The sequence below is a fragment of the Actinoplanes sp. NPDC051494 genome (assembly GCF_044454705.1).
Lineage (GTDB): Bacteria > Actinomycetota > Actinomycetes > Mycobacteriales > Micromonosporaceae > Actinoplanes.
The window spans coordinates 462,365-504,917 of sequence record NZ_JBITDZ010000002.1 but is presented as its reverse complement, the minus strand read 5'-3'; the positions used below and the strand labels follow the sequence as shown (position 1 = coordinate 504,917).

Annotated in this window: 35 protein-coding genes (1 of these 35 only partly in view); 23 read left to right on the top strand and 12 right to left on the bottom strand. The window is 71.7% G+C overall.

Annotation, left to right across the window (positions count from 1 at the left end; all coding sequences use genetic code 11):
* Positions 1-507 precede the first annotated feature (507 nt).
* Positions 508-1,413, top strand: coding sequence for an alpha/beta hydrolase family protein (locus tag ACIA6A_RS08960; protein ID WP_396097613.1), 906 nt, complete (start codon positions 508-510; stop codon positions 1,411-1,413).
* A gap of 14 nt (positions 1,414-1,427) precedes the next feature.
* Here the strand turns inward: ACIA6A_RS08960 and ACIA6A_RS08955 are convergent, their stop codons facing one another.
* Entirely contained in the window at positions 1,428-2,438 is a 1,011-nt protein-coding gene (locus ACIA6A_RS08955) for an aldo/keto reductase (RefSeq protein ID WP_396096932.1), read from the bottom strand.
* Between the two features lie 63 nt (positions 2,439-2,501).
* Between ACIA6A_RS08955 and ACIA6A_RS08950 the strand changes: the two genes are divergently transcribed.
* Complete coding sequence (locus tag ACIA6A_RS08950) at positions 2,502-4,124, top strand: amidohydrolase (RefSeq protein ID WP_396096930.1); 1,623 nt, start codon at positions 2,502-2,504, stop codon at positions 4,122-4,124.
* Here ACIA6A_RS08950 and ACIA6A_RS08945 read toward each other — a convergent pair.
* The 3 genes from ACIA6A_RS08945 to ACIA6A_RS08935 form a co-directional block, all read right to left on the bottom strand.
* Positions 4,103-4,960 carry a hypothetical protein gene (locus ACIA6A_RS08945; protein ID WP_396096929.1) on the bottom strand — a complete coding sequence of 286 codons (858 nt, stop codon included), beginning with the start codon at positions 4,958-4,960 and terminating at the stop codon, positions 4,103-4,105. The two genes, ACIA6A_RS08950 and ACIA6A_RS08945, sit on opposite strands and share 22 nt — an antisense overlap.
* Before the next feature lie 85 nt (positions 4,961-5,045).
* Entirely contained in the window at positions 5,046-5,474 is a 429-nt protein-coding gene (locus ACIA6A_RS08940; protein ID WP_396096928.1) for a hypothetical protein, read from the bottom strand.
* A gap of 39 nt (positions 5,475-5,513) precedes the next feature.
* Complete coding sequence (locus ACIA6A_RS08935; RefSeq protein ID WP_396096927.1) at positions 5,514-5,984, bottom strand: hypothetical protein; 471 nt, start codon at positions 5,982-5,984, stop codon at positions 5,514-5,516.
* A 120-nt stretch (positions 5,985-6,104) separates the two neighbouring features.
* On the opposite strand from ACIA6A_RS08935, the gene ACIA6A_RS08930 reads away from it, so the two are divergent.
* On the top strand, positions 6,105-8,471 hold the full coding sequence (locus tag ACIA6A_RS08930; RefSeq protein WP_396096926.1) for an ATP-binding cassette domain-containing protein: 2,367 nt from the start codon (positions 6,105-6,107) through the stop codon (positions 8,469-8,471).
* Between the two features lie 30 nt (positions 8,472-8,501).
* Here the strand turns inward: ACIA6A_RS08930 and ACIA6A_RS08925 are convergent, their stop codons facing one another.
* A complete protein-coding gene (locus ACIA6A_RS08925) occupies positions 8,502-9,356 on the bottom strand; it encodes an SDR family NAD(P)-dependent oxidoreductase (RefSeq protein ID WP_396096925.1) in 855 nt (284 codons plus the stop codon).
* 102 nt (positions 9,357-9,458) lie between these two features.
* On the opposite strand from ACIA6A_RS08925, the gene ACIA6A_RS08920 reads away from it, so the two are divergent.
* Positions 9,459-10,037, top strand: a complete 579-nt coding sequence (locus ACIA6A_RS08920; protein ID WP_396096924.1) for a TetR/AcrR family transcriptional regulator — start codon at positions 9,459-9,461, stop codon at positions 10,035-10,037.
* A gap of 30 nt (positions 10,038-10,067) precedes the next feature.
* On the opposite strand, the gene ACIA6A_RS08915 is transcribed toward ACIA6A_RS08920, so the two are convergent.
* Together ACIA6A_RS08915 and ACIA6A_RS08910 are read right to left on the bottom strand one after the other, a co-directional pair.
* On the bottom strand, positions 10,068-11,711 hold the full coding sequence (locus ACIA6A_RS08915) for a cation:proton antiporter (RefSeq protein WP_396096923.1): 1,644 nt from the start codon (positions 11,709-11,711) through the stop codon (positions 10,068-10,070).
* Between the two features lie 49 nt (positions 11,712-11,760).
* Positions 11,761-12,870 carry a thiamine pyrophosphate-dependent dehydrogenase E1 component subunit alpha gene (locus ACIA6A_RS08910; RefSeq protein WP_396096922.1) on the bottom strand — a complete coding sequence of 370 codons (1,110 nt, stop codon included), beginning with the start codon at positions 12,868-12,870 and terminating at the stop codon, positions 11,761-11,763.
* Between the two features lie 145 nt (positions 12,871-13,015).
* Between ACIA6A_RS08910 and ACIA6A_RS08905 the strand changes: the two genes are divergently transcribed.
* Both ACIA6A_RS08905 and ACIA6A_RS08900 read left to right on the top strand, forming a co-directional pair.
* Positions 13,016-13,474: an NUDIX hydrolase gene (locus tag ACIA6A_RS08905; protein ID WP_396096921.1), complete on the top strand. Its 459-nt coding sequence runs from the start codon at positions 13,016-13,018 to the stop codon at positions 13,472-13,474.
* Positions 13,467-13,826, top strand: coding sequence for an MmcQ/YjbR family DNA-binding protein (locus tag ACIA6A_RS08900; RefSeq protein WP_396096919.1), 360 nt, complete (start codon positions 13,467-13,469; stop codon positions 13,824-13,826). Before ACIA6A_RS08905 ends, ACIA6A_RS08900 begins: the two co-directional genes overlap by 8 nt.
* Positions 13,827-13,829: 3 nt before the next feature.
* Here the strand turns inward: ACIA6A_RS08900 and ACIA6A_RS08895 are convergent, their stop codons facing one another.
* Genes ACIA6A_RS08895 through ACIA6A_RS08880 form a run of 4 tightly spaced genes read right to left on the bottom strand, consistent with a single transcriptional unit; the run spans position 13,830 to position 22,184 of the window.
* Positions 13,830-15,416, bottom strand: coding sequence for a hypothetical protein (locus ACIA6A_RS08895; RefSeq protein WP_396096918.1), 1,587 nt, complete (start codon positions 15,414-15,416; stop codon positions 13,830-13,832).
* Complete coding sequence (locus ACIA6A_RS08890) at positions 15,406-16,824, bottom strand: glycosyltransferase (RefSeq protein ID WP_396096917.1); 1,419 nt, start codon at positions 16,822-16,824, stop codon at positions 15,406-15,408. The genes ACIA6A_RS08895 and ACIA6A_RS08890 overlap by 11 nt, the downstream gene beginning before the upstream one ends.
* On the bottom strand, positions 16,824-18,707 hold the full coding sequence (locus ACIA6A_RS08885) for a glycosyltransferase (RefSeq protein ID WP_396096916.1): 1,884 nt from the start codon (positions 18,705-18,707) through the stop codon (positions 16,824-16,826). The genes ACIA6A_RS08890 and ACIA6A_RS08885 overlap by 1 nt, the downstream gene beginning before the upstream one ends.
* 15 nt (positions 18,708-18,722) lie before the next feature.
* Positions 18,723-22,184: a PQQ-dependent sugar dehydrogenase gene (locus ACIA6A_RS08880; protein ID WP_396096914.1), complete on the bottom strand. Its 3,462-nt coding sequence runs from the start codon at positions 22,182-22,184 to the stop codon at positions 18,723-18,725.
* A 403-nt stretch (positions 22,185-22,587) separates the two neighbouring features.
* Between ACIA6A_RS08880 and ACIA6A_RS08875 the strand changes: the two genes are divergently transcribed.
* The 4 genes from ACIA6A_RS08875 to solA are packed head-to-tail and all read left to right on the top strand — an operon-like array spanning position 22,588 to position 29,149.
* Positions 22,588-23,940, top strand: coding sequence for a Rieske 2Fe-2S domain-containing protein (locus ACIA6A_RS08875; RefSeq protein WP_396096913.1), 1,353 nt, complete (start codon positions 22,588-22,590; stop codon positions 23,938-23,940).
* Positions 23,933-25,435: a glutamine synthetase family protein gene (locus ACIA6A_RS08870; RefSeq protein WP_396096912.1), complete on the top strand. Its 1,503-nt coding sequence runs from the start codon at positions 23,933-23,935 to the stop codon at positions 25,433-25,435. Before ACIA6A_RS08875 ends, ACIA6A_RS08870 begins: the two co-directional genes overlap by 8 nt.
* On the top strand, positions 25,413-26,858 hold the full coding sequence (locus tag ACIA6A_RS08865) for an aldehyde dehydrogenase family protein (protein WP_396096910.1): 1,446 nt from the start codon (positions 25,413-25,415) through the stop codon (positions 26,856-26,858). Before ACIA6A_RS08870 ends, ACIA6A_RS08865 begins: the two co-directional genes overlap by 23 nt.
* Positions 26,855-29,149: an N-methyl-L-tryptophan oxidase gene (solA, locus tag ACIA6A_RS08860; RefSeq protein WP_396096909.1), complete on the top strand. Its 2,295-nt coding sequence runs from the start codon at positions 26,855-26,857 to the stop codon at positions 29,147-29,149. The genes ACIA6A_RS08865 and solA overlap by 4 nt, the downstream gene beginning before the upstream one ends.
* Positions 29,150-29,189: 40 nt before the next feature.
* On the opposite strand, the gene ACIA6A_RS08855 is transcribed toward solA, so the two are convergent.
* Entirely contained in the window at positions 29,190-29,867 is a 678-nt protein-coding gene (locus ACIA6A_RS08855) for a GntR family transcriptional regulator (RefSeq protein ID WP_396096908.1), read from the bottom strand.
* A 144-nt stretch (positions 29,868-30,011) separates the two neighbouring features.
* Here ACIA6A_RS08855 and ACIA6A_RS08850 point away from each other — a divergent pair, with 144 nt between their 5' ends.
* The 13 genes from ACIA6A_RS08850 to ACIA6A_RS08790 form a co-directional block, all read left to right on the top strand.
* A complete protein-coding gene (locus ACIA6A_RS08850) occupies positions 30,012-31,952 on the top strand; it encodes a primary-amine oxidase (RefSeq protein WP_396096907.1) in 1,941 nt (646 codons plus the stop codon).
* 162 nt (positions 31,953-32,114) lie between these two features.
* Positions 32,115-33,752 carry an ABC transporter substrate-binding protein gene (locus ACIA6A_RS08845; RefSeq protein ID WP_396096906.1) on the top strand — a complete coding sequence of 546 codons (1,638 nt, stop codon included), beginning with the start codon at positions 32,115-32,117 and terminating at the stop codon, positions 33,750-33,752.
* Positions 33,745-34,626, top strand: coding sequence for an ABC transporter permease (locus ACIA6A_RS08840; RefSeq protein ID WP_396096905.1), 882 nt, complete (start codon positions 33,745-33,747; stop codon positions 34,624-34,626). The genes ACIA6A_RS08845 and ACIA6A_RS08840 overlap by 8 nt, the downstream gene beginning before the upstream one ends.
* On the top strand, positions 34,623-35,690 hold the full coding sequence (locus ACIA6A_RS08835) for an ABC transporter permease (RefSeq protein WP_396096904.1): 1,068 nt from the start codon (positions 34,623-34,625) through the stop codon (positions 35,688-35,690). The genes ACIA6A_RS08840 and ACIA6A_RS08835 overlap by 4 nt, the downstream gene beginning before the upstream one ends.
* A gap of 1 nt (position 35,691) precedes the next feature.
* Positions 35,692-36,372, top strand: a complete 681-nt coding sequence (locus tag ACIA6A_RS08830; protein WP_396096903.1) for an alpha/beta hydrolase — start codon at positions 35,692-35,694, stop codon at positions 36,370-36,372.
* Entirely contained in the window at positions 36,362-37,366 is a 1,005-nt protein-coding gene (locus ACIA6A_RS08825) for an ABC transporter ATP-binding protein (RefSeq protein ID WP_396096901.1), read from the top strand. The genes ACIA6A_RS08830 and ACIA6A_RS08825 overlap by 11 nt, the downstream gene beginning before the upstream one ends.
* Positions 37,363-38,376, top strand: coding sequence for an ABC transporter ATP-binding protein (locus ACIA6A_RS08820; protein WP_396096900.1), 1,014 nt, complete (start codon positions 37,363-37,365; stop codon positions 38,374-38,376). The genes ACIA6A_RS08825 and ACIA6A_RS08820 overlap by 4 nt, the downstream gene beginning before the upstream one ends.
* A complete protein-coding gene (locus ACIA6A_RS08815) occupies positions 38,373-39,137 on the top strand; it encodes an amidohydrolase family protein (protein ID WP_396096899.1) in 765 nt (254 codons plus the stop codon). The genes ACIA6A_RS08820 and ACIA6A_RS08815 overlap by 4 nt, the downstream gene beginning before the upstream one ends.
* A complete protein-coding gene (locus ACIA6A_RS08810) occupies positions 39,134-39,574 on the top strand; it encodes a hypothetical protein (protein ID WP_396096897.1) in 441 nt (146 codons plus the stop codon). Before ACIA6A_RS08815 ends, ACIA6A_RS08810 begins: the two co-directional genes overlap by 4 nt.
* Positions 39,568-40,380 (top strand): creatininase family protein, encoded by an 813-nt coding sequence (locus ACIA6A_RS08805; RefSeq protein WP_396096896.1) that lies wholly within the window; start codon positions 39,568-39,570, stop codon positions 40,378-40,380. Before ACIA6A_RS08810 ends, ACIA6A_RS08805 begins: the two co-directional genes overlap by 7 nt.
* A gap of 35 nt (positions 40,381-40,415) precedes the next feature.
* Positions 40,416-41,057 (top strand): cyclase family protein, encoded by a 642-nt coding sequence (locus ACIA6A_RS08800; protein ID WP_396096895.1) that lies wholly within the window; start codon positions 40,416-40,418, stop codon positions 41,055-41,057.
* Entirely contained in the window at positions 41,054-42,529 is a 1,476-nt protein-coding gene (locus tag ACIA6A_RS08795) for a gamma-glutamyltransferase (protein ID WP_396096894.1), read from the top strand. The genes ACIA6A_RS08800 and ACIA6A_RS08795 overlap by 4 nt, the downstream gene beginning before the upstream one ends.
* Positions 42,517-42,553 carry the start of an amidohydrolase gene (locus ACIA6A_RS08790; RefSeq protein ID WP_396096893.1) on the top strand. 1,472 nt of this gene lie beyond the right edge of the window, so the window shows 37 of its 1,509 coding nt (coding positions 1-37); it begins with the start codon at positions 42,517-42,519; its stop codon lies off the right edge, out of view. Before ACIA6A_RS08795 ends, ACIA6A_RS08790 begins: the two co-directional genes overlap by 13 nt.

Here is a 42,553-nt window from a genome sequence, read left to right as displayed (position 1 = left end):
GCCAGGCCGGACCAGGCCGGACCAGGCCGGACCACGCCAGCCACACGCCGCCGTCCCGCCCCCTGGCAAGCCTGCACCGCGCCAAGCAGGTCGACCTTGCCGGTCGCCCTGAGTATCCCGTGGTCTGACTCCGACCCTCCCCTCCCCGCATGCCATTCGCGCGTCCCGGCGCTCCCTCCAGGCTTCGCGCCAGCTGGGTCTTCCGCACCCGCCGGCCGGGACGAGCCGGGCTGAACCGGGGCAGCCGGGCCGGATCAGCGGCCGGGCTGGATCGGCGGCCGGGCTGGATCGGCGGCCGGATGGGACGGCCGGATGGGACGGGGCGGCCGGGCTGAACGGGACGGCCGGGCTGAACGGGACGGCCGGGCTGAACGGGGCGGCCGGGCTGGATGGGACGGCTGGGCTGAGTGAGGGCTGGGGCTGTTAGCTGTGCCACTCACCATGGAAAACGGAACAGCGCTCCGTATAGTTCTTAGCGGAGCGAGGTTCCGTTTACTTGGCTAGGAGATTGTTGTGTCGTACTCGGATGGTGCTGTTGTTTCGGTGAGGCCTGTTGTGCTGGCGGCTCCCGAGCGGGGTGAGGATCTGCAGGTTCGGGTTTCCGCGCCTGTGGCCGGGAGCAAGCTGCCGGTCATCGTGTTCTCGCACGGGTTCGGGCAGTCGATGGACAGCTATGCCCCGCTGGTCGATCACTGGGCGGCGAGCGGGTTCGTGGTGCTGCAGCCCACCCACCTCGACTCGCGGACGCTGGACGTCACGCCGGCCGACCCACGGTATGCGGAGATCTGGCGGATCCGGGTCGCGGACCTGGTGCGGGTCGTCGACGAGCTGGACGTGCTCGTGGCGGCCGTGCCGGGGCTCGCCGGGCGGGCCGACCGGGACCGGATCGCGGTCGCGGGGCATTCCTGGGGTGGGCAGACCGCGAGCACGCTGCTGGGTGCCCGGGTGCTCGACGCCGACGGGGTTCCCGGTGCGGACATGTCCGACGCGCGGATCAAGGCGGGCCTGCTGCTGGCGACCACCGGCACGGGTGGGGCCGATCTGAGCCCGTTCGCCGCTGAGCATTTTCCGTTCATGAGCCCGGACTTCAGCGCGATGACCACGCCGGCGCTGGTCGTCGCCGGTGACAAGGACCAGTCTGCGCTGACGGTACGGGGTCCGGAGTGGTTCACCGACCCGTACTTCCTGAGCCCGGCCCCGAAGGCCCTGCTCACGCTGGCCGGGGCGGAGCACTCCCTCGGTGGGCTCTCCGGGTACACGGTCACCGAGACCACCGACGAGAGCCCCGAGCGGGTGGCGCTGATCCGCCGGATCACCACGGCCTACCTGCGCAAGGTCCTCGACGGTGACGACGCCGGCTGGACCGCCGCGGGTGCCGGCACCGATCCGCTGGGCACCCTCGAGTCCAAGTAGTCCAGTGGTCGCGCCTACCGGCCGGCGGCGGACAGGCGGTCGAGGTGGTCCGGGGTCAGCTTGAGGTCCAGGGCCGGGACCGCCGCCTCGAACTGCTCGACGGTGCGGGGGCCGATCAGCGGGATCACCCGCGGGGTCTCCTGGTGCAGGAGCCAGGCCAGGACCAGCTGGTTGGGGGTGACCCCGAGCTCCGCCGCGACCTCGGTCAGGGCCGCGAGCCGGGCGTCGGCGTCCGGGCCCTCGTAGGCGGTCATCGCGTCGTGGCCGGCCCGTTTGGCCGGGTCGTCGTAGATGCCCTTGAGGATCGGTGAGTAGGCCACCAGGGTCTGGTCGTCGTGCTCGGCGAGGTAGTCGAGTTGCTCCCCGCCGGTGATCGACTCGTGCTGGACGCTGCCGTTCGGGCGCAGGTAGCTGTGCTGCTGCTGCACCGCGACCGGCAGCGGCCAGCCGTTCGCGGCACAGAGGTTGCGGATCCGTTCGAGGCGCCAGGTGCGCACGTTGGACCAGCCGAGGTGCCGGACCTTGCCCGCCGTGACGAAGCCGGCCAGGGTCTCCAGGGTCTCCTCCAGCGGCGTCGCCCGGTCGTCGACGTGGATGTAGTAGAGATCGACGTGGTCGGTGCCGAGGCGGCGCAGGCTGCCGTCGAGGGCGTCGCGCAGGGTCGCGGCGCCCGCACCGGCGAACGTACGGCGGGCCAGGTCCCAGTTCGCGGTGCCGTCGGCGGCCCAGAGGTCCGGGGAGGCCACCGGCAGCGCACTGCCCTTGGTGGCCAGGAAGACCTCGTCGCGGTGGTGGCCGGCGCGCAGCCAGCGGCCGAGCAGCTCCTCGCTCCCGCCGCCGCGGCTGCCGGGGGTGGACCACCATTCGTAGCAGTCCGCGGTGTCGATGAAGGTGCCGCCGACCTCGAGGTAGCGGTTCAGGATGTGGACGGAGTCGGGTTCGCTCGTGGCGTTGCCCATCTGCATGGCGCCGAGGGCAAGGCCGCTGATCTGCTCCCCGGTACGTCCCAGTTCTGTTGTCTGCACCCGTGCGACGCTAGGACCTGGAGCGCGCTCCAGGTCAAGCGGTGCGATCCTCGGAGGATGGCGATGGACGTTCTCTTCACCGGCGGGCCGATGTTCGGCACGGGGCGCCGCGACCGTGCGCTGATGGTCAGCGGGGACCGGATCCTGGCGGTGGGCGGCGACGAGGTGCGCTCGCTGGCCGGGCCCGGCACCGAGGTCGTCGACCTGCGCGGGCGGCTGCTGCTGCCGGGCTTCCAGGACGCGCACGTGCACCCGGTGCTGGGCGGACTCGAGCTGGGGTTGTGCGACCTGAGCGGCACCACCGACGTCGGGGAATACCTGAGACGGATCCAGCGGTACGCGGACAGCCACCCGGACGTGGAGTGGATCACCGGGGGCGGGTGGGCGATGGAGAGCTTCGCTCACGGCGTACCCGGCAAGGGTCTGCTCGACGGGGTTGCCGGTGGTCGTCCGGTGTTTCTCATGAACCGGGACCATCACGCGGCGTGGGTGAACGGGCGGGCGCTGGAACGGGCCGGGATCACCGCGCACACGCCGGACCCGGTGGACGGGCGGATCGACCGGGAGGCCGATGGGGAGCCGGCCGGTGGGCTGCAGGAGGGGGCGATGGCGCTGGTCGCGGCGCTGGTCCCGGAGGCCACCGCGGCCGACCGGCTGGCCGGGTTGCTGAGGGCCCAGCGGCTGCTGCACTCGCTCGGGGTGACGGCGTGGCAGGACGCGATGCTGTGCGGCGCCAACGGCTACCCCGACGTGTCCGACGCCTATCTGACCGCGGCCGGGGACGGCTCCCTGTTGTCGCGGGTGGAGGGTGCGCTGTGGTGGGACCGCGACCGCGACGCGGCGCAGATCGCGACGCTGGTCGAGCAGCGCGACCGGCTGACGACCGGTCCGTTGCGCTGCCACACGGTCAAGTTCATGCTCGACGGCGTCGCGGAGAACTTCACCGCCGCGATGACGTCGCCCTACCGCGACGCGTGCGGGCATCCGACCGGCAACAGCGGCCTGTCGTTCGTGGATCCGGAGGCGCTGAAGGCGTACGTCACCGCGGTGGACGCGATCGGGTTCCGGTCACATTTCCACGCCCTGGGCGACCGGGCGGTCCGGGAGGCGCTCGACGCGGTGGCGGCGGCGCGGGCCACGAACGGGCGCCGGGACACCCGGCCGCACCTCGCGCACCTGCAGGTCGTGCACCCCGACGACGTGCCCCGGTTCGCGCGGCTCGGCGCCACGGCCAACGTCCAGGCGTACTGGGCGACGCACGAACCGCAGATGGACGAGCTGACGATCCCGTTCCTGGACCCGGCGCTCGCCGGGCGGCAGTACCCGTTCGGTGACCTGCACCGGGCCGGCGTACGACTGGCCGCGGGCAGCGACTGGCCGGTCAGCACGCCGGATCCGCTGCTCGGCGTGCACGCCGCGGTGAACCGGGGACACCCGGACTCGGATGCGCCGCCGTTCCTGCCGGGGCAACGGATCGACCCGGTGACCGCGCTCCGGTCGTACACCCGGGGGTCGGCTTTTGTGAATCACCGCGATGACAGCGGCACCCTGCGGCCCGGGCACCGCGCGGACCTCGTGGTTCTCGACCGGGACCCGCTGGCGGGCCCGGCCGGGGCGATCGGCGAGGCCCGCGTGGCGATCACGTACGTGGGTGGGAAGCGGGTCTACTCGGCGCGGGAGGCGTGACTGCCCTGCCGGCGGCGCGCGTCCTGCACGACCTCCTGGGGCTTCTTGTCCTCCGCCGCTTTCGGCTCCTCGGCGGGCTTCTTCGCCTCCGGGGCGGCGGGCTCCTTGGCCGGGATGATCTGCGGCAGCTGGCCGGTCGGCTGGCGCAGCGCCGGGGTGAACGCGACCTGGGCGGGCTCGGTCTCGTCCTTGACCTGCGGCTGGTCCACCCAGAGCGCGCGCAGCTGGTTCTGCATGAACGTGGTCAGCCGGCCGCGGTAGTCCCGGTCGAACGATTCGAGGGCCTCGATCTGCTGTTGCAGCGCCTCGCGCCGGGCACCGAGACTGCCCACGACGTCGTCGTAGCGCTGCTGCGCGGCCATCCGCAGCTGGTCGGCGCTGGCCTGGGCGTCGGCCGTGATCCGGCCGGCCTCGCCGCGCGCGTCGAGCACCACCTTGGCGGCGTTGCGCTGGGAGTCCTCGGCGCGTTCCTGGCCCTCGCGGGCGGTCTGCTCGGCCTGCGCGCGCGCCTCGAGCAGCACCTGCTCGGCCTCGCGGCGCACGTTGTGGGCGTGCATCTGGGCCTCACGGCCGATCTCCTCGGCCGCCGCGAGGGCGTCCGCACGGATCTTCTCGGCCTGCTGCTGGGCCCGGCCGAGGTGTTCCTCGGCGGTGCGCTGGGCCATCGTGAGGACCTGCAGCGCCTGGCTCGGCGGGATGCCCTGGCCCTGCTGCGCCTGCCCCTGCTGGGCCTGACCCTGGTGCACCTGGCCCTGCTGCTGCGCGAGCACCGCGTGCTCGGAGGTGGCATTGTCCGGGGACGTCCCGTTGAACATCACTTTCACACGATCCTTCATCCGATTGTCCGTCACCGGAACCTCCGCGGGTGGCCCTGGAACGGCGGGATGGTACCAACCGGACCAGGGCCGACGCGAGGGCTGATTACGGCGAGGTGCTGCCGCTGGACAGCGCCGCGAGGACGGTCCCGCCGCACACACACAGGATGAGCAGCAACGCCACGACGCTGAGGATGATCGTGACGATCATGCCCGGGTATTTCTGCGGCGGGGCGCCGAGCGCGCCACCCATGAACGCCACCATCGGCGCGCGGTACTCGAGCTCGACGGTCTGTCCCGGCTGCACCGGCACCGGCAGGTCGGCGGAGCCGATCCGCGGCGGCAGCAGGTAGGGCACGTGCACATGCAGGTGGTGCTGACCCGGCGGGACCGGGATGACGGTACGGCCCCACGCGTTCGCGACCGGGTGCCCGTTGAGGGTCACCTCCGGCTTGAACAGACCGAGCATGAACGCGAGCCAGTGGTACTTGAGCGTGAGCGCGATCGCTCCGCCACCTTCTTGCCCTGGGTACACCTGTTTCCCTTCCCCGTGCGACAGTCGGCGAAGAATAGGTCACCGCACGGCACCTGCGGAAGTGCTGGTACCGCACGTGTCCACCGGTGAGGGACTCAGCCCGGTTTGTCGGGTGCGCAGCAGGGCCTGGACGGCGAGCACGGCCAGACAGAGGCCGGCGACGGTGTAGCCGGCGACCTGGCGCCACATCTCGCCGGACTGCACGGCGAAGACCAGCGCGGCGAACGCGACAGCCGCGCCGGGGCGGACCGGCAGCGGGCCGGTACCGGGCGCGCGGGCCTGCCGGAACGGGTCACGGCCGATCGCCACCCGCATCGCGTCGGCGAAGCCGGCCCGGGTGTACTCGTCACGCCGGTAGGCGTCCACCACCTCGTCGAGGATCGAGCGGACCGTCACGAGCTCGTCGGCGGACAGGCGCGCGACGAGCGGACGGGGGCCGACGGGGACGGTCACGACGACTGTTCCGGCTTTGCCGGCCGGGGCGGCATCCCACGTATCGATGAGAACCATCGTAGGGGCCGGGCTCCTTGATCGGGAGAACCGTGACCATCAGCGCGTCACCTCCCGCACCCGGGGTGACCGGGGCACAATGGCCGCACGTAGCGTGACCCCCACGGAGAGCCGATAAGCATGGTTGTGAAGAAGCCGCACGTCGCCGACAGTCACGACCTGATCCGCGTGCACGGGGCGCGGGTGAACAACCTCAAGGACATCAGCGTCGAGCTGCCGAAACGCCGGCTGACGGTGTTCACCGGGGTCTCCGGGTCGGGTAAGAGCTCGCTGGTGTTCGCCACCATCGCCGCGGAGTCCCAGCGGATGATCAACGAGACGTACAGCGCGTTCGTGCAGGGGTTCATGCCGACGCTGGCCCGGCCCGAGGTCGACGTGCTCGACGGGCTGACCACCGCGATCATCGTCGACCAGCAGCGGATGGGCACCGATCCGCGCTCCACGGTCGGCACCGCCACCGACGCCAACGCGATGCTGCGCATCCTGTTCAGCCGGCTCGGCAAGCCGCACATCGGCTCGGCGCAGGCGTTCTCCTTCAACGTCGCGTCGATCAGTGGGGCCGGCGCGGTCACCGTCGAACGCGCCGGGCAGAAGATCAAGGAACGCCGGGAATTCTCCGTCACCGGCGGCATGTGCCCGCGCTGCGAGGGCCGGGGCAAGGTCTCCGACATCGACCTGACCCAGCTGTACGACGCCACGAAGTCACTGAACGACGGCGCGCTCACCATCCCCGGCTACAGCATGGAGGGCTGGTACGGCCGGATCTTCAACGGCTGCGGGTTCTTCGACGCGGACAAGCCGATCAACAAGTTCACCAAGAAGCAGCTGCAGGACCTGCTCTACAAGGAACCCACGAAGATCAAGATCGACGGGATCAACCTGACCTACACCGGTCTGATCCCGCAGATCCAGAAGTCGTTCCTGTCCAAGGACATCGACGCGGTGCAGCCGCACATCCGGGCGTTCGTCGAGCGGGTGGTCACGTTCCAGACCTGCCCCGAATGCGACGGCACCCGGCTCAGCGAGGCCGCCCGCTCGTCGAAGATCAAGGGCATCAGCATCGCCGACGCCTGCGCGATGCAGATCAGCGATCTGGCCGCCTGGGTCGCCGAGCTCGACGAGCCGTCGGTCGCTCCCCTGCTCGCGACGCTGCGGCACACCCTCGACTCGTTCGTGCAGATCGGCCTCGGATACCTCAGCCTCGACCGCCCGTCCGGCACGCTGTCCGGTGGCGAGTCGCAGCGCACCAAGATGATCCGGCACCTCGGGTCGTCGCTGACCGACGTCACGTACGTGTTCGACGAACCCACGATCGGCCTGCACCCGCACGACATCCAGCGGATGAACGACCTGCTGCTGCAACTGCGCGACAAGGGCAACACGGTCCTCGTGGTCGAGCACAAGCCCGAGGCCATCGCGATCGCCGACCACGTGGTCGACCTCGGCCCCCGGGCCGGCACCGCGGGCGGCGAGGTCGTCTTCGAGGGCACCGTCGCCGGCCTGCGCACGAGCAGGACCCTGACCGGTCAACACCTCGACGACCGGACAACCGTCAAGCCGACGGTACGCCCGCAGAACGGCACCCTGGAGATCCGCGGCGCCGGAGCGCACAACCTGCGCGACGTCGACGTCGACATCCCCCTCGGCGTGCTGGTGGTCGTCACCGGGGTCGCGGGCTCGGGCAAGAGCTCCCTGATCCGCGGCTCGGTGTCCGGGCTCGACGGCGTCGTGTCGGTCGACCAGTCCGCGATCAAGGGCTCGCGGCGCAGCAACCCGGCGACGTACACCGGCCTGCTGGAACCGATCCGCAAAGCGTTCGCGAAGGTCAACGGCGTGAAGCCGGCGCTGTTCAGCGCCAACTCCGAGGGCGCGTGCCCCACCTGCAACGGCAACGGCGTCACCTACACCGACCTGGCCATGATGGCCGGGGTCGCGACGGTCTGCGAAGTCTGCGAGGGCAAACGCTTCCAGGCCGATGTGCTGGACTACAAGCTCGGCGGCAAGGACATCAGCCAGGTCCTGGCGATGCCGGTCGCGGAGGCCACCGCGTTCTTCGCCGAGGGCGACGCCCACATCCCGGCCGCCCACAAGATCCTCGTACGCCTCTCCGATGTCGGCCTGGGTTACCTCAGCCTCGGCCAGCCCCTGACCACCCTGTCCGGCGGCGAGCGCCAGCGCCTCAAACTGGCCACCCAGATGGCCGGCACCGGCACCGTGTACGTTCTCGACGAGCCGACGACCGGCCTGCACCTCGCCGACGTCGAGCAGCTTCTCGCCCTGCTCGACCGCCTCGTCGACTCCGGCAAGTCCGTCATCGTCATCGAACACCACCAGGCCGTCATGGCCCACGCCGACTGGATCATCGACCTCGGCCCCGGCGCCGGCCACGACGGAGGCACCATCGTCTTCGAAGGCACCCCCGCCGCCCTGATCGCCGACCGCACCACCCTCACCGGCCAGCACCTGGCGGCGTACGTCGGCTCCTGACCGCCAGGCCGGCGGCGGCGGCCTGGCGGGTCAGGATGGTAGTCGCGACGCGAGCATGGCCTCCGAGCGTTCCCACAGGCCGCGGGCCAGGCCGGCGTCGAGGGCCTGGGGGTTGGCCGGCTTGCTGACCTTGCGCTTGTAGTAGTAGGCCCCGGACTGCCAGTCGGTACCCGGACGGCCTTGCGCGAGCCACCCGATCTGGTCGGCGCCCTGGTCGGGGGTGGAGAGCAGCAGTCGTCGCAGGATCGCGACGCTTCCCAGGGCGCGGACGAGCAGGATGATCCGGTTGGTGGTCTGCGACCCGAAGCTCGTCGCGACGTTGCCGGGGTAGAACGAGGCCGCCGAGAGGCCGCTCGCGTGGTAACGCCGGTGGAGTTCGCTGGTGAACAGGATGTTCTCGAGCTTGGTCGCACCGTAGACGCGGGACGGCTCGTAGTGCCGCTCGCTGCCGAGATCGTCCAGGTCGACCTTGCCCGCGAAGCGCACGGTGCTCGACGTCTGGAGCACGTGGGCGCGGGACCTGACGAGGGTGTCGAGCAGCAGGCGGGTCAGCAGGAACGGCGCGAGATGGTTGACCTGGAAGGTCTTCTCGAAGCCGTCGGCGGTGACGGTGCGCGCGCCGAACACCCCGCCGGCGTTGTTGGCCAGGACGTCGATCCGCGGGTAGGCGGTGGTGAGCTCGGCCGCGAGGCGGGTCACGTCGTCGAGACGGGTGAAGTCCGCGAGGTAGCTGTCCACGCCGAGCTCCGCGGAGATCGCGCGGGTCTTCTCGGCCGAGCGGCCGACCACCACGACGGTGTGCCCCTCGTGGTGCAGCCGGCGTGCGGCGGCGGCACCGATGCCATCGCTCGCACCGGTAATGACGATGACCTTCTTCGCACTCAACGGGTCCTCCTTGTTGCGTCACTGCAGACGCAAGAAAACTAAGACATGCAACATCATGTTGCAACTCAAGGATGACCGGCGCCATTGCCGTACTCTTTTGCCGTGCCAACACAGCGGCCCCTTCGCGCCGACACCGAGCGGACGATCACGGCGATCCTCGGGGCGGCCGAACAGCTCCTCAGCGGTGACCCGGCCGCCACGATGGAGCAGATCGCCGAGGCGGCCGGCGTCGCCCGCACCACCGTCCACCGCCGGTTCGCCACCCGCGAGGCACTCATCGACGCCCTCGCCGTGTCGGCGGTGCGGCGCGTCGGGGCGGCCGTGGAGGACGCCCGCCCGGACACGGCCCCGCCCCTCGTGGCCCTCTATCAGATGACCGTGAACATCCTCGGCGCCAAAGCCGGCTGGGGATTCGCGATGAGCCGCGCCTCCGGGGCCAACCCGGAGGTCGCCCGCATCTTCGGCGTGCTGATGGACACCTGCGCCCGGCTGTTCCTGCGGGCGAGAGACGCGGGCCTGCTGCGCGCGGACGTCGACATCGCCTGGACGTGCCGCGTCTACCACGCCCTGCTCCACGAGGCGGCGCCGCTCTCCGGCGGAAAGGGCATCGACGAGGTGGCGACACTCGTGGTGGAGACCCTGCTCCGCGGCGCGGGCACCGCCCGCCCCGACCGCCTCTGACGCCGCTACCCGCTCGGCGGCGGGACCAGGTCAGCCCGCGAAGCTGCCGCGCATCTCGATGGCGATCTGCGACGCGTCGAGGCCGGCCAGCGCTTCCGTGAGCACGTCCGCGTCGAACGTGCCGTGGTCGCGTGCGTCGAGCAGCGCCGACCGCTGCGCCGCGATCACGGCCAGCTGGTAGTCGCGGGCCGCCGCGAAGTCCCGCGCCGCGCGCTCCGGGGGTGGCGGGACCGCCGCGGTGCTCGTTCTCAGCATCTCCATGATCCGGGCCTGTTCGTCGCCGGTCCCGGCCGTGCCGGGCGTCTTCGTGATGAGGCGCAGCAGTGGGCCGATGGTGCCACCTTGCACGAGCAGCGACAGCGCCGCGACCGCGAACGCCACCAGCACGAGGACCGGTCGTTGCGGGGTGTCCTCGGGCAGTGTCTGGGCGGCCGCCACGGTCACCGCGCCGCGCATGCCGGCCCAGACCACCGCTGTGCCCTCGCGCCACCCGAGGGGCTGGCGGACGAAGTAGTCGACGGTGGCGATGCCCTGGGTGACCCGGGACTCGAAGCGTTCCAGGGCCCGCCCGGACGCCCGGCGCCCGCGGTTCACCTCCTGGAACGTCTCCTGTCTGCCCTCCGGGGTGGCCATCCGCTCCTGGATGTCGCGCAGCCGGGTCTGCAGTTTCACGCCCTGCCGGGCGCGCCAGAGCAGGACCGCGAGCAGCGGAGCCACGTACGCGGCCCGCACCAGCACCGTCAGCACGAGTGCCCCGGACGCGATGAGCACGGCGGCGCCCACCCCGGCGTGCTCCTGCTCCACGGCGGTGACGATCGACTTGATCTGCACGCCCATGGTCAGGAAGACGGCGCCCTCGAGGACGAGCTCGACCGTGCGCCAGTTCTGCGCGTCCGACAGGCGGTTCTGCGGGGAGAGGTCGCGGGGCGCGCGTACCCCGGTGATCAGGCCCGCGACGACGGTCGCGACCAGACCGGAGGCGCCGAGCCGCTCGGCGGGCACGGCGGCGGCGAACGGCACCGCGAACGAGATGACGGTGTTGACGGCCGGGTCGGTCACCCGTCTGCGGACCACCAGGTTGAGCACGCCCACGAGCCCGCCGAGGAGCACCGCGACCACGACCGAGTAGCCGAACGTGCCCAGGGCGCCCCAGAACGAGAAGGTCGAGGCCACGGCGACGACCGCGGTCCGGAGCAGGACCAGGGCGGTCGCGTCGTTGAGCAGGCTCTCGCCGTCGAGCAGGGCCACCACCCGCGGCGACACGGAGGTCTGTTTGATGATCGAGGTGGCCACGGCGTCGGTGGGGCTGACGATCGCGCCGAGCGCGACGCCCCAGGCGAAGCCGAGCCCGGGGACGACCAGCATGAAGAAGACCCCGAGCAGGAGCGCGCTGCCGACCACGAGGAGCACGGACAGTCCGCTGATCGCCCCGAACTCCCGGCGAAAGTTCATCCCCGGCATCGACACGGCCGAGGAGTAGAGCAGCGGCGGCAGGATCCCCTCGAGGATCCACTCGGCCTCGATGTGCGTGGAGTCGAACACCGGCAGGAAGCCGGCCGCGACGCCGACCGCGACGAGCACGAGCGGTGCCGCGATCCCGAGCCGGGGCCCGGCAACGGCCGCGGCGGCGATCACCAGGACAGCGGTCACACCCACGACGAGCAGCTCGATCATGGTTCCAGACTGGCACCGGCCCGGCTCGCCGCAGGGGCTTTCGGCGGGCTCAGGCCTCGAAGCCGGCGTGGTAGCCGGTGAAGTCGCGGCGCTGGGTGTCGACCTCCGGGGAGCCGCCCGGGTAGGCGTTGTCGAACATGCTGACCGGCCTCGGGTCGGGCATGGCCAGGACGCGTTCGCGCAGGTCGAGGGCGAACTTCTTGGCGTCGTCGTCGACCTGGACGAAGAACGACTCGTCGGCGATCTGCTGCTTGGTCAGGAACGCCTTCATCCGGGTGATCGGGTCCTTGGCGCGCCAGGACTCGACCTCGTCCGAGCTGCGGTAGCGGGTCGGGTCGTCGGAGCTGGTGTGGGCACCCATCCGGTACGTGTACGCCTCGATGAGGGTCGGGCCCTGGCCGGTGCGGGCGTGGTCCAGGGCCGCCCGGGTGACCGCGTAGGACGCGAGGACGTCGTTGCCGTCGACCCGGATGCCGGGGAAGCCGAAGCCGGCGGAGCGGCGGTGCAGGGGCACGCGGCTCTGGCGGGCGGTCGGCTCGGAGATCGCCCACTGGTTGTTCTGGCAGAACAGGACGATCGGGGCGTTGAACACCCCGGACCAGACGAAGGCCTCGTTGACCTCACCCTGGCTGGTCGACCCGTCGCCGAAGAACGCGATGACCGCCTCGCCGTCCATGGTGCCGGTCTTCCCGTCGAGCGTGATGCCCATCGCGTAGCCGGTCGCGTGCAGGGTGTGGGCGCCGATCACCAGGGTGTACATGCCGAAGCGGTGCTCGTTGGGGTCCCAGCCGCCCTGGTCGACGCCGCGGAACAGGCCGAACGGCATGATCGGGTCGATACCGCGGGTGTACAGCACGCCGTGCTCGCGGTAGGACGGGAACGCCATGTCCTGCGGGCGCATCGCCCGGCCGGCGCCGACCTGGGCCGCCTCCTGGCCGAGCAGGCTCGCCCACAGGCCCAGCTCGCCCTGGCGTTGCAGGGCCAGGCCCTCGGCGTCGAGGCGGCGCACGGTGACCAGGTCGGCGTACAGCTCGCGGTATTCGTCGTCGGTGAAGTCGGCGGAGTACGTCACGCCGTCGGCCGTGGTGACGCTGTCGACGCGCTCACCGTCCGGGGTGAGCAGCTGAACGTATCCGCCGGCGGGGGCGTCGTCCACCATCGCTGTCTCCTTGCTCAGACCACGTTCACCTCAGGGCGTACAACACTCTTGATCAGATCCGGCCCGGAGGAAAGACGGAAGCTGCGGTGATCAAGCTCTCACCCGATGGCTGCTGCACCCATCCACCGGTATGGGGCGGGAGTGAGTGGCGCTGCGCGCCCACATCGGTCACGCCGCGATCCCGCTGCCGGGGGTCACCGCCGTCGTGCTGGACGACGACGACCGGGTGCTGCTCGTGCGGCGCTCGGACAACGGCCGGTGGGCGCTGACCACCGGCTGCCTGGAGCCCGGCGAGCAGCCCGCCGCCGGGGCCCTGCGCGAGGTCATGGAGGAGACCGGCGTCACGGCCACGGTCGAACGGCTGATCGCGGTGGAGGCGCTGGAGCTGTCGACGTACCCGAACGGCGACCAGGTGCACTGGCTCGACGTCGGGTTCCACTGCCGGTACGCCGGGGGTGCGGCCCGGGTCAACGACGACGAGTCCACCGAGGTCCGCTGGTTCACCCGGGCCGACGTGCCCGAGCTGGACGAACGGCAGACCCGCTACCTGGCGCTGGCCCGCGACAGCCGCGCCCCGTTCTTCGTAGGATCGCCGTATGGCTGATGCGGACGACGTACGACGGATCGCGCTGGCACTGCCGCACACGGTGGAGATCGCGAGCGCCGGGTTCGACTTCCGGGTGGGCGGCAAGGGTTTCGTCTGGTCGTATCCCGAGCGGACCCCGGGCAGGCCACGCGTCATCCGTACCGATGTCGCGGTCCTGTTCGTGGGCGACGAGGCCGAGAAGCAGGCGCTGCTGCTCGGTGAGCCGGGCCTGTTCTTCACCGCGCCCGGCTACGAGGGTGTGCCGCTGGTGCTGCTGCGCCTGGCCGCGGTCGGCGCCGCCCGGCTCGAGGAGCTGGTGACCGACGCGTGGCGGATGCGCGCCCCGGAGGACCAGGGCGCGCCCGCCTGATCGTCAGACCGCGACCAGGGTCCAGTGCAGGTCGCCGTAGTGGTCGTACCAGGTGCGTACCGGTGGGGCGGCCGGGTCGCGGATGGCCCGGGTGACCGCGTCGAAGGTGGCCTCGCCGGCGAGGAGCAGGTAGCGCACGCGGTGCCCGGCGGGGTCGGCTACCGCGGCCGGGAAGTCGCGGTCCGGGGTGATGACGAACTGTTTCGGGTGGTCGCTGGCGAGGACCACCGCGAACGCCGTCGCGGCGTCGGTGAGCACGGCGCCGTCGGGCAGGTCCATGGCGTCGAGGTCGGTGGCCACCAGGGTGTCGACCCGGGTGAGCTCGGTCTTGCGGGCCGCACCGGCCGGGATGATCCATTCCCGTTCCTCGCGGGACAGGTTCTGCTGGGACAGGATCAGCAGGGTGGTGGGGACCGCCAGCAGGGTCATCACCAGCGTGGCCGCCACCGCGGGCCGGCGTGGCACCGCGATCGCCAGGTCCCGGCCGGCGAGGACGTAGCCGGCCAGCAGGATCGCACCGGGGACGGCCACGATCTGGAAGCGCAGCCAGCCGAACGACATGCCGGCCAGCAGCGCCAGGGTGTCGAAGGCCAGCACCGAGCCGAGCACGGTGATCGGGGCGAGCACGCCCGGGTCGCGGCGGCGCCAGGCGGTGACGAGCGCCAGCACCAGCAGGACCAGGACGAACGGTGCCAGGCCGTGCAGTTGTTCCAGCCAGTACGCCGTACGCCCGGCCAGGGTGTCGCCGGTGGCCTCGGCGATGAACCGCGCGCTGTTGCGGACCTGGGCCGAGTTGCCGTATTCCGAGGAGAACGTGGCGAACCACTGGTCGACGATGAGTTTGCTGGCCACCGCCCAGAGCAGGACGGCGAGCACCCCGGGCAGGCCGGCGATGACCGCGTCGGTGACGGCGAGCTGCCGGCGGCGCTGCCGGGTGCCCGCGGTACGGAACCAGGTGACCGCCGCGACGACGACCGGGACGGCGGCGACCGGGGCGAGGGCCTCGTAGCGGGCGCCGTACGCCAGCCCGATCGCGAGGCCGAGCGGCACCAGCGCCTCGGTGCGGCCGGTGGTGAGCCACCGGTGCATCCCGCGGGTGCCGAGCAGCAGCAGGAGCAGGAAGCAGGCCTCGCTCATGCCGTTGCCGGCGTACAGCACGGTCATCGGGTGCAGGGCGTACGCCGCGACGAGCACGAGCCGCGACCGCCGACCGACCCCCATGGCGCGGAGCTGGCTGTGCACGAGCCCGACGGTCGCCGTCATCAGGCCGGCCGACATCAGCGTCGCGAGCAGCGATTCCTGGATCAGGGCCGGGAAGAGGATCTGCAGCGGCAGGAACGGCAGCAGGATCAGTGACGGCAGCGGGTTCCACACGAAGCCGACGGCGGCGAGGTGCGGGTCGCGGCTGTACAGCGTGTAGAACGCGTTGGCGAGCCGGCTGGTCGAGTCGCCGGGGATGACGCCGTTGCGCCAGAAGTACAGCGCGGCGGCGAGGTAGACGATGCCGCTGACCAGCAGGACGGCCCGCTGATCGGTGAACCGGTGCCGGGCGGTGGTGGGTGCCGGACGGGTGCGGGTCTCAGTGGACATCGGCCACCTCAGAAGGCGGAGCGGACGGAGCGGACGGCAGGTGCAGGCCGTGCGTGGTCTTCTCCCAGTACGAGGGCTTGAACACGAGCTGCCACGCGGCCTTGGCCCCGGCGAGGCTCATCATCACCCAGTACAGCGGGGAGAGCAGTGCGGTGCCGAGCAGGTCGGGACGGTCCATGGTGCGTACCGACAGCACGTTGAGGTAGATGACGGTGGCGTTGCCGATGACGAGGCAGAACACCCCGACGTAGTAGAACGGCGGCATGAAGATCTCCTCCATGACGGCCGGGCGGTCCAGGAACCACAGCACGGTGGTGGCCCACAGGACGGCGTTGAGCAGGGCCGCGAGCGGGGTGCCGCCGACGAACAGATTGAGGCAGAGCAGTCCGCGCCAGCCGAGTTGCCGGACCGTCGCCCGGGGGCTGCGCAGGTGCACCAGCCAGGTCATCAGGTAGCCCTTGTACCAGCGGCTGCGTTGCTTGATCCAGTTGATGAAGTCGGAGTTGGCCTCCTCGAGGGTCACCGAGTCGAGCACGCCGACCCGATGACCGGCACGGGAGAGCCGCATGCCGAGGTCGGCGTCCTCGGTGACGTTGTACGGGTCCCAGGCCCCGAGTTCGCGCAGCTCCCGGGTCCGGAAGTGGTTGCTGGTGCCGCCCAGCGGGATCGGCATCCGCAGCGCGACGAGCCCGGGCAGCAGGGACCGGAACCAGGTCGCGTACTCGAGGGCGAACCAGCGGGTGATCCGGTTCTGGTCGGTGTTGAAGTACGCGAGCTCGGCCTGCAGGCACACGTACCCGGGGCCGAGCCGGCGCAGCGCCACGACGGCCCGGCGCAGCTGCAGGGGTTCGGGGATGTCCTCGGCGTCGTAGATGGTGACGAACTCACCGGTGGCCTGCTCGAGCCCGACGTTGCAGGCCTTGGGTTTGGTCTTGGGCTGCGACTCGGGCACGACGAGGATCCGGATGTGCCCGCCGGTGAGCGCGGCCCGGGCGGTGTCGATGGTCTCGGTGTCGTCGGGTTCGAGCAGCAGGATGACCTCGAGCTTGTCGCGGGGGTATTCCAGCGCGGAGAGGTTGTCCATCAGTGCCGCGATGACGCTGGGTTCGCGGTAGGCGGGCACCAGCACGGTGTAGACGGGCAGGTCGGCGTCCGGGACCGCCCGCGCCTGCTCGTCACCGACCATGATCCGGTGCTCGCCACGGCCGGAGGCCCAGACCAGCACGACCCGGAACGCCAGCGCGATGCCGTAGCACAGGGTCACGACGGCGACGACGACCTGGAGCACGATCATGGGCCGCAGCACGGCGAGCACCCCGATCAGGACCAGCGCGCCGAGCAGCGCGAACCGCTGCGGCCGGGTCAGCACGACGTGCGCGGAGTAGGCCTCCCATCTGGCGTCGGCCATCAGTGGTTGCCCCGCTCGGTGAGCAGCGTCAGCGCCAGCGGCGCCGCGACCAGGACGAGGGTGACCAGCGCGTAGCGGGCCCGGGGCAGGTGCGGGCGACCGGCCGCGCCGGCGGTGGCGGTGATCCGGGTCCGGGACCAGGCCGCGGCGAACCCGGCGACCACGAGCGCGAGCAGCACCGGCTGGCCGGTGACGAGCGAGACCGCGCCCAGCACGGCGGCGGCGGTGCCCGCGTGCAGCAGGGTCCTGAGCCGGGGACCGAACACCACCAGCGCGCCGAGCACGACGCAGGCGATCGCGCCGGCGAGGGCGGGCACGGCGGCCAGCGACACCAGCGGGATGGGCAGGATCCAGCGCAGGCGCGCGGCGGTGCGGGTGCCGAGCAGCAGGACCGCCGCCCCGGCCAGGTAGAACAGCGCCGCCGGGAGCACCCAGGTCATCCGGTCGGGGGCGGGGGCGAGCAGCAGCAGCGTGGTCGCCGAGGCCAGGCAGCCGACCGCGAGCAGGCCGTCGAGCTGCCGGTCGTGCACGTCCGGTTCGCCGTGTTCGGGGCGCAGCCGGCCGAGGACCAGCGCGGCGGCCGCGGCGAACGGGATGACCAGCGGCACCGGGGTGGCCCCGAGCCTCAGCAGCGCCGGGAAGGCCAGCGCGGTGAGCAGCACGGCGAGCACCACCCGGACCTGGGCGGCGCGGCGGACGACGCGGAGCACGCCGGACGTGGGCAGCGCGGGACTGTCGTAGACCCAGGAGGTGGTGACGGCGTAGCGCAGGGCGAACACCACCCCGATGGCGATGACGTTCGCACCGAGGTAGTGCAGGCCGCCCCAGCGCACGAGCGCGAACAGCAGTCCCAGGTGGATCGGCGTGAGGCTGTTGTTGAGCAGCAGGAAACGACCGAAGCGGTGCCGCCTCGCCCGCTCCCCCGGCGGCATCACCAGGTGGTCGATGACCGCGAAGTTCCAGACGATGGCGACCTGCACGGCCAGGAACGCGGCCAGCAGGTAGGGCAGTCCGGCGAGTTCGCCGAGGGCCCACAGCGCCACGGAATTGACCGCGGTGCCGGCCGCTCCGGCCACGGCGAAACCGAGCATTCTCCCGTACGCGGAATGTGGCCGCCGCAACGTCGACAGCCGCAGCCCGGCCAGGTGCCGGAAGTAACGCATGCCCTCCCGGATCGAGGCCTTGCTCTCCCCGGCGGTGCGCGGCTGGAACGTGTACGCGACCTCGGTGATCCGGTCGATCCGGTTACGGACGAGCACCTCCAGCAGGATCTTGTAGCCGTCCGGGCGCAGCTCGCCGACCCGGACCGCGTCGCGGCGCACCGCGAAGAAGCCGCTCATCGGGTCGCTGACGGCGCGCAGCCGGACCGGGAAGAACACCTTGGCGAGCAGGCCGGTGCCGCGCGAGACGGTACGGCGGAACCAGCCGCCGAGCCCGGTGACCCGGCCGGTGGTGCGGTAGCGGCTGGCGACCACCGCCTGGGCGGTCTCGGCACGGCCGGCGGCGAGCAGCTCCGGCACCGTCTCCGGGGGATGTTGCAGGTCGCCGTCCATGACCACCACCCAGGGCGCGCGGGCGGCGCTGATGCCGGCCACCACCGCGCCGCCGAGGCCACCGTCGCGGGCACCGGGGACGCGGTGCACGAGGCGTACCTCGCCGGGGAACCGGTCGGCGAGCTCCTGGATCGCCGCCGGGGTGTCATCGTCGCTGTCGTCGACGAAGACGACCTCGCCCGTCCGGGCGCCGAACGCGGACCGGACCCGGTCGACCAGCGGGCCCACGTTGTCGGCCTCGTTGCGGGTCGGGACGACGACGCTCACCCCGGGTGGGGCGCCGAGGAGGTGCTGCGTGGTGGTCAGCGGGGCAGGCGGTGTTTCCGCCATGGACGAACTCCTTGTCTACAGGGGGGTTTCGCGGAAGCGGGCGAGGGCGCCGCCGCCGCTGTCGTAGTACTCGACGGTGACGGTGTGCTCGCCGGCGCCGAGGACGACGTCGGCGGTGAACGTGGTGGGTCCGTGGTCGGACCAGCCGTCGACGACGGTCACGCCGTCGAGCAGCACGCGGATGCCGTCGTCGCCGGTGGCGGCGAAGCGGTAGGTGCCGGCCGCGTGGTCCGCGGTCCGGGTCCAGCGCGCGGAGAAGCCGTCGGCGGGCAGGAGCGGGTCCGGCGAGCCGCTGCCCCAGTCGATGTCGACGGTGTCGTCCTGGCGGGTCACGACGGGCGTCCCGGCCAGGGCGGTGCCGGTGAAGTAGGAGGCCGTCCACAGGTTCGCGGGCTGGTAGTCGCCGACGCGCCGGTAGTCGAAGCGGGCGAGGGCTCCCCCGCCGTTCTCGTAGTACTCGACGCGGATCTCGTGGATCCCGGAGAGCAGCATCCGGTCGGTGCCGAAGGTGGCGTTCTGGTCGATCCACCGGTCGACGACGGGCGCACCGTCCACATAGATGCGGATGCCGTCGTCGGCGGCGCCCTCGAACCGGTAGCGGCCGGCCGGCAGCGTGTCGGTGCGGGTCCAGCGCGCGATGAACGATTCGCTCGGCACCGGCGAGCCGCCACCCCAGTCGAACGCGATCGCGGGATCGGCGCGGACCAGGTCGGGGGCGCGCCGCGGGATCGGCGGGGAGCTCGCCGGGCCGGGGGCGGTCCAGAACTCGGCGGTGTAGTCCTGCGGGGCGAGCTGGTCGGCGACCTGGCGCCAGGCCAGCTTCGCGACGGCTTCGCCCCAGTCGTCGTAGTACTCCATGACCACGGTGTGCGGGCCGCCGTCGACGATGACCCGCGCGGTGTCCGTGCCGCCGCTGGAGTCGGCCCAGCGGTCGACGACCCGGACCCCGTCGACGGTCAGCCGCACGCCGTCGTCCGCGGTGGTGGTGAACTCGTACTCCCCCGGGGCCAGGCTCAGGGTGCGGGTCCAGCGGGCCACGAAGTGGTCGGCGTCGACGCCCGGCCCGGGTGCGGCCCGGGCCCAGTCGTGGTTCACGGCGGGTTCGGCCCGGGTCAGGACCGGAGCCGAGGAGGGTACGGCCGGTGCCGCGCCGGTGCCCGGGGCGTTCCAGTAGTCGGCCCGCCAGGTGTCGCCGGGCTGTTCGACGGCACCGGCCCAGTCGAGTTTCGCGAGCGCGGCACCACCGTCCTCGAAGTACTCGAACGTGATGGTGTGGTTGCCGGGGCCGAGGTCGCCGGTCCAGTCGTACGCGGTGCCGGGCTGCGCGGGCCACCGGCTCAGCACCGTCGTGCCGTCGAGCAGGAGCCGGAACCCGTCGTCGGTGACCGCGGTGAACGTGTAACGGCCGCCCGCGAAGTACTCCTTCTTGCTCCAGCGGGCGGAGAAGTCGTCGTCCGGCACCTCGGGGGCCGGTGATCCGCCGTCCCAGGTGAAGTCGACGGCCGGGTCCGTACGGGTGAGCAGCGGCGCCCCGCCGAGCGTGGTACCCCGGAAGAACGTGGCAGTGTACGGCGCGGACGGCGCGTACGTGGCGGTGTAGGTGGCCCCGGCCTCCGGCGTGGTGACGACGTGCCGCATGCCCTTGCCGTCGGACCAGCCGGTGAAGTGGTACACGGTGCCGTCCGCGGCGACGGCGGTCGGCGGGGCGTACACCTCGCGTTCGAAGCCGGCCACACCGAGCACCTCGTGCGGGGTGCCGCGCGGGACGCCGTCGAGGTACGCGGTCAGCCCGGGCGGATCGGTGGCGACGGTGAATGTGCCGGTGACCGGCCGGACGGTGATCGACCTGCTGGTGCTGAGCCCGTTGGTGTCGGTGGCCGTGACGGTGATCTCGTACCAGGTGTCCGCGGACGACTCGCCGGTCACCGGGACGGTGAACGACCCGGCCCGGCCGGTGAGCGGACCGGCGAACGGGTGCACGTGGGTGCCGTGGTGCAGCACCACGGTCGTGGCGATGTCGTTGTCGTCGAGGTCGAAGCCGGCCGCGTCGCTGGCGAACGCGTTGTAGGTGATCACGTCGCCGGCCCGGTAGCGGCTGCCGTCGGCGGGGACCGCGACGGTCACCGTGGGTGCGATGCCCACCTGCACCACGACGGGTACGGCGGCGGCCGCGTTGCCCTCGCTGTCGGTGACGGTGAGCGTGGCGACGTACACCCCGGTGTGCGGATAGATCTTGACCGGGTCCGCCGCGGTGCTGGTGGTGCCGTCGCCGAACGCCCAGGCGTAACCGAGCGGGTCGCCGTCCGGGTCGGTGCTGCCGGAGCCGGAGAAGTGCACGGTCAGCGGTGCGACGCCCTTGGTCACGTCGGCCGTGGCGACCGCGGCGGGGGCGTGGTTGCCCAGCTCGTAGCTGATCCGGTACAGCCGCCCGGGGATGTAGGTGAGGTAGTACAGCGAGCCGTCCGGGGCGACCTTCATGTCGACGACGCTGCCCGCGGTGGCGTCGAAGTCGTGCACGGCGGCGACCTCGCCGTTGGCGTCGAGTTCCGCGCGGCGGATGAAGCCCTTGGCGTAGTCGCCGAAGAACAGGTTGCCCTCGTACTCGCCGGGGAACATGCCGCCGCGGTAGACGGGCCCGCCGGTCGCGGCCGCGCTCTGGCCGTCGTGCGGGTACGTGTAGATCGGGTCGGTGAAGCCCGCACACCCCGACGTGCAGACGCCTTCCTTGAGCGGCCAGCCGTAGTTGCCGCCCTTCACGATGTGGTTGACCTCCTCCCACGTGTAGTCGCCGACGTCCCCGCCGTAGAGCCGGCCGGTCACGCTGTCGAACTGGAAGCGCCACGGGTTGCGGAAGCCGTACGCCCAGATCTCCTGCTGCTTGCCGGCCTGCCCGGCGAACGGGTTGTCCGGGGGGATCGAGCCGTCCTTGTTGATCCGCAGGATCTTGCCGTGCGGGTTCGTCAGGAGCTGGCCGTTGCTGGCGTAGCCGTTGTCGCCGACCGCGAAATATAGTTTGCCGTCCGGGCCGAACCGGATGCTGCCGCCCACGTGCAGCTGCTGCGACAGCGACGCGGTGCGGAAGATCGTGAATGGCCCGCCGGTGCCGACATCGCCCGACGCGTCGAATCGGACCAGCCGGTTGTGCAGGTCGAGACCGGTGTAATAGAAGTACACATAGTGGTTCGCGACGCCGAATTCCGGGTCGAAGGCGATGCCGATGAGCCCGCGGTCGCCGGTGGCCTCCGAGGGCAGATCGGCGAACGGGGTGGTGAGCAGCCGCCCGTCCTTGACGATCCGGACCCGGCCGGCCCGTTCGAGCACGAAGATCCGCCCGTCGGGGGCGATCTCGAAGCCGGCGGGCCCGTCCAGCCCCGCGCCCACGACCAGTGCCGTCCGGAAGTCCGGCGGGGGTGCGGCCGCGGCCGGCACGGGGGCCAGGAATGCCACCAGGAGCAGGAACGCGAACATCTTTCTCATGGCACCTCCCCACGCACGGCTGCGAATTCCGAACGTAGGGCGCGGTTGTTAACGGGAAATGGCGGGCACCCGAAAATGGAAATGAAGCCGATGATTCGGCCGGGTTTCCCAACCGGGCATTGTTCCCGATTCGACCGTCCTGACCGGACAGTGTCGCGAACAAGCCGAGGTCAGCACGGTCGGACACATTTTCGTGATCATGACAGATGGCGCACGGATTCGCTTATCCCATTCGGAAACGGCCCGTTAATCGCGCCGGAATAAACCTTCCAGAGGTGTCGGAATGCCGATTGTCACCGTCATGGACATCGATACCAGCGACCGGGGGCTGGCCCGGTGCCATACTTTTGTGCAAGGATTGGATCCAATCTTGTACTGACTGGATGCGGGAGGTGGGGCCGGCGTGCTCAAGCAGGAGGACAACGAGCGGGTGACCCGGTCCGGGCCGGGGACACCGCTGGGCAAGGTCATGCGCGCCTACTGGCAGCCGGCCGCCCTGGTGTCGGAGATGGCGCCCGAACGCCCGGTGAAACCGGTGCGGCTGCTCAGCGAGGACCTGGTCCTCTTCAGGAAGGACGACGGCGGCTGGGCGCTGGTGGGGCGCTTCTGCGCGCACCGCGGGGTCGACCTCGCGTACGGGCGCCACGAGGACGGCGGCCTGCGCTGCCTGTACCACGGGTGGTTGTACGGGCCGGACGGCCGCTGCCGGGAACAACCGGCCGAGCCCGCGCACAGCCGGTTCGCCGAGAAGATCCGGATCCCCAGCTACCCCTGCGTCGAGCGCAACGGCATCATCTTCGCCTACCTCGGCGACGGCGAGCCCCCGCCGTTCCCCGACTACGACTGCTTCAAGGCCCCGGAGGAGTACACCTTCGCGTTCAAGGGGCTGTGGGAATGCAACTGGCTGCAGGGCGTCGAGGGCGGCATCGACCCCAGCCACGTGTCGTTCCTGCACAAATTCATCGACGAGGACCCCCGCGACACGTACGGGCAGCAGTTCAGCGAGGTCGTCGAGGGCACCGGCCAGAAGCTGTCGAAGCTCGTCGGTGACAGCTTCCGCCCGGACATCGAGGTCGAGTCGGCCGAGCACGGGCTGCGCGTGTACGCGATCCGGCAGCTGACCGAGGAGGTGCGCCACGTGCGCATCACCAACCTGGTGTTCCCCAACGCGTTCGTGGTGCCGTTCGGCAACTCCAAGGTCTTCATCCAGTGGCACGTGCCGATCGACGACGAGAACCACTACTGGTACATGATCTTCTACGACTTCGCCGAGCAGACCGACAAGGAGACGCTGCTCCAGCAGCGTCTGAAAGAGGTCTCGCTGCCGGACTACCGGCCGTTGCGCAACCGCGCCAACAACTGGGGGTACGACCCCACCGAGCAGCGCGACCTCACCTACACCGGCATGGGCCTCGACATCAACGTCCACGACCAGTGGGCCGTCGAGAGCATGGGCCGCGTCCAGGACCGCACCACCGAACGCCTGGGCATCTCCGACCGGGCGGTCACCGCGAACCGCCGCCTGCTGCTGCGCGCCATCGAGGCGTTCGAGTCCGGTGGCGCCATCCCGGCCCGCGCGGTGGACGCCGCGACCGCCGCGGCGCTGACCGGCCCGCTCGCCGTCGACACCGTCGCCCCGACCGACGGCTGGGAACAGGCCTGGCGCGACAGCGAGGCCAAGCGCCGCGAGAACTCCCCCTGGGCCGGAGGAACTCCGCCGACTGATAGTCCAGGCTTGGGTGGCAGCAATGCCTAGCGTCGACGAACGCACGGTCGCCGAGGGTGGCGGCGGCTGGAACGCCCGGCCGCTGCTCGCCGCCGACCGCGGCGGGTTCATCGACCGGCACGGGCTGTGGGACCAGGCCCAGTACGCCGCGGCCGGCCAGCTGCGCCGGGTCGTCGACGAGCTCGGCCTGGAGATGGTCCGGTTCTCCTTCGCCGACCAGCACGGCGTGCTGCACGGCAAGACGCTGACCCGGGCGGCATTGAGCGCGGCCCTGCGCTCCGGTGTCACCGCCCCCAGCTCGCTGCTGCTCAAGGACACGTCCGGGCGCTCGGCGTTCGGCGTGTTCAGCGCCGACACCGGCGTGGGCGTGGACGGGTTCGCCGGTGCCGGCGACGTCGTGATGGTGCCGGACCCGAGCACGTTCCGGGTCCTGCCCTGGGCCCCACGGACCGGCTGGGTGCTGTGCGACCTGCGGTTCCCGGACGGCTCCCGGGTCCCGTTCTGCGGCCGCACCATGTTGCGTGCACAGCTCGGCCGGCTCGCCGACGCCGGCTACGCGATGACCGTCGGGGTCGAGCTCGAGTTCCACGTGTTCCGCTGCGACGAGACCACCATGACCCCGGACCGTACGGGTGTGCCCGGCGCGCCCGGCCGGGCGCCGCGCGTCGGCCCGGTCAGCACCGGCTCGCAGCTGCTGCTCGAGGACGGCCTCGACCGGCTCGACGGGCTCGTGCAGGACCTGCAACGCGGCCTGCACGCCGTCGACCTGCCGCTGCGCTCCGTCGAGCTGGAGTTCGGGCCGAACCAGCTCGAGATCACGCTGCAGCACGCGGACGCCGCCCGGGCCGCGGACGACGTCGTGCTCGCCCGCTCCGCCGTGCGGCAGATCGCCCGGCGCAGCGGGCACCACGCGACGTTCATGGCCCGTCCGGCCGGGGCGAACGGCGCCTCGGCGGGCTGGCACCTGCACCAGTCGCTGCGCGATGTCCGTACCGGTGAAGCGGCCTTCGATGATCCGTCGGTGTTGCGGGCCTATCTGGGCGGACTGCTCGCGCACGCGCCCGGCGCCGCCGCGTTCACCATGCCGACGGTCAACGGCTACAAGCGGTACCGCGCGTTCTCCCTCGCACCGGACCGGATCTGCTGGGGCAACGACAACAAGGGCGCGATGGTCCGGGTCGTCGGCGAGGCCCAGGACACCGGGGTACGCCTGGAGAACCGGGCCGGCGAGCCGGCCGCCAACCCGTACCTGTACATCGCGTCGCAGGTGATCAGCGGGCTGGACGGGCTGCGCCGCGGCCTCGACCCCGGCGACCCGGTCACCGACCCCTACGCGGCCGACGCGCCCGCCCTGCCCGGCTCGCTCGCCGGCGCGGTGGACGCCCTGGTCGCCGACCCCGTATTCGCCGAAGCGCTCGGGCCCGAGGTCGTGGCGTGGTACGCCCGGCTCAAGCGCGACGAGTTCGCCCGCTACCTCGCACACGTCTCGGATTGGGAGCAGCGTGAATATTTCGATCTCTTCTGAGGAACCGTTCCTGATCGACGGCCGGTGGGTGACGCCGGGTGACCGGGCCACGTTCCCCGTGCTCGACCCGTCGAACGGCGAGGAACTGACCCGGGTGGCCCAGGCCACCCCGGCCGACGTCGACGCGGCCGTGGCGGCTGCCGGGCGCGCGTACGCGGACCGGCGCTGGAGCGGTCTGCCCCCGCTGGAGCGCACCCGGGTCCTGACCCGCATCGCGGACCTCATCGAGGAGCACGCCGAGGAGCTGGCCGTGCTCGAGACCAGGGACAACGGCAAGCCGATCGAGCGGTCCCGGGCCGACACCCTGTTCAGCGCGAAGGACTTCCGGCACTTCGCCGGCGCGCCCAGCCGCCTGGCCGGCACCGTCGTGCCGATCGACGGCGGCGCGCACCACGTCTACACCGTGCTCGAACCGGTCGGCGTGGTCGCGCTGATCCTGCCGTGGAACTTCCCGATCATGACCGCCGCGCACAAGCTGGCCCCCGCGCTCGCCGCCGGCTGCACGGTCGTGGTCAAGCCGGCCGAGCAGACCCCGGTCACCATGCTCAAGCTGGCCGGGATCTGCGCCGAGGCGGGCCTGCCCGACGGCGTGCTCAACGTGCTCACCGGCGACGGCGAGGTCGGTGCGGCGCTGGTCGCGCACCCCGGCGTGGCCAAGGTGTCGTTCACCGGCTCCACCGACGTCGGCCGCAAGGTCATGGCGTCCGCCGCGTGGAGCACCAAACGCCTCACCCTGGAGCTGGGCGGCAAGAGCCCGAACATCATCTTCGAGGATGCGGACCTGGACGCCGCGGTCACCACCGCGATGCGCGCGGTCTTCGGACATTCGGGCCAGATGTGTACGGCCGGCAGCCGCCTGCTCGTGCAACGCTCGATCGCCGACGAGATGCTGTCGCGGCTTGCCGAGGCGACCCGCAAGGTGCCGGTGGGCAACGGGCTCGACGGTGGCGTCAGCGTCGGCCCGCTGGTCTCCGAGGAACAGCGCCAGCAGGTGCTCTCGTACATCCGCAAGGGTGTCGAGGAGGGCGCCACGCTCGCGGTCGGCGGCGACGTCCCGGACCGCCCGGGTTACTTCGTCTCGCCGACGCTGTTCACCGGCGTCACCAACGACATGACGATCGCCCGCGAGGAGATCTTCGGCCCGGTCGCCGGCGTCATCACGTTCGAGGACGAGGCCGAGGCGATCGCGATCGCCAACGACACGTCGTACGGGCTCGCGGCCGGCGTCTGGACGAAGGATCTCTCCCGCGCGCACCGGATGGCGGCCGCGCTGCACTGCGGCACGGTCTGGGTGAACACGTACAACATCTTCGACCCGGCCCTGTCCTTCGGCGGCGTCGGCGACTCCGGCCTCGGCAAGGACCTCGGCGACGAGGCCCTGCACGCGTTCTGCGAACGCAAGGGCGTGGTGATCGCGCTGTGACGTCGTTCCCCTCGATACGTGCGGCGACGCCGGGGACGCGGCACGCGCGGCACTTCAACGCCGCGGGTGCCGCGCTGCCCAGCGCGGCGATGCTGCGCACGGTCGTCGAGCATCTGAACCTGGAGTCGCGGATCGGCGGGTACGAGGCCGCGGAGACCGCCAAGCCCCGCTTCGAGGCGGTGTACTCCTCCGCGGCCCGGCTCATCAACGCCCGGGCCGACGACATCGCGTTGGTCGAGAGCGCGACCGTGGGCTGGCACCGGGCCATGGACGCGCTCGCGCTGACCCCGGGCAGCCGGGTGCTCGCGGCCGCGTCCAGCTATGTCAGCTCCGCGATGCACCTGCTCGAACTGCGGCGCACCCACGGCGTCGTCGTCGAGGTGCTGCCGTGCGACCCGTCCGGGCGTACCGACCTGGAAGCTCTGGCGAAAGCCCTCCGCGAACCCGCCGCGCTGGTTACGGTCGCCCATGTGCCGACTTCCTCGGGCCTGGTCGAACCGGTCGCGGAGATCGGTGCGCTCACCGCGGGCGCCGGGGTGCCGCTGCTGCTCGACGCGACCCAGTCGCTGGGGCAGCTGCCGCTCGACGTGGTCGCCGACCACGTCGACATCGCGGTCGGCACCGGCCGCAAGTTCCTGCGCGGGCCACGCGGCACCGGGCTGCTGTACGTGAGCCCGGCGATGCGCGAGCGGATGCGCCCCAGCCACCCCGACGTACGCGGCGCCAGGTGGCACGCCGACGGGGCGATCGAGCTCGACGCGGGTGCGCGGCGCTACGAGACCTGGGAGACGTCGCACGCGCTGCGGCTCGGCCTGGGTGTGGCGCTCGACGAGGCGCTCGCGCTGGGGGTGCCGGCGATCCACGACTACATCGGATCCCTGGCCGGGCACCTGCGCTCGGTGCTGGGCGGGCTGCCGGGGGTGCGGCTCACCGATCCCCCGGCGTCGACCGGCGGCATCGTGACGTTCGTGCTCGACGGCGAGGAGCCACGCGACACGGTCCTCCGGCTGCGGGCGGCCGGGGTGCACCTGACCCAGGTCCCGGCCGGGCACGGTCAGTGGGACCTCGGGCGGCGCGGGCTCGACGCGGTGGTGCGCGCGTCGGTGCACGTCTACAACGACGAGAGCGACGTCGACGCGCTGGCGGAAACCCTGGTCGTACGTCGGGGGGCGCCGGCGTTCGTGCGCTCGGACAGCCACGCCGACGTCATCGTGGTCGGCGCGGGGATCCACGGCAGCGCGGCCGCGTGGCAACTGGCCCGGCGCGGGGTGCGGGTCACCCACCTCGACCGGTTCCCCGACGGGCACACCGAGGGCTCGTCGCACGGGCACACCCGGATGATCCGCCGGGCGTACCCGTCGGCGTTCTGGGACGGCCTGGTCGACCGGGCGTACGCGGCGTGGGACGAGCTGAGCACCGCGACCGGCACGCCCCTGGTCACCACGACCGGCGGACTGTACGCCCGGGCCGACGGAGTGCAGGGCCTGCGCGGGCCGGGCTGCCGCACGGTCGGCGACCACGAAGCGGCCGGGATCTTCCCGGGGCTGCGCCTCGAACCGGGCTGGTCCGCGCTGTACGACCCGGCGGCCGGCGTGATCGACGCGGCGGCGGCCCTGGCCGGTCTGCGGGAGCTGGCCCTGGCCCACGGCGCCGACCGCCGCCCGGGCACCGCGGTCGCGTCCTGGCGGCCCGACGGCGCCGGGGTCCGGGTCACCACGTCCGCGGGCGAGCTGACCGCCGACCGCCTCGTGGTCTGCGCCGGGCCGTGGACCTCGCAGCTGCTGCCGCAGTTCGCGCCGCTGCTGGAGGTCACCCGGATCATCAACGTGTTCCTCGGCGCCCGCGACGGCGAGCTGGTGGCCCCGCCCGGGCTCGGGGTGTTCTCCATCGACGTGCCGGACGTGGGGCTGCTGTTCGGCCTGCCGGCGTTCGGCGGCAGCGCGCTCAAGGTCGGCCTCGAACCCGGCCCGGCGTCGGACCCGTCGGTGCCGCAGCACCCGCCGACGGCCGGCGAGATCGCCCGCCTGGTGGGCCTGGCCCGCCGCTTCCTGCCCGGCGTGGACGGCTCGGTCGTGGACACGGTCGCCTGCCGGTACACGATGGCACCGCGCAACCGCTTCGCGATCGGCGAGCTGCCCGGGACCCCGCAGGTGTCGGTGGCGGCGGCCTGCTCCGGTCACGGCTTCAAGTTCGGCCCCGCGATCGGTGCGGCCCTGGCGGACATCGCGACCGGCATCGCCCGCCCGGACCTGGACGGCCTCTCCCCCGCCGCCCTGGGGGTCACGGGATGACGGCCCGGCCGCCCTACGTCGCCGGCGCGGCCGATACCGCTCAGCCCCGGAAGACCGTCGCCGAGCGCCGTTCGTACCAGCGGGCGAGCTGCTCGCCGGCGCTGATGACGTGTGCCTGCATCTCGCGGCGGGCCAGCTCGGCGTCGTCGGCGGCGAGTGCGGCGATGATCCGCTCGTGCTCGGTGAAGTTGTCCTCGCGGTGGCGCGGGTTGTCCTGCAGCACCAGCGCGGACACGTTGCGCGGGAACGCCTCGTTGATCTCCTTGATGACCCGGGCCAGCCGCTCGTTGCCGGCGATGCCGTGGATCAGCGTGTGGAAGCTGTCGTTCGCCACCGTGCTGGAGCCGTCCGGGCGGATCGCGCCGGGACGCAGCGCCTCGTTGGCCTTGCGCAGGTCGTCGAGGCCGTCGCGGGTGATCCGGGAGACCGCCCGCTCACAGGCGAGGCCTTCCAGCTCGGCGCGCACCTCGTACGTCTCGCGGACGTCCCAGGGGGCCGGCACCCGGACCACCGCGCCGCGATGGGGCACGACCTCGATGAGGCCGCCGGTCTGCAGCTGGCGCAGCGCCTCGCGCACGGGGGTGCGGCTGACGCCGAGCGCCTTGGCCAGCTCGGCCTGGCGCAGCTGGGCGCCGATCGGGATGTCGCCGGACATGATCCGGGCCCGGATGGCGGCGGCCGTGTCGTCGACGAGCGCGTTGGTCGGGAGTACTTCCACTGTGGCCTCGCCCAGTCCATTTGTTGGTGACAGCACGATAGCAAGCCCCCGACCCTCAGTTTTGGATCCACTAACTATTCCGTTGGATCCAAAACTACCGTACGTTGGATCTACCAGGAAGTCCGCGGGACCAGGAGGAACCAGATGAATTGCCATCCGACTCCGGAGACCAGCGGGGCCACGGCACGCACGCACCCGCTCGACCCGCCGAGCGCCGGCGAGATCTCGCTCGCGGTGGCGACGGCGCGGGCGGACGGGCGCCTCGGCGAGCGCACCCGGTTCTGGGGCGCGTACCTGGACGAGGACCACGCCCGGCGGGTCGTCGCCGGCACCGAACCCGCCGGTGAGGTGAAGATCGGCCTGGTCGCGATGGACTACAGCGGCAGCGCGGCGTGGGAGATCGACGTCCTGCTGGCGAGCGAGTCCCGCTGTCTCGACTGGCGGCCGATCGATCCGCGCCGGCCCGGCATCACCTCGGACGAGGCCCGCGCCGCCGCCAAGGCATGCCGCGAGAGCCCGGAGTTCCGCGCCGCCCTGGCGAAGCGCGGCATCGACGACGTGTCGCTGGTGATGATCGACGCCGAGTCCATGGGCGGGTTCGAGCCCGGGAAGTACGCCGGGCGCCGGATCACCTGGGGCACGGTGTGGCACCGGACCACCGAGGAGGACAACGGTTACGCCCGTCCGGTGCAGGGGGTCATCCCGATCATCGACATGCACACCATGGAGGTGCTCGAGGTCGAGGACCACGGGGTCGTACCGGTGTCCGAGGAGGCCGGGCCGCTGCAGCGCGGCGGCTGGGGTCCCGAGCGCGAGGGGCTCAAGCCGCTCGACGTGGTGCAGCCCGAGGGCCCGAGCTTCACCGTCGACGGCTGGTCGGTGGACTGGCAGGGCTGGACGTTCCGGATCGGCTTCACCCACCGCGAGGGCCTGATCCTGCACGACCTGGAGTTCAAGGGCCGGTCGGTGCTCAAGCGCGCGGCCTGCAACGAGATGTACGTGCCCTACCTGGACAGCAACTCGACGCAGTACCGCAAGAACTTCTTCGACTGGGGCGAGTACGGCGCCGGCCCGCTGACCAACTCGCTCGCGCTGGGGTGCGACTGCCTGGGGGTCATCCACTACTTCGACGCCACCGTGCTGGGCGGCGACGGTGACCCGACGGTCATCCCGCAGGCGATCTGCATGCACGAGGAGGACGCCAGCATCCTCTGGAAGCACAACGACCTGCGCCGCGGCGTCAGCGAGGTACGCCGCAGCCGGCGCCTGATCATCTCGAACTTCCAGACCGTGGCGAACTACGACTACGGCTTCTACTGGACGCTCTACCAGGACGGCCGGATCGAGCTCGAGGTCAAGCTCACCGGCATCCTGTCGGCCTCCGGGATCCACGAGGGCGACGACGCACCGTACGGGCGGATCGTGTCCAGCCGCGTGCAGGCACCGACGCATCAGCACTATTTCGGGATCCGCCTGGACACCGCGGTCGACGGGGAGCTCAACCGGCTCGTCGAGGAGCACGCGGAGACCGAACCGGACCCGGCGCTGAACCCGTACGGCAATGCCGTGCGCAGCGTGCGCACCACCGTGACCACCGAGTCGCAGGCCGCGATGCGCAACGATCCGTCGATCGCCCGGCACTGGCGGGTGGAGAGCGCCGACAGGACCAACCGGTACGGCGAACCGACCGCCTACCGCCTGCAGATCAAGAACACGACGCGCTCGTTCGGGCTGCCGGACTCGGTGATGGACCGCCGGGCGCCGTTCATCCACCAGCACCTGTGGGCGACCCCGCGATCGCCGGACGAGAAGTTCATCGGCGGGCAGTACCCGAACCACGCCGAGCCGGGCGACGACGGCGTGCACGTGTGGCAGCGCCAGGACCGCTCGATCGACGGCGTGCCGCTGGTGGTCTGGCCGGTGCTGGGCGTGCACCACGTGCCGCGGCCCGAGCAGTGGCCGGTGATGCCGGTGGAGGCGATCCACCTGGCGTTCGAGCCGGACGGCTTCTTCGACCGCAACCCCGCCCTGGACATCCCCGACCCGGCAGCGAACCCCGGCGACGGGAGCACCTGCTGCTCGTGAGCGCTGTGACCAGCTGTTTCACAGGTTTGGTAATCAGACGTTCACCGTCGTGACACGCGACCGCATCGGCCGCTTGCCACGATGCATTGGATCCAATTAATAAGAAATAAAATCCCATACGTGACGGATACCACGCACCGCTGGACGTAGGAGCTGCCCCTCATGACGGATTCCCTCGCATCCCGCTCCCTCTCCCGACGCTCCGTACTGCGCGGCGCCGGCCTGCTCGGCATGGGCGCCGGGCTCGGTATGACCGGACTGCTCAGCGCCTGCGGCGTGGCCGCGGACGACGACAAGTCGACCGGTGGCCGCAGCGGCGGCACGCTGACCCTGGCCGTCGACGGCACGAGCGCGGTCATCGACCCCGCGTTCTACACCACCCTCGGCGACTGGATGGCCGTCGACTGCGTCATGCGCGGCCTGACGTTCATCTCCTTCGAGACCAACGACCCGCAGCCCGATCTCGCCGAGAGCTGGGAGCTGTCCGCGGACAAGCTCACCTACACGTTCACGCTGCGCCAGGGCGTCACGTTCCACGACGGGACGGCCTTCACCTCGGCCGACGTGCTGGCCAGCCTCGGCCGGCAGTGGAACGAGAAGGACCCGTCGCTGCCCGAGGGCTCCTCGCGCCCGCTGCGCAGCCTGGGCGCCAACGTCACGAGCATCACCGCGCCGGACGCGAACACCGTCGTGCTGGTGCTCAAGGCCCCCGACGCCACCGTGCTGGCCCGGCTGTCCGACATCGGCGGCCGGATCATGAGCAAGGCGTCGATCGAGAAGAACGGCAAGGACCTCGGCAAGGCCCCGATCGGCACCGGCCCGTTCACGTTCGCGTCGGCCACCAGCGGGCAGTCGGTGGTGCTGGAGGCGTTCGACGGGTTCCGGCTCGGCAAGCCCCCGATCGACCGGCTCGTGCTGCAGCAGGTCACCGACCCGTCGACGATCGTCAGCTCGCTGATCTCCGGCGACGTCGGCGGCACCCAGTTCGCCCCGTACTCGGCACTGGAACAGCTGAAGAAGAACGACGCGGTGACGGTGCACGAGACGCCGTACAGCTTCGACGCGATCCTCATGATCGACGCCCGGCGGATCCCGGAACTGGACGTCCGCAAGGCCATCAACCTGGCCGTCGACCGCGACCAGATCCTGGCCCAGGCGTTCTTCGGCACCGGGGCGAAGCCGGTCGGCTACACGATCCCGCCGTCGCAGCCCGGTCACGACCCGGCCCTGGCCGACCTCAGCACCACGAACGTCGAGGAGGCCAAGCGGCTGATCACCGCGGCCGGCGCCACCGGGCGTACGGTCCGGCTGATGGCCGCCAGCGACAGCTGGCACCCGAAAGCGGCCCAGATCGTCGCGCAGAATCTCACCGACATCGGCCTCAAGGTGGTCAGCGACTCGGTGGACCCGGCCACGTACTTCGGCCGGATCGCCAACGCCGAGGACGAGTTCCACGACCTGATGATCTGGGAGCGCAACTCCTACGTGCCGGACCCGGACAACATGATCGGCGCGCTGGCCATGCCGTCCGGCGTCTACGGCGACTTCGCCACCGGGCTCGCGACGCTGCCCGGCGCGGACGCGTTCGCCGCCGACCTCACCGCGGCCAAGAACCTGCCCAACGGGGCCGAACGGACCGCGAAGTACAGCGACATCCAGCGTCGCTTCGCCGAGCAGTACATGGTGCTGTCGATGCTGGCGTATTCCTGCAACCCGGTGGTCACCGGGTCGAAGGTGGAAGGCGTGAACGTCGCCGCGCTCGGCAGCCACCGCTGCTTCATGGAGAAGGCGAGTGTCTGAGCAAGCCCTGCGGACCGGGCCGGTGCCGGCCGGGCGACTGCGGACCGCGTACGCGCGGCGCCGCGTCGCCCGGTCGGCGCCGGCCGCCGTCGCGTGGGCGATCGTGGCACTGTTCATCCTGATCGCCCTGCTCGGACCGCCGCTGGTCGGCGCCGACCCGACCCGGCAGACCAGCGACGCGCTCGCCGGCCTGGGCGCGCCCGGGCACCTGCTCGGCACCGACGACTTCGGCCGCGACATGCTGGCCCGGATGGTCCACGGCGCCCGGCCGCTGCTGCTCGTCGCGTTCCTCGCCACCGCCCTGGCCGCGGTCACCGGCGTCGCGGTCGGCCTGGTCGCCGGCTTCTACGGCGGCCGCGTCGAATGGGTGCTCATGCGCCTCATGGACCTGGCCCTCGCGTTCCCCGCGATGCTGCTGATCATCCTGGTGGTGGCCGCGTGGAGCCCCGGCGTACCCAGCCTCGTCGTCGGCATCGGCGCCTCGCTCGCCCCGGGCCTGGCCCGGCTGACCCGGGCCCTCGCCGGGCGCGAGGCCGGCCGCGACTACGTGCTCGCCGCCCGGCTCGGTGGCACCCGCGCACCACGGATCATGGTGCAGGAGGTGCTGCCGAACATCGCCGGCCCGCTGCTGGCCCAGGTCGTGATGACGCTGTCGGTGGCCGCCGGGTTCGCCGCCGGCCTGTCCTACCTCGGGCTCGGCATCCAGCCGCCCACCCCGGACTGGGGCTACATGGTCCAGGCCGGCCAGGAGTTCCTGTACACCGCGCCGCGCCTGGTGGTGCTCCCGGCGGCGGCCACCCTGCTCTTCGTGGTGGCCTGCAACTTCGCCGGTGACGACCTGCGTGACGCGCTCGACCCCCGGGGCAGCCGATGACCGCCGCGATCTCCTCCCTCAAGGACCGCCTCGCCACCCCGTGGGTGGTCGTGCGGCGGCTGCTGGCCGTACCCGTCGTGCTGTTCTTCCTGGCCACCAGCGTCTTCATCGCCATGCGGCTGCTGCCCGGCTCGCCCGCGACGTCACTGGCCGCGGGCGGCGCGAGCGGCGACACCACCGCCGCCGAGATCACCGAGAACACCGCCGCCATCAACGAGGCGCTCGGCCTCGACAAGTCCCTGCTGCACCAGTACGGGGACTTCCTGCACGACCTGGTGACGCTCGACCTCGGCCGCTCGTTCTACGGCGGCAACAGCATCACCCACCTGCTCGGCGGGTCGCTGCCGGCCACCATCGAGCTGACCGTCGCCGCCATGCTCATCGCGGTGCTGCTCGGCCTGACCACCGGCATCGTCGCGGCGCTGCGCAAGGACACGTGGGTCGACAACCTCACCCGTACGGTCGGCACCGTCGGCTTCTCGCTGCCCTGGTTCGCCCTCGGTGTGCTCGCCGTCGTGATCTTCGGGGTATGGCTCGGCTGGCTGCCGGTCATCGGGCGCATCCCCAACCAGCTCGACTACCGGCCGCTGACGAACTTCGTGCTCGTCGACGCGATCCTGCAGGACCGGCCCGAGCTGATCTGGCCCTGGATCCAGCACCTGATCCTGCCCGCCACCACGCTCGCGCTGTCCATGGCCGGTTTCATCACCCGGATCGTGCGGGCCTCGGTGCTGGAGGTGCTCGGCGACGACTTCGTCCGCACCGCCCGGATGAAGGGCCTGTCCGGCGGGCAGATCCTGCGCCGGCACGTGCTGCGCAACTCGTCACTGCCCATCGTCACCGTGCTCGGCCTGCAGTTCGGCTCGCTGCTCGGCGGCTCGGTCATCACCGAGACCGTGTTCTCGTACCCCGGCGTCGGCAACATGCTGGTCAACGGCATCCTGCAGCGCGACTACCCGGTCGTGCAGGGCGCGGCGCTGGCCATCGCGCTGCTGTTCACCCTCGTCAACGTGGCGGTCGACCTGCTCTACCTCGTCCTCGACCCGCGACTTCGGAAGGCCTGACATGAACATCGTCCTGGTGCACGGCGCCGGCGGAACCCCGGCGACATGGACGGAGGTCGTGCCGCTGCTCGAGGCGCGCGGACACGCCGTGACCGCGGTGACCAACCCGATGACGTCGATGCACGACGACATCGCGCACACTGTTGGTGTGGTCCGCTCGATCAAGGGCCCGGTGCTGCTGGTCGGTCACTCCTACGGCGGCGCGGTCATCACCAACGCCGGTCACGAGCCGAACGTCACCGGCCTGGTCTACGTCGCGGCGTTCGCCCCGGACGAGGGCGAGTCGGTCAACGGCATCGTGGAGCGCTACCCCCCGGCCGAGGTGTCGAAGTACATGCGCCGCGGCCCCAACGGCGAATGGTCCTCGGAGCACTCCGACGACTACTGGAACGAGATCGGCTGGGACGTCGCGCCGGAGCAGCGGGCGGTCTGGGACAACGAGTCGCGGCAGAGCTCCCCCGAGATCTTCACCGACCGGACCGGCACGCCGGCCTGGACCGTCAAGCCGAGCTGGTACCTCGTCGCCGCCGAGGACAAGACCCTGCCGACGGTGATCCAGCGCGACATGTCGGCCCGCATGGGCGCGACGGTCGCCGAGGTTCCGGGCAGCCACTTCACGCCACGGGTGCACCCCGGCGAGGTCGTGGCTTTCATCGAGAAGGCGCTGAGCTATGAGCGATAGCGAGCCTCTGTTGTCGATCCGGGGGCTGCGGGTCGAGTTCGACGTGGCCGGTGGGCGGCTGCCCGCGGTCGGTGGGGTCGACCTGGACCTGGCCGCCGGCGAGGTCGTCGCGATCGTCGGCGAGTCCGGCTCCGGCAAATCCGCGCTGTCGATGAGCCTGGCCGGCCTCAACCGCGGCCCGCGCGCGCACATCAGCGGCACCGCCACGCTACGCGGCCAGGATCTGATCGCGGCCGGCGAGGACCAGCTGCGCCAGGTCCGCGGCAAGGACATCGCCGTGGTGTTCCAGGATGCCCTCGCCGCGCTCAACCCGACGCAGAGGATCGGCGCGCAGATCGCCGAGATGGTCCGGGCCCACCAGAAGGTGTCCCGCAAGCAGGCCTGGGCGCGGGCCGTCGACCTGCTGCGCGAGGTCGGCATCGCGAACCCGGAGCAGCGCGCGAAGACGTACCCGCATCAACTCTCCGGCGGCATGCGGCAGCGCGTCATGATCGCGATCGGGCTCGCCAACGAACCCGCCCTGCTGATCGCCGACGAGCCGACCACGGCGCTCGACGTCACCATCCAGGCCCAGGTGCTGCGGCTGCTCAAGCGGCTGCAGACCGACCACGGCACCACGGTCGTGCTGATCACCCACGATCTCGGGGTGGTCGCCGAGGTCGCCGACCGGGTCGCGGTCATGTACGCCGGGCGCATCGTCGAACAGGGCACGCGCGACCAGGTGCTCTTCGCGCCCCAGCACCCGTACACCCGGGCCCTGCTCTCCTCCGTGCCGAGGATCGACGGCCCGGCGCAGGAACGCCTGCCGGCCATCGCGGGCAACCCGCTGACCGGCGTGACCCGGCCGCCCGGCTGCGCTTTCGCGCCACGCTGCGATGTCGCCCACGACGCCTGCGTCACCGAGACACCGGCCCTGACCCAGCGGTACGGCCGGCCGGGCCAGCTGGACGCGTGCGTGCTGGGCCCCGACCGGGAGAAGGTGCGCGTCGCATGAGTGTCCCCACGCCGTTGATGCAGGTCGAGAACCTGTCGGTGGAGTTCGCCAACAAGGTCCGGGCCGTACGGGACGTCGACCTGACCGTCTACGAGGGCGAGACGCTCGGCCTGGTCGGTGAGTCCGGGTGCGGCAAGTCCACGCTGGGCAAGGCGATGCTGCGGGTGATCGAGGCGAGCGGCGGCGACATCCGGTACCGCGGACTCAACATCACCACGATGCGCGGCACCCTGCTGCGCAGCACCCGGGCCGAGCTGCAGATGGTGTTCCAGGACCCGTTCGGCTCGCTGAACCCGCGCCGCAAGGTCGCCGACATCGTCGCCGAACCGCTGCTGCGCTCCCGGGGCGCCGACAAGGCCACCGCCCGGCGCACCGCGCTCGACCTGCTCGACCTCGTCGGGCTGGGCCGCGAGGCCGGCGACCGGCGACCGCACGAGTTCTCCGGCGGGCAGCGCCAGCGCATCGGCATCGCCCGCGCGCTGGCGCCCGGCCCCCGGTTCGTGGTCGCCGACGAGCCGGTCTCCGCCCTGGACGTGTCGATCCAGGCGCAGGTCATCAACCTGCTCGCGGACCTGACCCGGGACCGCGGCCTGACCATGCTGTTCATCTCGCACGACCTGGGCGTGGTGCGCCACGTCGCGGACCGGGTCGCGGTCATGTACCTCGGGCAGATCATCGAGCTGGCGCCCCGGGACGCGTTCTTCGCCGCGCCGGCCCACCCGTACAGCGAGGCCCTGCTCGCCTCGGTGCCGCAGCTCAGCCCGGGACCGGCCCGCGAACGGATCGTGCTGGAGGGCGAGCTGCCCGACCCGGCCGCCCCGCCGCCGGGCTGCACGTACCACACGCGCTGCCGGTACGCGGCCGAGAAGTGCCGCACCGTCACCCCGCCGCTCGCGGAGGTGCAGCCGGGCCGTTCGGTGCGGTGTCACCTGCCGCTGATCGCCGTGGGCTCCCCGTCATCGTCCGGATCCGACCGATCTCCCGCCGCCACCGAAAGGCCGAACAGTTGATCATCGACGCCTACAACACCACCCAGGACGTCCGCGGGCGCTCCGATTACCTCACCGGTGCCAGGCCCGGTCAGGCGCCGCCGCCGTACGTGCCGTTCGACCCGCAGCGCATCCTCACCCGGATGGACGCGGCCGGGGTGGACATGGCGATGGTCTGCTCGCTGGCCCAGCGGATCGAGAACGACTTCATCATCGACCTGGTCAAGGCGCATCCGACCCGGCTGTTCGGCTTCGGTCAGGTCATGCCGCAGGCCGACGACGCGCTCGACGAGATCGAGCGGATCGCCGAGGCCGGGCTCTCCGGGCTCAAGCTGCACCCGAGCATGCACGGGTACCACGTGGCCGACCACGGCCTGCTCGACCCGGTGTTCCGCAAGTGCGCCGAGCTCGGCCTGCCGGTGCTGATCAACGCGCTCGACGACGCCTTCTGCGCGCCCCTCGCGATCGAGGAGATCGCCAAGGGCCACCCGGACGTGCCGACGATCATCGCCCACATGGGCGCGGTGTGGAACGTGCCCGAGGCGATCATCGTATCGGAGCGCAACCCGCACATCTTCCTCGAGACGTCCGCGACGCTGATGAGCGACGTGCGGCGCGCCTATGCCCGGCTCGGCCCGTCGAAGATCCTGCTCGGCAGCGAGTGGCCGGGCTCGGACTTCGACCTGGAACGCTTCAAGATCGCCAAGGCCATCCCGGACGAGAAGGACCGCGCGCTCGTCGAGGGCGGCAACATGGCCGCGATCCTGGGACTTCCGGAGTGATCACTCAGGTTACGCCGCCCCGGTGGATGGGGGCCGCGGACATCGAGCTGCTGCGCGTCGCGGAACAGCTGCTGGAGAAGGTCTACGTGTTCGGCCGGCACGAGGTCGCGACGGCACTGCGGACCGTGGACGGCACGGTCTTCACCGGGGTGCATCTGGAGGGCTCGTGCCGGCGCAGCTCCATCTGCGCCGAGGGGATCGCGCTCGGGGCGGCCCGGGGCGGGCTGCCGGCCGGGGCGCCACTGGCGGTGGACACCGTCGTGTCGGTCCAGATCAAACCGGCCGGCACGTTCCGGATCATCGCGCCGTGCGGGGTGTGCCGGGAACTCATCAGCGACTACAGCCCGGACGCACAGGTCTGGGTGACGACACCGGACGGCCCGGCACCGATGACGGCGCTGGAACTGCTGCCGGAGAAGACGAGGCGAGCATGGTGAACGCATCCGGCACCGAACCCGGCCGCGACGACGCGCCGGGCGCGGCAGGCACGGCGGGACCGGCCGGTGGGCCGGTGCGGTGGGAGAGCCAGACCTGGGCCGAGGCCGGCCAGGCCGGGGACGCCGTGATCATCGCGATCGGGGCGATCGAGCAGCACGGCCCGCATCTGCCACTGTCCGTCGACACCCGGATCGTCGAAGCGGTCGCGCACGCCGTGTCCGCCCGGACCGGGGTGCCGGTCATCCCGACGCTCGCGTACGGCGTCTCCGCGTCGCACGGTGATTTTCCCGGCACGCTGACGCTGCGGCCCGAGACGCTGATCGCGATGCTGGAGGATCTGATCGACTCGCTGTACGCCAGCGGGATCCGGCAGTTCGTCATCATCAGCGGGCACATCTGGAACAGCGGCGCACTCGACGTCACCGCCGAGAAGACCCGGGTCCGGCACCGGGACGCCCGGATCCGCTCGATCGGGTACGTGACCATGTATCCGGGGCCCGAGGTGAACGGGCACGTCCGGTACGGGCGGGGCCTGATGCACGCCAACTTCTTCGAGACGTCGGTGATGTTGCACCTGCACCCGGACCTGGTGCGGATGGAGCAGGCCACCTCGCACCTCGACGTGGACTCGTTCTGGGACTACCGGATGGACCAGGTCAGCGAGACCGGCGTCTGGGGCCGCGACGTGCAGGACGCGAGCGCCGAGCACGGGAAGGCGGAGTTCGACCGGTGCGTCGAGACCACCGCCCGCGCGGTGTCCGCCGCCATCGCCGAGCCCTGGCCCGACCCCACGCACCGTCCGTGAAGAAGCCCGACACCTGCCGTCCGTAAAGGAATTCGATGGAAATCTTCGACATCACGCTGCCGATCCACCCGGAGATGCTGCACTGGGGGCGCAAGCCCGAGGTGGAGATCGTCGAGTCGCTGGCCAACGGCGACGCGTCCAATGTGACCCGGTGGCGCCTGGGTGCGCACACCGGCACGCATGTCGACGCCCCGGCCCATTTCGTCGACGGTGCCACGCCCATCGACAAGGTGTCGCTGCACTCGCTTGTCGGGCCTGCCATCGTGGTGGACATGACCCACGTCACCGGTGACATCACCGTCGAGGACCTGAAGGCCGCCGGGGTGAGCGGTCAGCGCCGCGTGCTCTTCAAGACCACGAACTCCGGAGGGCCGCTCAAGCAGACCGACCGGGCGCCGAGCTGGGTGGGGCTCTCCCCCGAGGCGGCGAAGTCGCTGATCGACGACGGGGTGGAGCTGGTCGGCATCGACTACCTGACGATCGAGAGTCACACCCGCACCGACACCTGGGACGCCCACCACGCGCTGCTCGGCGCCGGGGTGCTGATCCTGGAGAACGCCGACCTGGACGCGGTGCCGCCGGGTGCCGACTACGAGCTGGTCTGCCTGCCCACCAAGCTGGTCGACGCCGACGGCTCGTTCGCCCGCGCCATCCTGATCCGCCGGGAGGGTCAGTGACGCAGGAGAGGGTCGCGCTGGCCGCGCCGCATCCCGCGGCGGTCGAGGCGGGGCGGGCGGTGGTGGCCGCGGGCGGGAACGCGCTCGACGCCGCTCTGGCCGCCGCCGCCGCGCTGACCGTGGTCTACCCGCACCAGTGCTCGATCGGCGGTGACCTGATCGCCGTCGTCCGGCCCGCGGGTGGCGTACCCACGGCGGTCCTGTCCATCGGCGCGGCCGCGCGGGAGATCGACGTGGCCGCGCTGCGGGCCGCCGGGCCGCGGATCCCGATGACCGGGCCGTTGTCGATCACCGTGCCCGGTGTCGTGGCGGGCTGGGCGGCGCTCGCCGGGCTCGGTGCGGCGCTGCCCTGGGCCACGCTGCTGGAGCCGGCCATCGGCCTGGCCCGCGACGGTGCCCCGGTCAGCGCCGGGCTGGCCCGCGCGATCCGGGACCGGGCGGACATCATCGCCGCCGACCCGGGGCTGTCCGCGGTGGTCGGTGGTCTCACCGAGGGCGACCGGCTCGTGCAGCCCGCGCTGGCCGCCTCGCTCACCGAGATCGCCCGCAACTGGCGCTGTTTCTACAAGGGTCACCTCGGTCACCGGCTCGCGGCGGGCCTGCGCGCGGCGGGCAGCCCGCTGAGCCCGGCGGACTTCGCCGCGCACCGGGCCGAGGTCACCGAACCCTTGACCACCGACGCGTACGGTGCGTCCTGGTATGCCGCTCCCCCGCCCACGCAGGGTGCGACCTTCCTGGCCATCGCCGGTGCGGAAGACCTGCTCAGCGCCGCCCGCCGGGCTCAGCTGGCCCGCGACAACCTGCTCGGCGACCCGCGCACCGGCCCGGTCGACGTCGACGGCCTGCTGCTGCGTGACGGTGCCACCCACGGCCCGGTCACCGCCGGCCCGCGTCCCACCGGCGACACCGTGGCGGTCACCGCGGTCGACGCCGACGGCACCGCCGTGACGCTGATCCAGAGCGTGTTCCAGAGTTTCGGCTCCGGGATCCTCGACCCGGGCACCGGCATCGTGCTGCACAACCGTGGCTCGATGTTCAGCCTCGACGAGAACCATCCGGGCCGGCTCGCCCCGGGGGCCCGGCCGCCGCACACCCTGTGCCCGACGGTCGCGATCACGGACGACACCGTGCTGGCGCTCGGATGTCAGGGTGGCCGTTCCCAGCCGTGGATCCTTGCCCAGGTCGCCGGCGACGCGCTGACCGCCGCGGACCCGGCCGGGGTGGTCGGCCGCCCGCGCTGGGTCATCGGCAGCCGCGACGTCGGTCACGAGCTGCCCACGCTGGTGCTCGAGCCGGGTCTGCCGGACACGCTCGCGGCGGCGGCACCCGGTCTGGGCCTGCTGGTGGCCACGACCGGCGGCCCGCACGACGACGCCGGTCACGTCCAGGTCGCGCGGCTCACCGGTGCGACGCTCACCGCGGCCAGTGACCCCCGCGCCGACGGCACCGCCGCGGTGCTGTGCGCGCTCTGATCATCACCGGCACGGTCCGGACCC

Coding starts and splice junctions, on each gene's coding strand:
- ACIA6A_RS08950 (WP_396096930.1), top strand. CDS start 2,502: ATGGACGTTCTCTTCACCGGCGGGCCGATGTTCGGCACGGGGCGCCGC.
- ACIA6A_RS08945 (WP_396096929.1), bottom strand. CDS start 4,960: ATGAAGGATCGTGTGAAAGTGATGTTCAACGGGACGTCCCCGGACAAT.
- ACIA6A_RS08935 (WP_396096927.1), bottom strand. CDS start 5,984: ATGGTTCTCATCGATACGTGGGATGCCGCCCCGGCCGGCAAAGCCGGA.
- ACIA6A_RS08930 (WP_396096926.1), top strand. CDS start 6,105: ATGGTTGTGAAGAAGCCGCACGTCGCCGACAGTCACGACCTGATCCGC.
- ACIA6A_RS08915 (WP_396096923.1), bottom strand. CDS start 11,711: ATGATCGAGCTGCTCGTCGTGGGTGTGACCGCTGTCCTGGTGATCGCC.
- ACIA6A_RS08910 (WP_396096922.1), bottom strand. CDS start 12,870: ATGGTGGACGACGCCCCCGCCGGCGGATACGTTCAGCTGCTCACCCCG.
- ACIA6A_RS08900 (WP_396096919.1), top strand. CDS start 13,467: ATGGCTGATGCGGACGACGTACGACGGATCGCGCTGGCACTGCCGCAC.
- ACIA6A_RS08895 (WP_396096918.1), bottom strand. CDS start 15,416: ATGTCCACTGAGACCCGCACCCGTCCGGCACCCACCACCGCCCGGCAC.
- ACIA6A_RS08890 (WP_396096917.1), bottom strand. CDS start 16,824: ATGGCCGACGCCAGATGGGAGGCCTACTCCGCGCACGTCGTGCTGACC.
- ACIA6A_RS08885 (WP_396096916.1), bottom strand. CDS start 18,707: ATGGCGGAAACACCGCCTGCCCCGCTGACCACCACGCAGCACCTCCTC.
- ACIA6A_RS08880 (WP_396096914.1), bottom strand. CDS start 22,184: ATGAGAAAGATGTTCGCGTTCCTGCTCCTGGTGGCATTCCTGGCCCCC.
- ACIA6A_RS08870 (WP_396096912.1), top strand. CDS start 23,933: ATGCCTAGCGTCGACGAACGCACGGTCGCCGAGGGTGGCGGCGGCTGG.
- ACIA6A_RS08850 (WP_396096907.1), top strand. CDS start 30,012: ATGAATTGCCATCCGACTCCGGAGACCAGCGGGGCCACGGCACGCACG.
- ACIA6A_RS08845 (WP_396096906.1), top strand. CDS start 32,115: ATGACGGATTCCCTCGCATCCCGCTCCCTCTCCCGACGCTCCGTACTG.
- ACIA6A_RS08835 (WP_396096904.1), top strand. CDS start 34,623: ATGACCGCCGCGATCTCCTCCCTCAAGGACCGCCTCGCCACCCCGTGG.
- ACIA6A_RS08830 (WP_396096903.1), top strand. CDS start 35,692: ATGAACATCGTCCTGGTGCACGGCGCCGGCGGAACCCCGGCGACATGG.
- ACIA6A_RS08825 (WP_396096901.1), top strand. CDS start 36,362: ATGAGCGATAGCGAGCCTCTGTTGTCGATCCGGGGGCTGCGGGTCGAG.
- ACIA6A_RS08820 (WP_396096900.1), top strand. CDS start 37,363: ATGAGTGTCCCCACGCCGTTGATGCAGGTCGAGAACCTGTCGGTGGAG.
- ACIA6A_RS08805 (WP_396096896.1), top strand. CDS start 39,568: ATGGTGAACGCATCCGGCACCGAACCCGGCCGCGACGACGCGCCGGGC.
- ACIA6A_RS08800 (WP_396096895.1), top strand. CDS start 40,416: ATGGAAATCTTCGACATCACGCTGCCGATCCACCCGGAGATGCTGCAC.